The 56,295-nt window shown below is 58.0% G+C and carries 59 protein-coding genes (2 of these 59 cut by a window edge); 13 read left to right on the forward strand and 46 right to left on the reverse strand.

What is annotated here, in order from left to right:
* The 28 genes from nuoL to ACR3EH_RS03755 all read right to left on the reverse strand — a co-directional run.
* Positions 1-642: the 5' portion of an NADH-quinone oxidoreductase subunit L gene (nuoL, locus tag ACR3EH_RS03620; protein WP_171184861.1), read on the reverse strand. It extends 1,536 nt beyond the left edge of the window; 642 of the gene's 2,178 nt are visible here — the first part of the coding sequence; its start codon is at positions 640-642; its stop codon lies beyond the left edge, outside the window.
* A 7-nt stretch (positions 643-649) separates the two neighbouring features.
* Positions 650-955: an NADH-quinone oxidoreductase subunit NuoK gene (gene nuoK, locus ACR3EH_RS03625; protein WP_005984024.1), complete on the reverse strand. Its 306-nt coding sequence runs from the start codon at positions 953-955 to the stop codon at positions 650-652.
* 4 nt (positions 956-959) lie between these two features.
* A complete protein-coding gene (locus tag ACR3EH_RS03630; protein ID WP_170615376.1) occupies positions 960-1,562 on the reverse strand; it encodes an NADH-quinone oxidoreductase subunit J in 603 nt (200 codons plus the stop codon).
* Complete coding sequence (locus ACR3EH_RS03635; RefSeq protein ID WP_171092158.1) at positions 1,559-1,969, reverse strand: carboxymuconolactone decarboxylase family protein; 411 nt, start codon at positions 1,967-1,969, stop codon at positions 1,559-1,561. The genes ACR3EH_RS03630 and ACR3EH_RS03635 overlap by 4 nt, the downstream gene beginning before the upstream one ends.
* Positions 1,966-2,460 (reverse strand): NADH-quinone oxidoreductase subunit NuoI, encoded by a 495-nt coding sequence (gene nuoI / locus ACR3EH_RS03640; protein WP_170331439.1) that lies wholly within the window; start codon positions 2,458-2,460, stop codon positions 1,966-1,968. Before nuoI ends, ACR3EH_RS03635 begins: the two co-directional genes overlap by 4 nt.
* Positions 2,457-3,230, reverse strand: coding sequence for a methyltransferase domain-containing protein (locus tag ACR3EH_RS03645; RefSeq protein ID WP_171675436.1), 774 nt, complete (start codon positions 3,228-3,230; stop codon positions 2,457-2,459). Before ACR3EH_RS03645 ends, nuoI begins: the two co-directional genes overlap by 4 nt.
* Before the next feature lie 4 nt (positions 3,231-3,234).
* Positions 3,235-4,272, reverse strand: coding sequence for an NADH-quinone oxidoreductase subunit NuoH (gene nuoH, locus ACR3EH_RS03650; RefSeq protein ID WP_171092162.1), 1,038 nt, complete (start codon positions 4,270-4,272; stop codon positions 3,235-3,237).
* Positions 4,265-4,480: a hypothetical protein gene (locus ACR3EH_RS03655; RefSeq protein ID WP_171092164.1), complete on the reverse strand. Its 216-nt coding sequence runs from the start codon at positions 4,478-4,480 to the stop codon at positions 4,265-4,267. Before ACR3EH_RS03655 ends, nuoH begins: the two co-directional genes overlap by 8 nt.
* Positions 4,477-6,498: an NADH-quinone oxidoreductase subunit NuoG gene (gene nuoG, locus ACR3EH_RS03660; protein ID WP_171675434.1), complete on the reverse strand. Its 2,022-nt coding sequence runs from the start codon at positions 6,496-6,498 to the stop codon at positions 4,477-4,479. The genes ACR3EH_RS03655 and nuoG overlap by 4 nt, the downstream gene beginning before the upstream one ends.
* A gap of 7 nt (positions 6,499-6,505) precedes the next feature.
* Positions 6,506-6,952 (reverse strand): DUF5333 family protein, encoded by a 447-nt coding sequence (locus ACR3EH_RS03665; protein WP_171184865.1) that lies wholly within the window; start codon positions 6,950-6,952, stop codon positions 6,506-6,508.
* Positions 6,953-6,955: 3 nt separating this feature from the next.
* Positions 6,956-7,360 carry a DUF5333 domain-containing protein gene (locus tag ACR3EH_RS03670; protein WP_253746354.1) on the reverse strand — a complete coding sequence of 135 codons (405 nt, stop codon included), beginning with the start codon at positions 7,358-7,360 and terminating at the stop codon, positions 6,956-6,958.
* A 101-nt stretch (positions 7,361-7,461) separates the two neighbouring features.
* A complete protein-coding gene (locus ACR3EH_RS03675; protein WP_171092169.1) occupies positions 7,462-7,812 on the reverse strand; it encodes a hypothetical protein in 351 nt (116 codons plus the stop codon).
* A gap of 37 nt (positions 7,813-7,849) precedes the next feature.
* Positions 7,850-8,266, reverse strand: a complete 417-nt coding sequence (locus ACR3EH_RS03680) for an MAPEG family protein (RefSeq protein ID WP_171184867.1) — start codon at positions 8,264-8,266, stop codon at positions 7,850-7,852.
* Positions 8,267-8,271: 5 nt separating this feature from the next.
* The gene (gene nuoF / locus ACR3EH_RS03685) at positions 8,272-9,570 is read right to left on the reverse strand and encodes an NADH-quinone oxidoreductase subunit NuoF (protein ID WP_171092173.1); all 1,299 of its coding nucleotides are present in this window, start codon (positions 9,568-9,570) and stop codon (positions 8,272-8,274) included.
* A 12-nt stretch (positions 9,571-9,582) separates the two neighbouring features.
* Positions 9,583-9,804 (reverse strand): DUF5337 domain-containing protein, encoded by a 222-nt coding sequence (locus tag ACR3EH_RS03690; RefSeq protein ID WP_171092174.1) that lies wholly within the window; start codon positions 9,802-9,804, stop codon positions 9,583-9,585.
* Positions 9,805-9,834: 30 nt separating this feature from the next.
* Positions 9,835-10,953, reverse strand: a complete 1,119-nt coding sequence (gene nuoE, locus ACR3EH_RS03695; protein WP_171184869.1) for an NADH-quinone oxidoreductase subunit NuoE — start codon at positions 10,951-10,953, stop codon at positions 9,835-9,837.
* Positions 10,953-12,176 (reverse strand): NADH-quinone oxidoreductase subunit D, encoded by a 1,224-nt coding sequence (locus ACR3EH_RS03700; RefSeq protein WP_171184871.1) that lies wholly within the window; start codon positions 12,174-12,176, stop codon positions 10,953-10,955. The genes nuoE and ACR3EH_RS03700 overlap by 1 nt, the downstream gene beginning before the upstream one ends.
* A complete protein-coding gene (locus ACR3EH_RS03705; RefSeq protein ID WP_256367953.1) occupies positions 12,176-12,298 on the reverse strand; it encodes a hypothetical protein in 123 nt (40 codons plus the stop codon). Before ACR3EH_RS03705 ends, ACR3EH_RS03700 begins: the two co-directional genes overlap by 1 nt.
* Positions 12,299-12,322: 24 nt before the next feature.
* Positions 12,323-12,925, reverse strand: coding sequence for an NADH-quinone oxidoreductase subunit C (locus tag ACR3EH_RS03710; RefSeq protein ID WP_171092179.1), 603 nt, complete (start codon positions 12,923-12,925; stop codon positions 12,323-12,325).
* 11 nt (positions 12,926-12,936) lie between these two features.
* On the reverse strand, positions 12,937-13,470 hold the full coding sequence (locus ACR3EH_RS03715; RefSeq protein WP_010442777.1) for a NuoB/complex I 20 kDa subunit family protein: 534 nt from the start codon (positions 13,468-13,470) through the stop codon (positions 12,937-12,939).
* A complete protein-coding gene (locus ACR3EH_RS03720) occupies positions 13,461-13,826 on the reverse strand; it encodes an NADH-quinone oxidoreductase subunit A (protein WP_050602775.1) in 366 nt (121 codons plus the stop codon). Before ACR3EH_RS03720 ends, ACR3EH_RS03715 begins: the two co-directional genes overlap by 10 nt.
* Before the next feature lie 187 nt (positions 13,827-14,013).
* Complete coding sequence (locus ACR3EH_RS03725) at positions 14,014-14,802, reverse strand: crotonase/enoyl-CoA hydratase family protein (protein WP_171184875.1); 789 nt, start codon at positions 14,800-14,802, stop codon at positions 14,014-14,016.
* 1 nt (position 14,803) lies between these two features.
* Positions 14,804-15,655 carry a hydroxymethylglutaryl-CoA lyase gene (locus tag ACR3EH_RS03730; RefSeq protein WP_171184876.1) on the reverse strand — a complete coding sequence of 284 codons (852 nt, stop codon included), beginning with the start codon at positions 15,653-15,655 and terminating at the stop codon, positions 14,804-14,806.
* 77 nt (positions 15,656-15,732) lie between these two features.
* Positions 15,733-17,664, reverse strand: coding sequence for an acetyl/propionyl/methylcrotonyl-CoA carboxylase subunit alpha (locus ACR3EH_RS03735; RefSeq protein WP_171675432.1), 1,932 nt, complete (start codon positions 17,662-17,664; stop codon positions 15,733-15,735).
* Positions 17,665-17,669: 5 nt separating this feature from the next.
* A complete protein-coding gene (locus ACR3EH_RS03740) occupies positions 17,670-18,095 on the reverse strand; it encodes an ASCH domain-containing protein (protein WP_171184881.1) in 426 nt (141 codons plus the stop codon).
* Between the two features lies 1 nt (position 18,096).
* Positions 18,097-19,704, reverse strand: a complete 1,608-nt coding sequence (locus tag ACR3EH_RS03745) for a carboxyl transferase domain-containing protein (RefSeq protein WP_171184883.1) — start codon at positions 19,702-19,704, stop codon at positions 18,097-18,099.
* Entirely contained in the window at positions 19,701-20,165 is a 465-nt protein-coding gene (locus tag ACR3EH_RS03750) for a hypothetical protein (protein WP_171184885.1), read from the reverse strand. The genes ACR3EH_RS03745 and ACR3EH_RS03750 overlap by 4 nt, the downstream gene beginning before the upstream one ends.
* Complete coding sequence (locus tag ACR3EH_RS03755; protein ID WP_371732072.1) at positions 20,162-21,688, reverse strand: AMP-binding protein; 1,527 nt, start codon at positions 21,686-21,688, stop codon at positions 20,162-20,164. The genes ACR3EH_RS03750 and ACR3EH_RS03755 overlap by 4 nt, the downstream gene beginning before the upstream one ends.
* Before the next feature lie 136 nt (positions 21,689-21,824).
* On the opposite strand from ACR3EH_RS03755, the gene ACR3EH_RS03760 reads away from it, so the two are divergent.
* Positions 21,825-22,427: an OmpW/AlkL family protein gene (locus tag ACR3EH_RS03760; protein ID WP_171184887.1), complete on the forward strand. Its 603-nt coding sequence runs from the start codon at positions 21,825-21,827 to the stop codon at positions 22,425-22,427.
* Positions 22,428-22,480: 53 nt separating this feature from the next.
* On the opposite strand, the gene ACR3EH_RS03765 is transcribed toward ACR3EH_RS03760, so the two are convergent.
* The 3 genes from ACR3EH_RS03765 to ACR3EH_RS03775 form a co-directional block, all read right to left on the reverse strand.
* On the reverse strand, positions 22,481-23,644 hold the full coding sequence (locus tag ACR3EH_RS03765; protein ID WP_171184889.1) for an isovaleryl-CoA dehydrogenase: 1,164 nt from the start codon (positions 23,642-23,644) through the stop codon (positions 22,481-22,483).
* A 159-nt stretch (positions 23,645-23,803) separates the two neighbouring features.
* Positions 23,804-24,994: a DegT/DnrJ/EryC1/StrS family aminotransferase gene (locus ACR3EH_RS03770; RefSeq protein ID WP_171092198.1), complete on the reverse strand. Its 1,191-nt coding sequence runs from the start codon at positions 24,992-24,994 to the stop codon at positions 23,804-23,806.
* A 39-nt stretch (positions 24,995-25,033) separates the two neighbouring features.
* On the reverse strand, positions 25,034-25,705 hold the full coding sequence (locus ACR3EH_RS03775) for an HAD-IA family hydrolase (RefSeq protein WP_171092199.1): 672 nt from the start codon (positions 25,703-25,705) through the stop codon (positions 25,034-25,036).
* Positions 25,706-25,839: 134 nt separating this feature from the next.
* Here ACR3EH_RS03775 and glmU point away from each other — a divergent pair, with 134 nt between their 5' ends.
* Genes glmU through ACR3EH_RS03795 form a run of 4 tightly spaced genes read left to right on the forward strand, consistent with a single transcriptional unit; the run spans position 25,840 to position 30,257 of the window.
* On the forward strand, positions 25,840-27,192 hold the full coding sequence (glmU, locus tag ACR3EH_RS03780) for a bifunctional UDP-N-acetylglucosamine diphosphorylase/glucosamine-1-phosphate N-acetyltransferase GlmU (RefSeq protein WP_171184891.1): 1,353 nt from the start codon (positions 25,840-25,842) through the stop codon (positions 27,190-27,192).
* 4 nt (positions 27,193-27,196) lie between these two features.
* Entirely contained in the window at positions 27,197-29,020 is a 1,824-nt protein-coding gene (glmS, locus tag ACR3EH_RS03785) for a glutamine--fructose-6-phosphate transaminase (isomerizing) (protein WP_171646672.1), read from the forward strand.
* Between the two features lie 3 nt (positions 29,021-29,023).
* Entirely contained in the window at positions 29,024-29,566 is a 543-nt protein-coding gene (locus ACR3EH_RS03790) for a pyridoxamine 5'-phosphate oxidase family protein (protein WP_171184895.1), read from the forward strand.
* Between the two features lie 4 nt (positions 29,567-29,570).
* On the forward strand, positions 29,571-30,257 hold the full coding sequence (locus ACR3EH_RS03795; protein WP_171184897.1) for a DNA alkylation repair protein: 687 nt from the start codon (positions 29,571-29,573) through the stop codon (positions 30,255-30,257).
* On the opposite strand, the gene ACR3EH_RS03800 is transcribed toward ACR3EH_RS03795, so the two are convergent.
* The gene (locus tag ACR3EH_RS03800) at positions 30,245-30,676 is read right to left on the reverse strand and encodes a hypothetical protein (protein ID WP_171184898.1); all 432 of its coding nucleotides are present in this window, start codon (positions 30,674-30,676) and stop codon (positions 30,245-30,247) included. The two genes, ACR3EH_RS03795 and ACR3EH_RS03800, sit on opposite strands and share 13 nt — an antisense overlap.
* Before the next feature lie 91 nt (positions 30,677-30,767).
* Between ACR3EH_RS03800 and moaA the strand changes: the two genes are divergently transcribed.
* Positions 30,768-31,775, forward strand: coding sequence for a GTP 3',8-cyclase MoaA (gene moaA, locus ACR3EH_RS03805; protein WP_171675597.1), 1,008 nt, complete (start codon positions 30,768-30,770; stop codon positions 31,773-31,775).
* Between the two features lies 1 nt (position 31,776).
* Positions 31,777-33,075, forward strand: coding sequence for a 3-deoxy-D-manno-octulosonic acid transferase (locus tag ACR3EH_RS03810; protein ID WP_171184901.1), 1,299 nt, complete (start codon positions 31,777-31,779; stop codon positions 33,073-33,075).
* A gap of 66 nt (positions 33,076-33,141) precedes the next feature.
* Here the strand turns inward: ACR3EH_RS03810 and ACR3EH_RS03815 are convergent, their stop codons facing one another.
* Genes ACR3EH_RS03815 through ACR3EH_RS03835 form a run of 5 tightly spaced genes read right to left on the reverse strand, consistent with a single transcriptional unit; the run spans position 33,142 to position 39,704 of the window.
* Positions 33,142-34,305 (reverse strand): M20 aminoacylase family protein, encoded by a 1,164-nt coding sequence (locus ACR3EH_RS03815; RefSeq protein ID WP_171184902.1) that lies wholly within the window; start codon positions 34,303-34,305, stop codon positions 33,142-33,144.
* Positions 34,306-34,322: 17 nt separating this feature from the next.
* The gene (locus ACR3EH_RS03820; protein WP_171184904.1) at positions 34,323-35,486 is read right to left on the reverse strand and encodes a M20 aminoacylase family protein; all 1,164 of its coding nucleotides are present in this window, start codon (positions 35,484-35,486) and stop codon (positions 34,323-34,325) included.
* Between the two features lie 15 nt (positions 35,487-35,501).
* Complete coding sequence (locus tag ACR3EH_RS03825) at positions 35,502-36,668, reverse strand: M20 aminoacylase family protein (protein WP_171184905.1); 1,167 nt, start codon at positions 36,666-36,668, stop codon at positions 35,502-35,504.
* A 43-nt stretch (positions 36,669-36,711) separates the two neighbouring features.
* Positions 36,712-37,878, reverse strand: a complete 1,167-nt coding sequence (gene argE / locus ACR3EH_RS03830; protein ID WP_171675430.1) for an acetylornithine deacetylase — start codon at positions 37,876-37,878, stop codon at positions 36,712-36,714.
* A gap of 5 nt (positions 37,879-37,883) precedes the next feature.
* Positions 37,884-39,704: an ABC transporter ATP-binding protein gene (locus ACR3EH_RS03835; RefSeq protein ID WP_171184909.1), complete on the reverse strand. Its 1,821-nt coding sequence runs from the start codon at positions 39,702-39,704 to the stop codon at positions 37,884-37,886.
* 284 nt (positions 39,705-39,988) lie between these two features.
* Here ACR3EH_RS03835 and ACR3EH_RS03840 point away from each other — a divergent pair, with 284 nt between their 5' ends.
* From ACR3EH_RS03840 to ACR3EH_RS03850, 3 genes are all read left to right on the forward strand, one after another.
* Complete coding sequence (locus tag ACR3EH_RS03840) at positions 39,989-41,695, forward strand: peptide ABC transporter substrate-binding protein (protein ID WP_171184910.1); 1,707 nt, start codon at positions 39,989-39,991, stop codon at positions 41,693-41,695.
* Positions 41,696-41,791: 96 nt separating this feature from the next.
* Entirely contained in the window at positions 41,792-42,799 is a 1,008-nt protein-coding gene (locus ACR3EH_RS03845; protein ID WP_170375080.1) for an ABC transporter permease, read from the forward strand.
* Positions 42,792-43,772 (forward strand): ABC transporter permease, encoded by a 981-nt coding sequence (locus tag ACR3EH_RS03850; protein ID WP_171184912.1) that lies wholly within the window; start codon positions 42,792-42,794, stop codon positions 43,770-43,772. The genes ACR3EH_RS03845 and ACR3EH_RS03850 overlap by 8 nt, the downstream gene beginning before the upstream one ends.
* A gap of 6 nt (positions 43,773-43,778) precedes the next feature.
* Here the strand turns inward: ACR3EH_RS03850 and ACR3EH_RS03855 are convergent, their stop codons facing one another.
* The 6 genes from ACR3EH_RS03855 to ACR3EH_RS03880 form a co-directional block, all read right to left on the reverse strand.
* Positions 43,779-44,876: an MFS transporter gene (locus ACR3EH_RS03855; RefSeq protein WP_171184914.1), complete on the reverse strand. Its 1,098-nt coding sequence runs from the start codon at positions 44,874-44,876 to the stop codon at positions 43,779-43,781.
* Between the two features lie 107 nt (positions 44,877-44,983).
* Complete coding sequence (locus ACR3EH_RS03860; RefSeq protein ID WP_171092224.1) at positions 44,984-46,261, reverse strand: DUF3422 family protein; 1,278 nt, start codon at positions 46,259-46,261, stop codon at positions 44,984-44,986.
* A 107-nt stretch (positions 46,262-46,368) separates the two neighbouring features.
* The gene (locus ACR3EH_RS03865; protein ID WP_171184916.1) at positions 46,369-46,725 is read right to left on the reverse strand and encodes a VOC family protein; all 357 of its coding nucleotides are present in this window, start codon (positions 46,723-46,725) and stop codon (positions 46,369-46,371) included.
* A 149-nt stretch (positions 46,726-46,874) separates the two neighbouring features.
* Positions 46,875-48,329, reverse strand: a complete 1,455-nt coding sequence (locus ACR3EH_RS03870; RefSeq protein WP_171184918.1) for an NAD(P)(+) transhydrogenase (Re/Si-specific) subunit beta — start codon at positions 48,327-48,329, stop codon at positions 46,875-46,877.
* A 13-nt stretch (positions 48,330-48,342) separates the two neighbouring features.
* Positions 48,343-49,914, reverse strand: a complete 1,572-nt coding sequence (locus ACR3EH_RS03875; RefSeq protein WP_171092230.1) for a Re/Si-specific NAD(P)(+) transhydrogenase subunit alpha — start codon at positions 49,912-49,914, stop codon at positions 48,343-48,345.
* A 127-nt stretch (positions 49,915-50,041) separates the two neighbouring features.
* Positions 50,042-50,491 carry a methyltransferase family protein gene (locus ACR3EH_RS03880; RefSeq protein WP_171184920.1) on the reverse strand — a complete coding sequence of 150 codons (450 nt, stop codon included), beginning with the start codon at positions 50,489-50,491 and terminating at the stop codon, positions 50,042-50,044.
* 175 nt (positions 50,492-50,666) lie between these two features.
* Between ACR3EH_RS03880 and kynU the strand changes: the two genes are divergently transcribed.
* Positions 50,667-51,860 (forward strand): kynureninase, encoded by a 1,194-nt coding sequence (gene kynU, locus ACR3EH_RS03885; RefSeq protein WP_171184923.1) that lies wholly within the window; start codon positions 50,667-50,669, stop codon positions 51,858-51,860.
* Here the strand turns inward: kynU and ACR3EH_RS03890 are convergent.
* Positions 51,853-52,431, reverse strand: coding sequence for a TetR/AcrR family transcriptional regulator (locus tag ACR3EH_RS03890; RefSeq protein WP_171184925.1), 579 nt, complete (start codon positions 52,429-52,431; stop codon positions 51,853-51,855). The two genes, kynU and ACR3EH_RS03890, sit on opposite strands and share 8 nt — an antisense overlap.
* Positions 52,432-52,530: 99 nt before the next feature.
* Between ACR3EH_RS03890 and ACR3EH_RS03895 the strand changes: the two genes are divergently transcribed.
* Together ACR3EH_RS03895 and ACR3EH_RS03900 are read left to right on the forward strand one after the other, a co-directional pair.
* Positions 52,531-52,995: a (2Fe-2S)-binding protein gene (locus ACR3EH_RS03895; RefSeq protein WP_171184928.1), complete on the forward strand. Its 465-nt coding sequence runs from the start codon at positions 52,531-52,533 to the stop codon at positions 52,993-52,995.
* 3 nt (positions 52,996-52,998) lie between these two features.
* Positions 52,999-55,239: a xanthine dehydrogenase family protein molybdopterin-binding subunit gene (locus tag ACR3EH_RS03900; protein ID WP_171675428.1), complete on the forward strand. Its 2,241-nt coding sequence runs from the start codon at positions 52,999-53,001 to the stop codon at positions 55,237-55,239.
* Between the two features lie 56 nt (positions 55,240-55,295).
* On the opposite strand, the gene ACR3EH_RS03905 is transcribed toward ACR3EH_RS03900, so the two are convergent.
* Positions 55,296-56,105: an autotransporter outer membrane beta-barrel domain-containing protein gene (locus ACR3EH_RS03905; RefSeq protein ID WP_171184932.1), complete on the reverse strand. Its 810-nt coding sequence runs from the start codon at positions 56,103-56,105 to the stop codon at positions 55,296-55,298.
* Between the two features lie 80 nt (positions 56,106-56,185).
* Positions 56,186-56,295, reverse strand: the final stretch of a protein-coding gene (locus ACR3EH_RS03910) for a hypothetical protein (protein ID WP_171675426.1). It continues 265 nt past the right edge of the window; 110 of the gene's 375 nt are visible here — the last part of the coding sequence; its start codon lies off the right edge, out of view — the gene reads right to left on this strand; its stop codon occupies positions 56,186-56,188.

Raw genomic sequence — 56,295 nt, forward strand, 5'->3', positions numbered from 1 at the left:
CAGCTTTTCTTCGGCCAGCGCCGGGGCGGACGCAAAGATGTCCGAGAAATTGATGCTATCGGTCAGGAAGAAGATCGCGAAGATCCCAAGCGCAAAGCCGAAGTCACCCACCCGGTTCACGATGAACGCTTTCATCGCCGCCGCATTGGCCGAAGACTTGCGATAATAGAAGCCGATCAACAGGTACGAAGCGACACCCACGCCTTCCCAGCCAAAGAACATCTGCACCAGATTGTCCGCCGTCACCAGCATCAGCATGGCGAAGGTGAAGAAGGACAGATAGGCAAAGAAACGCGGCTTATAGCTTTCGCCCTCACGCCACTGCGGGTCGTGATCCATGTAGCCGAAGGAATAGAGGTGCACGAGCGCCGAAACGGTTGTCACCACGATCAGCATGATCGCGGTCAGACGGTCCAGTCGAATAGCCCAGCTTGTCGACAACGAGCCGCTTTCGATCCAGCGCATGATCTCAATCTGCTGGGTCACCCCATCAAATGTGAAGAAAACGATCCACGACAGCAGACAGGCCAGAAACAGCAGACCGGTGGACGTCCACATGGCGGCTTTCTCGCCAATGAACTTCCAGCCAAAGCCGCAGATCAGCGCGCCCACGAGCGGGGCAAAGAGGATGGTGGTTTCCATAGTTCTCTTAGCCCTTCATCATATTGACGTCTTCAACCGCGATCGTGCCACGGTTACGGAAGAAGCAGACCAGAATGGCCAGACCAATCGCCGCCTCGGCCGCCGCAACGGTCAGCACGAACAGCGTAAACACCTGCCCGACAAGATCGCCGAGGAAGCTGGAAAACGCCACGAGGTTGATATTCACCGCCAGCAGCATCAGTTCGATGCTCATCAGCAGGATGATGACGTTCTTGCGGTTCAGGAAGAGACCGAAGATGCCGATGACGAACAGCGTCGCCGCGACCGTAAGATAGTGTTCAAGTCCGATCATCGTCTCAAAGTCCCTGCCCCGGTTTAACGTCCTTCAACTCCATCGCCTTGGCCGGGTCTCGCATCATCTGGCCGACGATGTCCTGACGCTTGATGTCCTGACGGTGGCGCAATGTCAGCACGATGGCGCCGATCATGGCCACCAGCAGGATCAGGCCCGCCAGTTGGAACAGAAGGAAATATTGATCATAAAGGATGACACCCAACGCCTCGGTGTTGTGGCGGTCCGCTGGAACTGGCTGGGCCAGATTGGCCGCCGCACCCTGCGCGCTGTCCCAAGCGCCAAAGGCCATGACGAACTGCATCAGGATGACCAGACCGATCAGCAGGGCCAGCGGCATATAGCGTGCCATCTCGGCCTTGAGCTCGGCAAAGTCCACGTCCAACATCATCACCACGAACAGGAACAGAACCGCGACCGCGCCTACATAGACGATGATCAGCAGCATCGCCACAAACTCGGCCCCCAGCAGCACGAACAGCCCCGCCGCCGACAGGAAGGACAGGATCAGCCACAGCACCGAGTGCACTGGCTGGCGGCTGATCACCGTGAACAGCCCGCCGGTGATGGCGCTGATGGCAAACAGATAGAAGGCAAAGACGGTCATTGATCCTCATCCTCGTTGCCGCCCATGACCTCTTGCGCCAGATCCAGCGCGCGGGTCATGGCCGGGATGCCGGCAAAGACCGACATCTGACCGATCGTTTCCACGATCTCTTGTTTCTTGGCACCCGCTTCCAGCGCGTGGCGCACAGTTTGGCGCACGGCACTATCCGCTTGCGCGCCCTGACAGGTCAGCCCGGCCAGCGTCAACAGCAGGCGGGTTTTGGCATCCAGCCCGTCTTTGTTGACGGTGTTGCCGAACATCATCTCCATGACCTCTTTAGGCATGGTCGGCCACAGCGCTTCGAACCCTTTGGGCGAAAAGCTTTCCATCGCCGGGTTCATCGCCTTGGCCATGTCCTGAGCCTGCTTCATCATCAGCTCGAACGGATTTGTCGGGCTGTCAGTCATCGATACGGCGCGTCCATTTCCAGATTGCGGGCGATCTCGGCCTCCCAGCGTTCGCCGTTATCCAGCAGTTTTTCCTTGTCGTAGAACAGCTCTTCGCGGGTTTCCGTGGCGAATTCGAAATTCGGCCCTTCAACGATGGCATCAACCGGGCATGCCTCTTGGCAGAAGCCGCAATAGATGCATTTGGTCATGTCGATGTCGTAACGTGTCGTGCGGCGGCTGCCGTCTTCGCGCGGCTCGGCGTCGATGGTGATGGCTTGCGCGGGACAAACCGCTTCACACAGTTTGCAAGCGATGCAGCGTTCTTCACCGTTGGGATAACGACGCAGCGCATGTTCCCCACGGAATCGCGGCGACAGAGGGCCCTTTTCGTGCGGATAGTTCACGGTGGCCTTCGGGGCAAAGAAGTACTTGAGCCCCAGTTTCATACCGACCCAGAAGTCCTGTAGCAGAAAGTACTTGGCGGCGCGGGTGTAGTCGATTTGAGTCATAGAGAGCTAACCTTCTGATCATATCGCGTTCCACCGGCATTGGAGTAGTCACGCCAGTGCGTCTCGTAGTCACTTTGAAGAACCGTGTCCATGAGAGCCGCTTCGGAACCGCGCTGGATTTCACAGTACAAATAGACCTGCCCATCCGGGAGGGAATCGCCCAGGTCGATCCGTTGTTCTCCATCCGCCGGATCTTGTAGATCCAAAACCGCCTGGTGGAAGGCACGGCTGCGTTGAATCGCCTGGCACGCGTTGACCACGCAGCCCGCGTTCCGACGCCAGAACGAATAGACCAGTTCCGGATTGAACTGATACATCCCATGCCCGGCCCAGCCGTTCAGGCCATTCACCGAGATGAAATGCCCGCCGGGCTTCAGCATGTGGAACACGTTTTCCAGCGCAACGGGAACGTTAAACACATGCTCAATCGTTCCACCGTCGAAGATGAAATCGAATTGACCTGCAAGTTCTTTCGGAATGGGACGATTTAGGTCCTGAAGGATCGTCGCGCCTTCGTGGTCCGAGAAATCCATAGTTTCGATTTCACCGAACCCCAGCTTGCGAAAGAACGTCTCGCTGTAGCCATCCGACTGCTGAAGGTCTTCCAACTGAATATGGTCCAGCCCCTCTCGGCGCAGTTTGCGCTGAAAGATTCTGGGCGGCCGCAGGCGAACAAATTCCTGACGGCCCAGCATCAATGAACGGCCTTCCACAGAGTGCCGTGTCGAAAACTCGACAAGCTTGGAGAAGACTGTGAAATCGATACCCAACGCGTTAGCCCCCTGTGCTCCAACGGGCGAACGCACCCCAGAACCAGTCGAACTTTGCCGCGAAGGCCACAAAGACCACCCAGGCCAGCGAGAACGGCAGGAAGACTTTCCAACCCAACCGCATCAACTGGTCATAGCGGTAGCGCGGCGTGATCGCCTTGACCATTGCGAAGAGGAAGAAGAAGAACGCCATCTTCGCGACCATCCACAGCACGCCATCGGGCAGGCCCGGGATCGGTGACAGCCAGCCGCCGAAGAACAGCAGCGTGGTCAGCGCGCACATCAGGAAGATCGCGATGTATTCACCAGCCATGAACAGAAGGAAGGGTGTGGCAGAGTATTCAACCTGGTAACCGGCGACCAGTTCAGATTCCGCTTCGGGAAGGTCGAATGGCGGTCGGTTGGTTTCAGCCAGCGCCGAAATGAAGAACAAGAAGACCATCGGGAAGTGCGGCAGCCAGTACCAGCTGAAGAAGCCGAACGAGCCGTCCTGCGCACGCACAATGTCACCAAAATTCATCGACCCGGTCGAGATGATCACACCGATGATGATCAGGCCAATCGAAACCTCGTACGAAATCATCTGCGCAGCAGAGCGCAAAGACCCAAGGAACGGGTACTTTGAGTTCGACGCCCAACCCCCCATAATCACGCCATAAACTTCCAGTGAAGACACAGCGAACACATAGAGAATGGCGACGTTGATGTCCGACAGCACCCAGCCATCATTGAACGGGATCACTGCCCAGGCAATCATCGCCAGTACAAAAGAGGTGAGCGGTGCAAGGATAAAGACGGTCCTGTCTGCCCCCGCCGGGATGACGACCTCTTTGACCACATATTTCAATGCATCGGCCACCGATTGCAGCAAGCCGTACGCGCCAACCACGTTCGGTCCGCGACGCATCTGGACAGCGGCCCAGATCTTGCGATCGCCGTAAACAAGGAACAACAGCGAGATCATCACAAACGCAACAACTGCAAGCACTTGCGCCAGAATGATGATGGCTATTCCGCCTGGGGTGTTAAAGAAATCAGCCATTGGTCCTCACACCGTGGGTATTCCGTTTTCCGCGCGCGATGCAAAGGCCAGGTGCCTGCGCAAAGTGCGACTGGGTCGGCGCGTTGGTGTAAACAGCATCTGCCGCTTCAGCGCCACCCTTAATCTTCAGTTTCACACACAAATCCAGCGCGGCGAACTGCCACCCGGCAGCCGCCTTTGCTTGTGATATGAAACGGTTCCGGCTCATTCTGCCGCGATCTTTCCGGTCTGACGTGCCTGCGCCTGTGCCGAAAGCTCGGCCATCAGTTGCGACGCACGGGCAATCGGGTTGGTCAGATAGAAATCCTTGACCGCATTGCGGAACGTGGCCTGACCCAGCGGCGCTGCGTCGAGCGGTTGAACCTCATTCTCGATCACCTCATCGATCCGGGCCAGATGCGGCACAGCTTCAATGAGTGCGGTTCGCAATTGCGCCAGTGAGTCGAATGGAAGTTTCGCGCCCAACTCGGCCGACAATGCCCGCAGAATGGCCCAGTTTTCCTTAGCTTCGCCCGGCGCAAAACCGGCACGCATCGCCAGTTGCGGGCGTCCTTCAGTGTTCACGAACAAACCGTTTTCTTCGGTATAGGCCGCGCCCGGCAAGATCACGTCGGCGCGGTGAGCGCCACGGTCTCCGTGGCTGCCCTGGTAGATAACAAACGCGCCTTCGCCGATCTCGACCTCATCGGCACCGAGATTGTAAATCACGTCGGCAGCGTTGACGGCATCCATGCCACCTTCGTTGGTCGCATCTACATCCATCGCACCCACGCGCGAGGCCGCAGTGTGCAGTACCAAAAGCCTGCTTTCGGTATTGACTGCAATGGTTTGCGCGGACGCCAATACTGCAGCACCATCCGCTTCTTGCAGGGCACCCTGCCCCACGATCACCAGCGAGGGTTTGCCCTTGATGGCGTCGTCACGCCCCCTGTCGACGACCTTCTGCAAGGCCGCGCGATCATCGCCCATGTGATGGTAGTCATAGGTCAGATCTACTGCGGGACCGACCAGAGCCACCTCGGCACCATGCGCCCAGGCTTTGCGGATCCGCGCGTTCAGTACCGGAGCCTCATCACGCGGATTGGTCCCGATCAGCAGAATGCGTTCGGCCGAGTCTATGTCTTCAATCGTAGCGGTTCCGACATAAGCCCCGCGGTTGCCAGCAGGCAACTTGGCACCATCCGTGCGGCATTCGACAACACCGCCCTGCCCTTCGATCATCTGCTTCAAAGCAAAGGTCGCCTCGACCGAGGCCAGATCGCCCACGATCCCAGCAGGTTTTTCGGCGCCCTTCAGCGCCTCAGCAGCTTTGGTCAGCGCCTCGGGCCATGAAGCCGGGCGCAACTTGCCGTTTTCGCGAATGTAGGGCTTGTCCAAGCGCTGACGACGCAGGCCATCCCAGACAAAGCGGGTTTTGTCGCTGATCCACTCTTCATTCACGCCATCATGGTTGCGCGGCAGGAAGCGCATCACTTCGCGCCCTTTGGTGTCCACGCGGATGTTCGAACCAAGGGCGTCCATGACGTCTATGCTCTCGGTCTTGGTCAGTTCCCATGGGCGAGCGGTAAAGGCGTAAGGTTTCGACGTCAGTGCGCCCACCGGGCACAAGTCGATGATATTGCCCTGCAGGTTCGACTGCAGTGTTTCGTTCAGGTACGAGGTGATCTCGGCATCCTCGCCCCGCCCGGTCTGACCCATCTGCGTGATCCCGGCGACCTCGGTCGTGAAACGCACGCAGCGGGTGCAGCTAATGCAGCGCGTCATTGCCGTGCCAACCAGCGGGCCAAGATCCAGATCATCGACTGCGCGCTTCGCTTCTTTGAAACGCGAGCCCGAGACACCATAAGCCATGGCCTGATCCTGAAGGTCACACTCTCCGCCTTGGTCGCAAATCGGACAATCCAGCGGGTGGTTGATCAGCAGAAACTCCATCACCCCTTCGCGGGCCTTTTTGACCATGGGCGAGTTTGTCTTGACGACCGGAGGCTGACCTTCCGGCCCTGGGCGCAGGTCGCGCACCTGCATTGCGCACGAAGCCGCCGGCTTGGGCGGGCCGCCCACAACCTCGACCAGGCACATCCGGCAGTTTCCAGCGATCGACAAACGTTCATGATAACAAAAACGCGGCACTTCGACCCCGGCTTGCTCACAAGCCTGGATCAGGGTCATCGCGCCTTCGACTTCGATTTCCTGCCCGTCGATATTGATCTTGCGGAGGTCAGACATGATTTCGTTAGCCTTTCAGGAATGCACCGATCCGGGTGCCGTTGGCAATCTCGCGTTGGCCAGCTGCGCAGAACGTGTCGGGCTGACCCACGACAACGCCGCTTTGCTGGATGTATTTGATTAGGTCGTCCTGCGCGCGCTTTGGCGGAATGGCATCGGCCAAATAGCGGATATCGCTTTCTTGATAGCCCTTGGCCTTGAGCTCGGCGTCCAGTGATTTCATCTGCGCCTGCGCCTCGGGTCGATTAAACGAAATCGCCCGGCATTCGCCAGCGATTTGCTCAGCCACGGCTGCAGAGAACGCGAAATCGTACAGTTCCGGCGGCAGCTCGGCGCGAAACTCTGCCCGAGAGGCGGCAGTGTCGGTCGCAGAGCTGGTTGGCGTTTCGCACGCCGATAATGACATCAGCAATGCCACACCAACTGCCCCGGATCTGAGAACCTGAACACTCATCCGTCAATCCGCCCTCAAGTAAACGCCAATGGCGCTGTTTCGTTGAATTTCCTTTTGGCCCAACGTGCAAAACGTGGTGGGGTTTTCATAAGTCACCCCGTTTGAGGCCAGATAAGCCTCACCCTTGGCGCGCATGCGGTCTTTTTCTGCGTCCGACTCGACATAAGACCGGATTTCCCGGTCTGTGTATCCCAAGTCGTTCGCTTTGGAGCGCAGCCCCCACATCACACTGATCGCCTTCAGTCGTCGCCCGCTGATCGAGGGGCAGTATTCCGAAATCTCGTTTGCGATGGCGATGTAATAGAGTTCATTGTCGATCTCTTTGACATCCCTCAAGGGCGGCTTTGCCTCTGCTGCCGCAGGAACAGCCATCAAGGCAGCCATAGCGATTGTTTTTGCATAGGACATAGGTTTTCCTTTCGTCTTGGAATTTCCAAGACGAAAGGATGCGCGTTTGCTAGGCAATAACGCCCTGCGCGCCCTTTCGTGATATGCAAAAACACTGGACATCATGGGCGTTTGCAGGTTCCTGCAAATGTGAGTTGATCATCCGCGATGGTAAGCTGTTGCGGTTCCGTGTCCGGCCCCACTTTCCAATCAATCCGCGACGATCCGAAGTTTTGCACACAGAACTTTGTGCCTTCGTGGCGCCCGGCCTCACGCGCGCCATCCAATGACGCAGACACACCTTTGACGACCACAGTAAAGTCAGCGGGCGACTTCTTCTTGTCGACAGCTTTGGCCTTGGTCCGGAACGCCTGACCATCGAACAAAAGCCGGTCCTCGGACGGTCTGATCAATCCGCAGGCGGATACACTGACCAAAGCCAGAACAACAACCAGGGTCTTCGAGATCTTCATACTTTCCCTCATTGCAGTCTTTACCGCCGCCTTGCCGTTAAAACGCCGCCACCAAGGCCATAAGGCCGATTACAAACATGCAGGCCCAACCCAGCACATACAGCACGGACCGCAAACCGCTGTTCGGCTTGCCGATCCCCCTAAGATGCACCACCAGCATGAGCAAGCGCGCAACCAAAGCAACTGACGCCAGAAGGTTGACCCAGAATGGGCTGACCCCCAGCAAAATTGCTGCAACTACAACAGTCAGAAACGCCGGAAGCGTTTCAGTTCCGTTGAGGTAGGCCCGGTTCAATCGATAGGCTTGATCACCGTAGTCTTGTTCAGGCGTCGCACCCGGTGCCAGTCCCTTGCCCTGCTTGGCCAGCGCAGAAAACGGGGCCAAAAACAGAACCACCAACGTGAAAAACACAACGGATGCTATGGCGTGTGAATATTCATCAAAGGCTTCCATTCGGTTTACTCCGCTGCCATCGCACCCATGCGGCCCGACTTCTGGGCCTTGATGCGGTCCTCGATCTCTTCCCGGAAGTTGCGGATCAGGCCCTGGATCGGCCAAGCGGCCGCGTCACCCAAGGCACAGATGGTATGGCCTTCGACCTGTTTGGTCACATCAAACAGCATGTCGATCTCTTCCAATTCGGCCTCGCCGCGCACAAGACGGTCCATAACGCGCATCATCCATCCGGTGCCTTCCCGGCACGGCGTACACTGGCCGCAGCTTTCGTGCTTGTAGAACTTCGACAGCCGCCAGATCGCCTTGATGATGTCCGTCGACTTGTCCATTACGATCACCGCAGCAGTACCAAGGCCCGAGCCCAGATCATTGCGCAGGTAATCAAAATCCATGATCGCGTCGCGCATGTTTTCACCGCGCACGCAAGGAACAGAGGACCCACCCGGGATTACCGCCAACAGGTTGTCCCAACCGCCGCGAATGCCGCCGCAATGAGTTTCAATCAGCTCTTCGAATGAGATCGACATGGCCTCTTCGACGACACACGGGTTGTTCACATGGCCCGAGATCGCAAACAGCTTGGTGCCCGCGTTGTTCTGACGGCCAAAGCCTGCGAACCAGTCCGCGCCACGGCGCAGGATGGTCGGCACGACAGCAATGGATTCCACGTTGTTCACCGTGGTCGGGCAGCCATAAAGGCCAGCCCCCGCCGGGAACGGAGGTTTCATCCTTGGCATACCCTTCTTGCCCTCAAGGCTTTCGATCAGGGCGGTTTCCTCGCCGCAAATATAGGCCCCGGCCCCGTGATGCAGGAAGATATCGAAATCCCAACCCGAACCAGCGGCGTTCTTGCCCAAAAGACCAGCGTCATAAGCCTCGTCAATCGCGGCCTGCAGCGCCTCGCGCTCGCGGATGTATTCGCCGCGCAGGTAGATATAGCAGGTGTGCGCGTTCATCGCGAAAGAGGCGATCAGACAACCTTCGATCAGCGTATGCGGATCATGGCGCATGATCTCACGGTCTTTGCAGGTGCCGGGCTCGGATTCGTCAGCGTTCACCACCAGATAGGCCGGACGCCCGTCGCTTTCCTTGGGCATGAACGACCATTTCAGGCCCGTCGGGAAGCCCGCGCCGCCGCGACCGCGCAGACCCGAGTCCTTCATCGTCTGGATGATCCAGTCGCGGCCCTTTTCGATCAGGCCAGCAGTGCCGTCCCAATGCCCGCGGGCCTGTGCGCCCTTCAGCGTGCGCTCATGCATCCCGTAGATGTTGGTAAAGATCCGGTCCTGATCCTTCAGCATCGCGTGTTACCTTCAGCTGTCCTGACGCATGCGCCAGAGTTGAAAAATGTTGATGCCTGCATAGATGAAACCCGCCAATGCAGCGAGATCAAATAGCAAGGCGTGCCGGGTGGTCAAACCCAGCGCGGGGCCGATGAACAGGTTCATGGCAAGCCAAATCAGCATGGTCACGGCGATGACCACTCCGATGTGTCGACCCTTGCGGGCTATGGCCTGTTCCTTATCTTTGTCCATCTTTCCCTGATGCCCCGGGTGGGCATCCGCTTAGTCTTCGTAGGTGCCGTCTTCCTTGGCACGTTTGGCGAATTCGGTTTCGTCACCCACCGCAAGCTTGGCCGCCTGTTCGATCCAGCCGTCGCGTTCGATCCGGCCTTTGAACTTCAGACGTGCATCAACCCAGGCCACATGTTCGGGTGTCCAGGCCGCGATCTGGTCGTAGTGATAGAAACCCAGCTCATTCAGCGTTTCTTCCAGCTTCGGTCCCACGCCTTTCAACAGCTTGAGGTTGTCCGGCAATCCGCCACGCGCCTCGGTCAGCGTTCTGGGCGCGTCTTCTTTGACAGCTTCCGGCTCAGCCTTGGCTTTCGCTTCTTCCGCCTGCTTCACCGCAGGTTTCGCGGGTTCTGGTGCTTTGGGAGGCTTCGCCGCAGCCGAGGCTCCGGCCTGCTTGCCATCCCTGCCCAACCAAGGCGTCAGGATCGGCACTTCGGTGCCGTCGATGCGCTTGACCGTGTCACCCAGATCCATCGCCAGCTCAACGCTTGCGTTGTATTGCGGCTTGCCAGCTTCATATTCCGACAGGCTGCTCAGCCCCTTCAACGGCTCAGCCGCATAGCGCCCGCTCTGCGGTCCGGGTGTCGGTACCTTTCCAGCGGCCAGATCATCGATGATCTTACCAAAACTCTCAGCCGTCAGGTCTTCGTAGTAATCCTTGCCGATCTGCGCCATCGGCGCATTGGTGCAAGAGCCGAGGCATTCGACCTCTTCCCAGCTGAGCTTGCCATCGGAAGACAGCTCATGCGGTTTGGCGGCAATCTTTTCCTTGCAGACCGCAATCAGATCCTCGGCCCCGCAGATCATACAGGAGGTCGTGCCGCACACCTGAATATGCGCCACCGAGCCAACCGGCTGCAGTTGGAACATGAAGTAAAAGGACGCAACTTCGAGCACGCGAATATAGGCCATGCCCAGCATGTCGGCGACGGATTCAATCGCCGGGCGGGACAGCCAGCCCTCCTGCTCCTGCGCGCGCCACAGCAGCGGGATCACCGCGCTGGCCTGACGGCCTTCGGGGTATTTGGTCATCTGCGCTTCGGCCCACTGCTGGTTGGCAGCGGTGAAGGCGAAGCTTTCGGGTTGTTCGGGATGAAGACGGCGGAGCATTAGCGGTCAATCTCTCCAAATACGACGTCCATTGTGCCGATGATGGCGGCGACGTCGGCCAGTTGGTGGCCTTTGGCAACGTGGTCCATGGCTTGCAGGTGCAGGAAGCCCGGCGCGCGCAGTTTGGCCCTGTAAGGCTTGTTGGTGCCGTCCGCGACCAGATAGACGCCGAACTCGCCCTTGGGGGCCTCGACGGCGGCATAAACCTCGCCTGCGGGGACGTGGAAACCTTCGGTATACAGTTTGAAGTGATGGATCAGGCTTTCCATCGACGTCTTCATGTCCGAGCGTTTCGGCGGGGTAATCTTGCCGCGTGCCAGAACATCCCCGGGACAGTCACGGATTTTGGAGATGGCCTGACGGATGATCAGCAGCGACTGGCGCATCTCTTCCATGCGGACGAGGTAACGGTCATAGCAGTCGCCATTCTTACCGACGGGGATCTGGAACTCGAACTCGTCATAGCATTCATAGGGCTGCGCACGACGCAGGTCCCAGGCCAGACCGGACCCACGGACCATCACGCCCGAGAAGCCGTATTTCTGAATGTCATCTTCGGTCACGACGCCAATATCGGCGTTGCGCTGTTTAAAGATGCGGTTTTCGGTCAGCAGACCGTCAATGTCGTCCAGAACGGCGGGGAATTCGTGGCTCCACGCCTCGATATCATCCAGCAGTTCAGGCGGCAGGTCCTGATGCACACCACCGGGGCGGAAATAGGCGGCGTGCAGGCGCGCACCACAGGCGCGCTCATAGAAGACCATCAGCTTTTCGCGCTCTTCGAACCCCCACAGAGGCGGGGTCAGCGCGCCAACGTCCATCGCTTGCGTGGTCACGTTCAGCAGATGGTTCAGGATGCGCCCGATCTCGGAATACAGCACCCGGATCAACGAGCCCCGGCGCGGCACCTCAACACCGGTCAGCTTTTCGATGGCCAGACACCAGGCATGTTCCTGATTCATCGGCGCCACGTAATCCAGACGGTCGAAATACGGCAGATTCTGCAGGTAGGTCCGGCTTTCCATCAGCTTTTCGGTACCACGGTGCAGCAGGCCGATATGCGGGTCGCAGCGTTCGACGATCTCACCGTCCAGCTCGAGCACCAAACGCAGAACCCCGTGCGCCGCAGGGTGTTGCGGGCCGAAGTTAATGTTGAAGTTGCGGATCTTCTGTTCTCCGCTCAGCGCGTCCGTGCTGCCGTCATCGTATCTTGAGCCGTCCATCAACGCCCTCGTTTCTTCTTCGCTTCGGCCCGAACCCGGACCTTTTCGGCCTCGGCCGCCTTGGCAGCAGCCCCAGCAAGCAAAACTCCAAGCGCCCCGAGCATGATCAGTTCTCCCAACATCTCAGCAACGCTCCATCATCAGTGTCAGCTTTCCTGCTTTTCATCGCCCGGAAGGATGTAATTCGCACCTTCCCACGGGGACATGAAATCGAACTGCCGATATTCCTGCACCAGACTGACCGGTTCGTAGACCACTCGCTTTTGCGCCTCGTCATACCGTACTTCGGTGTAGCCGGTGGTCGGGAAATCCTTGCGCAGCGGATAGCCGCGGAATCCATAGTCGGTCAGGATGCGCCGCAGATCCGGGTGGCCCGAGAACAGGATGCCGAACATGTCGAATACCTCACGCTCGAACCAGTTGGCCGAGGGGTGAACGTCAACGATGGACGGCACCATGTCTTCCTCGCGGATCGAAACCCGCAGGCGGATGCGCTGATTTTGGTACATCGACAGGAAATGATAGACCACATCGAACCGCTTGGCGCGTTCGGGATAGTCGACACCGGTGATGTCCACCAAAGATGAGAATTGGCAGGACCGGTCGGTTTTCAGGAATTCGACAAATTCCACCAGGTTCGACGGGGCCACATCCACGTTCAGCTCGTCATGGGTCACATCCCAGGACAAAACACAATCTGCCCGCTTCAGCTCCAGCTGTGCGCCGAGTTCTTTGAGTGCTTCGCTCATCAACTCTCTCCTCAGCGGACGATGGTGCCGGTACGGCGGATTTTGCGTTGCAGCTGCATCAGGCCATAAAGCAGCGCTTCAGCGGTCGGAGGACAGCCGGGCACGTAAATGTCCACCGGCACAACACGGTCACAGCCACGCACGACCGAATAGGAATAGTGGTAATACCCACCACCGTTGGCGCAGGAACCCATCGAGATCACATAACGCGGCTCGGGCATCTGGTCGTAAACCTTACGCAGCGCGGGGGCCATCTTGTTGGTCAGCGTTCCGGCCACGATCATCACGTCCGACTGGCGCGGGGACGCACGCGGTGCGATGCCAAACCGTTCCGCATCGTAGCGCGGCATCGAGGTATGCATCATCTCAACCGCGCAGCAGGCCAGACCAAAGGTCATCCAGTGCAGCGAACCGGTGCGGGCCCAGTTGATAATATCCTCGGTCGAGGTCAGCAGAAACCCTTTGTCCTGCAGTTCCGCGTTCAGGGCCTGAGTGGCAACTTCTTTGTCGACACCGGCGGTGTTTGCACCCGTCATCACTCCCATTCCAGGGCCCCTTTCTTCCATTCATAGGCAAAGCCAATGGTCAGAACGCCCAGGAACACCATCATGGACCAGAAGCCGACATCGCTGATGTCCTTAAAGCCGACGGCCCAAGGAAACAGGAAGGCAATTTCCAGATCGAAAATGATGAAGAGAATCGACACCAGATAAAACCGAACGTCGAATTTCATCCGCGCATCGTCGAAGGCGTTGAATCCACATTCATATGCGCTGACCTTTTCGGGGTCGGGATTGCGGACGGCCAGTACCACAGCGGCCAGAATCAAGACGATCCCAAGGCCCACGGCAACGGCCAGAAACACCAGAATCGGGAGGTACTCCCGCAGCAGGTCTTCCACGAATAGCTCCTTTCCTGCGCATCTCCCAAAAGGGTGCGCCGTCAATTGGCGTGTTGACTGGACATTCTCTATCCGTGCGGGGTCAGGTGGTCAACCGAACACAATGCCCCACGACATCAAACATGCACTTGACAGCGCGGCATAGAATCGCAGCGCTGGTGTTCCAGAACAAATAAGCAGAGACCGCTTATCCCGCGTTGTTCCAGGATGGGCTACGTTTCTCAAAAAACGCCGAAATCCCTTCCTGCGCCTCTTCGGTTTCCCACCGTTCGACCAGCGCATGTATGGTTCGATCGATCACAGCATCGTCAATGCGCGGCCCGAGGCTCTGAACAAGCGCCTTGGCCGAAGCAACGGCCCCTGGTGCGCAGGTCAGATAGGGTCGAATTTCCGTCTCGACAGCAGCTGACAATTGATCCGCAGGTACACTTCGCGCCAACAATCCCAGATCAACGGCTTCGGCAGCATCAATCAGACGGGCCGACATAAAAACGCGTCGTGCGCGCGCTTCGCCCATACGGGCGGTGACGTATGGCCCGATTGTTGCCGGGATCAGACCCAGCCGCGTTTCGGTCAATCCCATCTTCAAGCTGTCGACCCCAATAGCGATGTCGCACACAGCCGCCATCCCGACGCCACCGCCAAAGGCGTTGCCTTGCAATACCCCGATCAAGGGCTTGGGCATCGTATTCAGGGCTTGCAACATCTCGGCAAGCTTGCGGGCCTCGGTAAAGCGCGTCGCTTTATCCGCTGTCATCTGGTCCTGCATCCAACCCAGATCACCACCTGCACAAAAGCTTTTGCCATGCGCCGCAAGGACAACTACTCGAACATCAGCATCCTGACCCAACTGCCCTGCGGCTTGGGTCAATTCGGTGATCATCAGACCTGACAGGGCATTGTGCTTCTCTGGCCGATTCAGAGTCAGAGTGGCAACACCACGTGAATCGGTTGAAATCGCGAGTGTTTCAAACATGTCAGCCTCTTAGCGCGTTTGCCATCCGTGCAGCGTCTTCAATCACAGCCAGATCCAGCCCCGTCTCGTATCCAAGTCTCTGCAAATGGGCGGCGACGGCTTCGGTTGGCACATTGCCTTCAGCCCCCGGCGCATAAGGGCAACCGCCCAACCCGCCCACGGCCGCGTCAAACACGCGGACGCCCAGCGCCAGCGCCGCATCGATATTGTCGATTGCGCGCCCATTGGTGTCGTGGAAATGCCCCGCCAGCCGCGTTACAGGAACCCTTTCACGCACCGCCAAAAGCATGTGCGCGATCTTGTCGGGCGTCCCCTGCCCGATCGTATCACCTAACGAGACCTCGTAGCAGCCCAGAGCAAACAACCGGTCTGCCACCTCGGCCACCTTCTCGGGCGGGGTCGGACCATCGTAGGGGCAATCGGTCACGCAAGAGACGTAACCACGGACCGGCAGGTCGATGTGGCGCGCTGCTTCAAGAATCGACGTGAACCGCTCTATCGATTCCTCGATTGACGCGTTGACATTAGCTTTGGAAAAACCCTCGGAGGCCGAAGCAAACACGGCAATCTCGTCTGCCTTGGCCGCCAGCGCATCCTCATACCCACGCATATTGGGCGTTAGCGCCGCGTAGCGGATTCCATCCACACGGTTGATCCCGGCCAGAACTTGCGCCGACCCGGCCATCTGCGGCACCCATTTTGGGGACACAAAGCTTGCGACTTCAATCCGGCGGAACCCGGCCCGGCTGAGGCAGTCGATCAATGCAACCTTGTCAGCAACCGGTATCTCATTTTTTTCGTTCTGCAGCCCGTCGCGCGGCCCTACTTCATAAATCTCGACCTGATCACCCATGTCTGCGCTCCTCCCGGCTTATTCTCATTCCACTACGGATCGCCCGACCGTGCCACGTGCGGCGGTGCGGGTACAGATCACTCTTCCTCCAAACGCACCAGCGCTGCCCCGGCCTCGACCTGAGTACCCTCTTCGACCAACACCTCGGCCACAACGCCGTCGCGCGCAGCCAGCAGGGAATGCTCCATCTTCATTGCCTCAAGAATGGCCAGGCGATCACCCTCTTGTACCGCTTGCCCCGCTGTCGCAAAGACCGCTTTGACCAGACCCGGCATCGGCGCCTCGATTGCATTGGTATCGCCCGTAGCACTGGTATCCCGATCCAGCGGGTCGATCAGATCAAAGCTGCGGCCATAGTCCGAGAACACGGTCAGGGTCGACCCACTTACAGAAACGTCTGGCATCGGCGCACCGTTCAGTGTCCAGCGATCCAAGGTCCGCTCGGCCAAGACCTGATCCTCTCCCATTTGCCAAATCTGACGATCCGGTCCGTCGACTTGCACATCCAGATCCAAGGTTTCTCCCTCAGCAAAGAGTTGCACGGCGCGATGCAACGGAGCCCAAAGAGAGAACCCGGTTTCAGGCGCGACATTCACCAGCTCCAAAGCTGTCATCGCAGCAGCAACAACTGCCTCGACCGAAGGTTCTGGCTCTTGAACCAATGTCTCAAGGTCCCGCCCGATCAAACCCGTATCCACATCGCCCGAGGCAAACCCCGCATGGCGGGTCAACGCGCCCAAAAAGGCAAGGTTTGTTACAGTACCCGCCACTTTGGTTGTCTGTAAAACCCGGTGCAACGTCTCAAGTGCGACAGAGCGGGTCGGCCCGTGCAAAACCACTTTGGCAATCATCGGGTCATACCAGGGACTGATCGTATCCCCTGCCCGCACGCCACTGTCGGCGCGGCAATTGGCTGGGAAATCCAGATGCGTCAGCGTACCCGTCGCAGGCAGGAACCCTTTCGGAACATCTTCCGCATAAAGCCGTGCCTCGAAGGCATGCCCTTGAATATACAGGTCTTCCTGCTGCTTCGGTAAGCTTTCACCCGCCGCGACGCGCAATTGCCATTCGACAAGATCAACACCCGTAATCGCTTCGGTCACAGGGTGTTCCACCTGCAAGCGTGTGTTCATCTCCATGAACCAGAACCTGTCTGGGCGTAGCCCGTCCGAGGCGTCCACGATGAACTCAACCGTGCCTGCGCCTTTGTAGCCAATAGCCTCAGCCGCACGCACGCCCGCCTGCCCCATCGCCTCGCGCATTTCCAGCGTCATGCCCGGGGCCGGAGCCTCTTCGATCACCTTCTGATGTCGCCTCTGCAGAGAGCAATCGCGTTCAAACAAGTGCACCGCACGGGTGCCATCGCCAAAAACCTGCACCTCGATATGTCGCGGCTTGGCCACGAACTTCTCGACCAGTACCGCATCATTGCCGAACGCGGTCTTGGCCTCACCGCGAGCGCTGTCCAGCGCAGCGGCAAAATCCTCAAGCCGTTCGACAAGCCGCATGCCTTTGCCACCACCGCCTGCCACGGCCTTGATAAGAACCGGATAGCCGATGGTTTCAGCAGCACCGGCAAGATGTTCGGGGTCTTGGTTGTCCCCATGATAGCCGGGCACAACAGGGACACCCGCCTGCTCCATCAGCACCTTGGCCGCATCTTTAAGACCCATCTTGCGGATCGCATCCGCTGACGGACCAATAAATGTCAGCCCTGCGGCCTCGACCGCATCCACGAAATCCGGGTTTTCGGACAGAAACCCATAGCCGGGATGGATCGCCTGCGCACCCGTATCCAACGCGGCCTGAATGATCACATCGCCTTTCAGATAACTCTCAGCCGGGGCCGCACCGCCGATATGCACGGCCTGATCCGCCATCTGCACATGCTTGGCCGCGGCGTCCGCGTCCGAATACACCGCAACGCAGGACACGCCCATCTTCTGAGCGGTTTCTATGACGCGGCAGGCGATCTCTCCCCGGTTGGCAATCAGGATTTTGTTGAACATCTTTTTCACCCTTCCAAGGCCAAGTCTTCCACCAGTCGAAACCGTTCGCACACGAGTTTCATCTCGGGATCAAACCCACCGTTTCGTTGGAAATAGCGACGATGATGGTCTTGCCATTCTTCGAGCGTTTCAGTCTCGCCTTCCGCCAAAGCGAAATCCTCGGTCACATCGCAGTACCGCTGAATTGAAACATCCACGGTTTCAATGACCAATGCCGGTGTATCGTCCCAGTTCAGCGCAATATCGCGGCGACCCCGCTTGGGCATTTCAGAGCTACCATCAGGATAGTTACTCAGCGCGTCGCAGGTCGCTGTTTTGCGGCCACTGCGAACCAATGCCAGAAGTTCAGCGCTCAGCTCTGCGTTGTCGCCAAATTTGAATGTCTGAGCGCCGGGATAGCGGGCCGTAAGGGTTTTCAAGCTCACGCTCATCTTACATCCTGAACACGCCGAAACGTGTCTCCTCAATAGGTGCGTTCAGCGCCGCACTCAGCGACAGGGCCAGTACGTCGCGCGACTTGCGCGGATCGATGATGCCGTCATCCCAGAGCCGCGCCGAGGCGTAGAGCGGGTGCGATTGTTCTTCGAACATCTCCAGCGTTGGGCGTTTGAACTCGGCCTCTTCTTCGGCCGACCATGTGCCGCCTTGCCGTTCGATCCCTTCACGTTTGACTGTGGCCAAAACCCCTGCCGCCTGCTCACCGCCCATCACGGAAATGCGCGAGTTCGGCCATGTCCACAAGAACCTTGGCTGATAGGCCCGACCGGCCATGCCATAGTTCCCAGCCCCGAACGAGCCGCCCACCAGCATGGTAATCTTGGGTACCGAGGTCGTCGCCACCGCCGTTACCATCTTGGCCCCGTGCCGGGCGATGCCTTCGTTTTCGTATTTCCGTCCCACCATGAAGCCAGTGATGTTCTGCAGGAACACGATCGGCGTCTGTCGCTGCGAACACAGCTCCACAAAATGCGCGCCCTTCTGAGCGGCCTCGGAAAACAACACACCATTGTTGGCAATTATGCCGACCGGGCAGCCTTTGACATGGGCGAACCCGGTTACCAACGTGTCGCCAAAGCGCGGTTTGAACTCATCGAACCGAGAGCCATCAACCAGCCTCGCAATGACCTCGCGGATGTCGTAGGGCGTGCGCAGATCGGCGGGGACGACGCCAAGAATCTCTTCGGGGTCGTAAGCAGGCTCTTCAGGGGATTCAAACTGTAGACCGGACTTCAGCCCGGCACCGCCCAACGACGCCACGGCCCGCCGTGCGAGCGCCAGCGCGTGCGCGTCATCCTCGGCCAGATAATCCGCCACGCCGGACAAGCGGGTGTGGACGTCTCCCCCACCCAGTTCCTCGGCACTGACGACCTCGCCCGTCGCGGCCTTAACCAGAGGTGGCCCAGCCAGAAAAATCGTGCCCTGCTCTTTCACGATGATCGTCACATCAGACATCGCGGGCACATAAGCCCCGCCCGCCGTACACGACCCCATCACCACCGCGATCTGAGCGATCCCCTTCGCGCTCATCCGCGCCTGATTGTAGAAAATGCGGCCAAAGTGGTCGCGGTCAGGGAAGACCTCATCCTGATTTGGCAGGTTCGCACCGCCGCTATCGACCAGATAGATGCAGGGCAGATGATTTTCCTCGGCAATCTCTTGCGCGCGCAGGTGTTTCTTCACCGACAGCGGGTAATACGTGCCGCCCTTTACAGTGGCGTCGTTGCAGACCACCATGACCTCACGCCCCTGCACCTGGCCGATGCCGGCGATCACCCCAGCACAAGGTGCGGCATCGCCATACATCCCATGTGCCGCAGTCGCGCCGATTTCCAGAAACGGAGAGCCCGCGTCCAAAAGGTTCGCGACCCTGCGCCGAGGCAGCATCTTGCCCCGTGATTCATGCCGCGCGCGAGATTTCTCGCCCCCGCCCATGCGGGCCGCTTCGGCAGCAGCTGAGATTTGGGCCAGCGCGTCGAGATGGGCCGCGCGGTTTGCTTTGAAGCCTTCAGAGGTTGTTATTGCTTTACTCGTGAGCTTCATTGGCTCTCCTCCCTCTTTTCCACCCAATCGGCCAAAGACACCGCTCCCAGGTAACGTCCGAAAGACACTAAGGCAGCACATTCCGTGTCAAAGCTTGGTGTTTCACAACGACTGGCAACGCTTGTGTTGTTCAAAAGCTCCAATCGCTTTTGATAGAAGTGTTTTTGCTGGGACAAAGCCTCCAGGTTTTCTGGAAGACCATCCACATTTGCTTTGGACCGGTCTACGAAATATGAAGCCAAGTTTTTAAAGCAAGAATGACTGTCTGTGGAAAAACGACAATAGCCTAGGATCACCGCTATACACTCTTGTGTTTTTCCAGCCTGATCCAGTTTGCCTTCTGCACTTGCAAGGCAGCGTTCTGTCCAAGCATAGGGACTACTTTGGTCTGCCAAGCTCACAGCTGGCGCTGCAATGCAGGCAACGACGAACGAAGTCGCGACGTATAAGCTCTTCATCATAGCACCCCTTCCCCCGCCGCACGCGCCTTCAGTTCCTTCCGGATCACCTTCCCCGTCACCGTCATCGGCAGTTCCTCCAGAAACGCCACCTCACGCGGGTAGGAGTAATGCGCCAGACGATCTTTGACCCAATCCTGCAACTCACGCTCTGCAGCCGCAGCCCCCGGTTTCAACACCACATACGCCTTGACGATCTCGGTCCGCAGCGGGTCGGGTTTGCCGACCACACCCACGGTCGCCACCGCCGGGTGGGTCAGCAGGCAATCCTCGATCTCGGCAGGGCCGATGCGGTATCCGGCTGAGGTAATTACGTCGTCGTCGCGTCCGACAAAGCGCAGGTAGTCGCCCTCCCAAACGCCGCGATCTCCGGTGATCAACCAATCGCCTCGGAATTTCTCAGCCGTCGCCTCGGGCCTGTTCCAGTATTCCAGCAGCATCGAAGCCGAGCCGCGCCGGATCGCCACGTCGCCTTCCTCGGTCGTTGGGTTGCCTTTCTCGTCAATCACCGCCACCTCATGCCCCGGCACGGGTTTGCCGATGCAGCCGGGCTGCACTGGGAAATCCTCGGCGCAAGAGGACACGACCATATTACATTCTGTCTGGCCGTAGAATTCATTGATCGTCAGACCAAACGCCTTTTGACCCCAGGCCAGCATCTCGGCCCCCAAGGGCTCGCCCCCGGACGCGACCGAGCGCAGGCCGGGAATGCCCTGATCTGCCGCTTTCAGCATTCGCAAGGCCGTGGGCGGAAAAAACACGTTGCGCACCCCGCCGCGCGCAACAATATCGGCGCAGGCTTCGGGCGTGAATTTCTCAAGCCGCGCCGCGACCACGGGAATACCAAGCGCCAGGCCCGGCATCAGCACATCGAACAAACCGCCGATCCATGCCCAATCCGCCGGTGTCCAAAGGCAATCGCCCCCACGCAAATGGTTATGACTGATCGAGACACCCGGCAGATGCCCTGTCAGCACCCGGTGCCCGTGCAATGCCCCCTTTGGGCTGCCGGTGGTGCCCGAAGTATAGATCAGCACCGCCGGGTCATTGGGGCCAGTGTCGGCGAATGGCAGGGATGGGCCCGCCTCGCCTATTTCAGATGCAATCAGAGCCTCGGCCAGATCGCCCAGCAATTCAGCGCCCTCGGCATCGGTCAGCACAATTTTGGCACCAGCATCGCCGACCCGCGACCGCAGGGCATCTTGTTTGAACAGTTTGAACAGCGGAACTGAGATCGCCCCGATCTTCCAGATCGCCAGATGAGCTGCAGCGCACCACGGGGACTGGCTGAGCAACACGCCGACGCGATCTCCGGGCTGTACGCGGCGCAACAGCGCGCGGGCAAGATCATCCGCTATCTGATCCAGTTGGCCATAGGTGACATTGCGGGGATCCGAACCAGTCAGATCAACAACCGCCACCTGATCTTTTGCATGGCGCAGGCATTGCTGCGCCATATTGAGCCGATCCGGCAGGTCCCAGCTTCCCTCCGGGCGCAATCCCGGTATGCGCTCAGTGGTTAGCACGGCAAATTCTCCTTATTTTGCTGTCACTTCCCTGAATCTCGTCGCCACCAGCTTTCACAGGAACTTGATGCAGATCAGAGTGCTCAAGGCTCTGTTCTGCGACGTCAGACGCATCAACAGAACCAAAGGCAAAACAATGACCAAAAAGCTCGCCGCATTGACCCTGTCCACCGCGCTGATTGCGATGGCCGCCCCTGCGTTTGCTCAATCGCAAGGTGACTGGACCGTCGGCGTCGGTGTGGGTTATCTGGACCCGAAATCCGACAACGGCACGATTGCAGGTGCACCTGCCACTATCGACGCAGATACGCGCCCGATCTTCACCGCTGAATACTTTATCCGTGACAATCTGGGTATCGAACTGCTGGCCGCAACCCCGTTCAAACACACAATCGCTTTGGGCGGTGTTGATGCGGCTACGGTCAAGCACCTGCCGCCCACCCTGTCGGTGAACTATCACTTCCCAACCAACAGCGCGTGGAAACCCTATGTCGGTGCCGGCCTGAACTACACCATCTTCTTCGACGAACAGACGGCTTTGGGCGATCTCAAGGTCGATGACTCCTTCGGTGTTTCGCTGCAGGCCGGTCTGGACTACATGGTCAGCGACAATGGCGCGGTCCGTCTGAACGTACGTTGGTTCGACATCGACTCGGACGTTTCGCTGAACGGCACCAATATCGGCACCGCGGAAATCGATCCGTTCCTTGTCGGCGTTTCCTACGTCCATAAGTTCTGATCCTGTCTTTCAAGCGCCCTGCGGTTCCCTCGTCCGCAGGGCGTTTTTTGTGTTCAGAGCATTTCAGCCATCAACTCACGGCCAATCAGCATCCGGCGAATCTCGCTGGTGCCCGCGCCGATCTCCATCAGCTTGGCATCACGGAAGATCCGGCTTACTGGCGCATCGGACAGAAAGCCTGCACCACCCAGCGCCTGAACCGCCTGATGCGCCTGCGCCATCGCCTGTTCCGAAGCGTAAAGGCAACACGCCGCCGCATCCTGACGCGTCACATCCCCCCGATCACACGCCTTGGCGACCTCGTACACATACGCCCGCGCCGAGTTCATCGCCGTGTACATGTCGGCGATCTTGCCCTGCATTAACTGGAAGCTGCCGATGGGTTTGCCGAACTGTTTGCGCTCGGCCAGATAAGGCATCACCTCATCCAGACAAGCGGCCATGATACCGGTGCCGATACCGGCCAGAACCACACGCTCATAGTCCAGCCCCGACATGAGCACGGCCACGCCTTTCCCCTCTTCACCCAACACGTTCTCAAACGGCACCTCGACGTCTTCAAAGATCAGTTCAGCCGTGTTCGACCCGCGCATCCCCAGCTTGTCGAAATGAGGTGAGGTCGAGAACCCTTTCATTTCTTTCTCGATCAGAAAGGCCGTGATCCCCTTTGACCCGGCATCCGGATCTGTCTTGGCGTAAACGACCAGAGTATCTGCGTCCGGTCCGTTGGTGATCCAGTATTTATTGCCATTCAGACGGTAATGATCGTTCCGCTTCTCCGCCCGCAACTTCATCGACACGACGTCGGACCCGGCTGAAGGTTCCGACATGGCCAACGCACCGACATGATCACCCGAGATCAGGCGCGGCAGGTATTTCTGCTTCTGCTCCTCACTGCCGTTCAGCTTGATTTGGTTCACGCAGAGGTTCGAATGCGCCCCGTATGACAGTGAAACCGAAGCCGAGGCACGCGCGATTTCTTCGACCGCGATGGTGTGCGCCAGATAGGACATACCCGCACCGCCATATTCCTCGGGCACAGTGACACCTAATAGGCCAAGCTCTCCCATCTCTTTCCACAACTCGTTCGGAAAGGCGTTGGTTTGGTCGATCTCAGCCGCCATCGGCTTAACCCGTTCCTGTGCCCAGCGATGCACCATCTCGCGCAGGGCGTTCACATCCTCACCCAGATCGAACTTCATCGTGGCCATGAACATCTGCGTCCTCCCTCCGCGTTAATGAACAAGTGTTCAATAAACGATTACCAGCGAATCCGAGCCCGGTCAATCTTTGTGAACCAGCCAAAACGCAAAACGCCGCCCATACGGGCGGCGATGCAAAGGATTGAGCGCGCGCAGCAAGCGCACTCCACTTGGTTACGATTGGTAGACCGCGCCCACCTCAGCTCGGATAATGCGCGCAATCAATTGGCAGTCTTCCAATGAAAACGTCAGAGGTACACGCATGTCCATGACACCAGCCAGAACTCGATCACTTTCCGGCATACGCTCACTGTCGAAATAGCGCCAACTGTCATACCGTGACGTGAACCCGGTTGGCTCGGCCCCCCCAAACCATTTCAGCTCGACCCCACGCGCCGCGCAACGGCTGATCACGTCGGCGATCCGTTCGGGCAACCAATCCAACAGCAGGAACTGGATCGAAGACCCTACATAGGTTTCCTCCTCGGGCCGCTCAACCATGGTCAGGCCCGGTGTTCCACGCAGCCCGGTCTCGATCTCGCGATAGCGCTCATTCCAACGCTCCACCTGACGGTCCAAATCTCGCAATTGCGGACGCAGGATCGCAGCCCGCAAATTGTCCATGCGACCGGAAACGTTTGGCGTGGTGTATTTGATCCGATCGAACACCTCGGGCCCCGGCGCGGCCAGGTGGCGCTCGTACAGCATGTAGGACCCTGACAGCATCGTAGCTTTGGCCGCCAATTCTTCGTCATCGGTGACAAGCAAACCGCCCTCACCCGAGTTGACGTGCTTGTACGTCTGACAGGAATAGCAGCCGATTGCGCCCTGCCGCCCCGACAACTGGCCGCGCCAGGCCGCGCCCATCGTATGCGCGCAGTCTTCAATCACGATCACCCCGGCGGCGTCGCACATCTGCATCAACCGGTCCATATCACACAGATGCCCGCGCATATGACTCAGCATCAGCACGCGCGCCTGCCCCAGCTTGCGCTCAAGGTCGTCCAAATCGATGGTCAGGCTTTCCGTCACGCCCACGAAGATGGCCCGCCCCCCAACCGAAGCAATCGACCCTGGCACCGGGGCCAGCGTGAAGGCGTTGGTCAGCACCGGATCACCGGGCTGAACCCCAACCGCACGAAGGGCGGTGGCCAGCGCATAGCCGCCAGACGACACAGCCAGACAGTATTTTGCCCCCATCTGCGCCGCGAATTCCTGCTCCAGCAGGGCCGTTTCCCCCAATTCACCTGCCGCTACGTTGTAGCGATGCAGACGCCCGTGTCGCAGAACGGCCAAAGCCGCCTCAATCGCGTCCTCGGGAAGCGGTTCCTGCTGGGTGAAATTGCCTGAGAATTTTTCGGTCATGATCTCGTTCTGAGGCTCCGACAAGGTTCGGTCAAGACGTTACGCCGCCGCACCAATCAAGGCAGGCACAAGGGAAGGTAAATCGTCAAAATGATGCAGCAAGGCCTCGGGTTCCAATGCCGCCATGTCATCCCCTGACGGGCCGAAGGTCACGAGGACCGACGGAACACCTGCGGCTTTGGCGGTGTTGCGGTCCGTATCCGAGTCTCCGATCAGCACGCAAAAATCAGGGTCGCCCCCAGCGCGACGTGCAGCCTCACGCAGAGGGGCTGGGTCAGGTTTGCGGACCGGCAAGGTATCTGCCCCAACCAATGAGGCAAAACGGTCCCGCACCCCCATGCGGGTCAGCAACAATTCAGCCAAATGCTCGGGTTTGTTCGTGCATATGCCAACACCGTATCCAGCGTTGCTAAGCATCTCGACCGCCTGCAACGCTCCGGGATAGAAACTGGTGTGGTTGTCTATGTCCTGCGCATAGGCTTCAAGCAGCACCGGGTAATAGGTGTGGACCGTGTCCTCATCAAAGGCACCGACGCGTTTTAGCCCATGGGTCAACATCATGCGCCCACCGCGCAACGCGATACCAGAATCCTGCCCCTGGACCAGCACGTCACCATGCCCCATTTCGCGAAAACAATGGTTCGCTGCGGCCAGCAAATCGCCTGACGTGTCCGCCAATGTGCCGTCCAAATCGAATATGACGGTGCGCATATCGCCTCCTTATTCGGCAGGTTTTCGCCGTGCCCTGTTTCAATCGGCAATCTTGTTTGATGGCCGAACGGCTTGCGCCTTTGACCTCAGCGGATAAAACGGTCGGCACCAAAACACAAAGAGAAAACGATTTCATGAGCATTGCCCTTGTCATCCTTGCCGCCGGAAAAGGCACCAGGATGAATTCGGATATTCCCAAAGTCCTGCATCCCATCGCCCAAGTGCCGATGCTTGTTCACGCGATGCGCGCCGGGTCCGTGCTGTCGCCCGAGCGAACAGTGATTGTCACCGGCCACGGGTCCGAAGCTGTGGCAAAGGTTGCGCAAGGCGAAGACGAAGCCGCGCAGATTGCCGTTCAGGAAGAACAACAAGGCACCGCTCACGCAGTTGCTCAGGCGCGGCAAGCGCTGGAAGGGTTTGAGGGCGATGTTGTGGTTCTTTACGGCGACACCCCGTTTCTACAACCGGACACGCTGGAACGGATGATCGAGGCGCGGTCGCGGAACGATCTGGTCATTCTCGGGTTCGAAGCTGCCGACCCCGCACGTTATGGTCGGTTGGTGATGAAGGGCGACAGCCTGGAACGCATTGTCGAATTTAAAGACGCCACTGATGAAGAACGGGCGCTAACCTTTTGTAACTCGGGACTTCTCGCCTGTGACGCGCAGCTGTTGTTTTCACTGATCGATGATGTCAGCAACGACAACGCTTCGGGTGAATACTACCTGACTGACGTTGTAGAAATCGCGCGCAAACGTGAGTTGAACGTGACCGCCGTCGCCTGTGACGAGGCACAAACGCTGGGTGTGAATTCGCGCGCGGATCTGGCCGCGGCGGATGCGGTGTACCAAGCCCGCGCACGTGCTGAGCTTTTGGATATGGGTGTCACCTTGATGGCCCCTGAAACAGTGTATCTGGCCGCTGACACTGTAATCGGGCGCGATACAGTGATCGAACCCAATGTGGTGTTTGGTCCCGGTGTCACGGTTGAAAGCGGTGCGACGATCCGGGCGTTTTCGCATCTGGAAGGGTGCCATGTCAGCCGTGGCGCTATCATCGGACCTTATGCCCGTTTGCGCCCCGGCGCCGAGTTGGCGGAAAACACGCGGGTTGGAAACTTCGTCGAAATCAAGAATGCTGAAATTGCCGAAGGCGCGAAGGTCAACCACCTGAGCTACATCGGCGATGCATCGGTGGGGGCTGCGACAAATATCGGCGCTGGTACGATCACCTGCAACTATGACGGCGTGATGAAGCACAAGACCACCATTGGTGAGAACGTCTTTATTGGGTCGAACACCATGCTTGTGGCCCCTGTGACCGTGGGTGATGGCGCGATGACCGCAACGGGCACAGTCGTGACCAAGAATGTGGAACCTGACGCGTTGGCTGTGGCTCGCGCCAAGCAGGAAAACAAACCCGGATATGCGCGTAAATTGTTTGATATGTTGAAGGCGAAGAAGGCTCGCCGCGATAAAGAGGCCTGAGGTTATGTGTGGAATAGTAGGTGTTCTGGGGCAGCACGAGGCGGCCCCTATTCTGGTAGAGGCTTTGAAACGGCTGGAGTATCGCGGCTATGACAGCGCCGGGATAGCAACAGTCAATGATGGCGCGTTGGGTCGACGGCGCGCGGTCGGTAAGCTGGTTAACCTCAGCGATCTGCTGGTGCATGACCCGTTGCCTGGCAAATCCGGCATCGGCCACACCCGTTGGGCCACACATGGCGCGCCTTCGGTCAACAATGCGCATCCGCACAAGGCGGGGCCTGTGGCCGTGGTGCATAATGGCATCGTTGAAAACTATCGTGAGTTACGGGCCGAACTGGCGGAACATGGCGTCGATTTCCAGACCGAGACTGATACGGAAACCGTAGCCCTGATGACCGAGCATCACCTCAACGCGGGCCTGTCGCCGGTTGAAGCTGCGTTCAAGACTATCGAGCAGTTGGAAGGGGCGTTTGCACTAGCCTTTCTGTTCGACGGTGAAGACGACCTGATCGTGGCCGCCCGCAAGGGATCACCGCTGGCCATTGGCCATGGCGATGGTGAGATGTATGTCGGATCTGACGCCATCGCGCTGGCGCCGTTGACCAATCAGATCACGTATCTTGAGGAGGGCGACCGTGCGGTTCTGACCCGCACTTCGCTGGAAATCCGAACCGAAGCTGGCGAGTTGGCCAACCGCGAAAAGCGCAAGATCAAGCTGGATCATACACGCGCGGACAAGGGCGAACACAAGCACTTCATGGCCAAAGAAATTGCCGAACAGCCCATCGTTGTGGCCGAAGCAATCCGGTCCTACCTGCCCACCAGCGGAGACCGGGTGGTGTTGCCCGATACAGATCTGGATTTCAGCAAGCTGGACCGCCTGACCATGGTAGCCTGTGGCACTGCTTTTTATGCCTGCTTGACTGCCAAATACTGGTTCGAGCAACTGGCCAAGATGCCGGTTGAGGTCGATATCGCCAGCGAGTTCCGCTATCGCGAACCTCCGATCACCGACCGAACTCTGGCGCTGTTTGTCAGCCAGTCGGGCGAAACCGCCGACACGCTGGCCGCATTGCGTTATTGCGAAGGCAAGGCCGAGAAGATCGTTTCAGTTGTGAACGTCCCGGAAAGCTCGATTGCGCGCGAAAGCGATATCGCTCTGCCGATCCATGCCGGTGTCGAGATTGGTGTGGCCTCGACCAAGGCATTCACCTGTCAGTTGAGCGTGCTGTTGATGCTGGCTTTGAAGGCCGCTGCTGACCGGGGCACGATGACAGACGAAGAAATTGCCGATCACGCTGCGGCGCTCCGCGGATTGCCAACTGTTCTGAACGCGGCGCTGGACCAGAACCGGGCGATCCGCAAAGCCGCCCAGCGCTTGTCTGAAGCACGTGACGTTCTGTTTCTGGGCCGTGGCCTGATGTATCCTCTGGCTCTGGAAGGTGCGTTGAAACTGAAGGAAATCAGCTACATTCACGCCGAAGGTTACGCGTCGGGAGAGCTGAAGCACGGCCCCATCGCCCTGATCGACAAGCACATGCCTGTGGTTGTCATGGCCCCGCGGGATACTGTGTTCGACAAGACCGTTTCAAACATGCAAGAAGTCATGGCGCGCAAAGGTAAAGTGATCCTTGTGTCGGATGATGACGGTATCGCCGAAGCCGGGGATGAGGTTTGGAGCAAGATCCGCATGCCCCATGTCCATCACAATCTGACACCGATCCTTTATTCCGTTCCTGCACAGCTGCTGGCCTATCACACTGCCGTCGCCAAGGGCACCGATGTGGATCAGCCCCGCAATCTGGCAAAATCAGTAACGGTAGAGTGAACCATGGCCAAACAATTCCCTCAGCTCGAAGATGCGCACCGGAAATTCATCGAAGATCAGCATATGTTCTTCGTTGGCACCGCCGGAGCTGAGGGACAGGTCAATATTTCCCCGAAAGGGATGGACTCGCTGCGGGTATTGGGGCCCAACCGCATCGTCTGGATGAACCTTACCGGCAGTGGCAACGAAACAGCAGGCCACCTGATGCAGGTCAACCGCATGACGCTGATGTGGTGTTCGTTCAGCACCCGGCCCCTGATCCTGCGCACCTATGGAACGGCGCAAACCCTTCATGTCGGGGATGAAGGTTGGGACGAACTGGCTGACCTTTTCCCACATCATCGCAGCGCGCGGCAAATCTATGACCAGTCCATAGAAATAGTTCAGACTTCGTGTGGCTATGCCGTTCCATTCATGGAGTTCCAGTCCGACCGCGATACAATGCAGAAATGGGTCGACGGAAAATCCGACAACGAAATCCGCGCCTACTGGGCAGAGAAAAACGGGCAGACAATCGACGGCAAGCCCACCGGCGTTCCGGTCTGATCTGATGTCCGCCAGGCTCCTCGATCAAATCAAAGCCCATGCCGACGCTGAGCGTGCGGATCAAATGGCCAGCTACCACAAGGTGGATCGCGTCTATCTTGGTGTCGCGAACCCCGTTTTGAACGACCTGAGCAAAGCATGGCGAACAGAACTGGACGTCGCCGCGCGTGTCGAAGTGGCAAACGGACTGTGGCAGACCAACATTCACGAAGCTCGCGTTTTAGCGGCCAAGTTGCTGACTCAGGCGCGCATCCGGCCAGATGACGCGGTTTGGGACCTTTTGCAAAGCTGGCTGCCTGATTTCGATGCCTGGGCTATCGCCGACCACGCCAGCACGGCAATGCAAAAGCGGCTTTCAGCTAACCCTGATCGACTGGACGAAGTTGAACAGTGGGCCCTATCTGACCATATGTGGACCCGCCGCGCCGCGCTGGTTGCAACTCTGCCCTGGACAAAACAGAACCACCCCAAGCCGGAAGACCTGCAGCGCCGCGATCGGATTCTAAGCTGGGCTGCCGGATATGTCCCAGATCGCGACTGGTTCATCCAGAAGGCCATCGCTTGGTGGCTGCGTGAGCTGTCCAAGCATGACCCAGATCGCGTGATTGCATTCCTGGAAGAATACGGCAACGCGATGAAGCCATTTGCCCACCGTGAAGCCGGCAAGTATCTGAAGGATCAGTTGGCGTAGACGTCGACCTCAACCAGTTCATCCAGCGGCACCAGCAAAGCTCGCATGGCGTCCAGCGACAACCGGCTGCCACCGCTGGCAGGGCCCGGGATCGGAACCAGAGTGATATAGGCTTGCGCCCCAGTTCTTGGCACCACTACGCGCGCTGTTACCTCGCTTTCGACCAAGGGTGTCTGCATCCAACGCCCCGGCGTGGTCGGGTCTCCCAACCCGGCAATAGTGGTTCTGGCCCCAGCCCAACTGGGGCGCGCTGAAACAGGTTCCGGCTGCAGAACTTCCTCGGAAACAGCGGTCGCGGTCTCATCCTCGGCAACGGTCTGCTCGGGTGCGTCGCTTCGTCCGAAGACGCGGTCGGTGGTGGACCGGACTGTATCGCAACCGGCGGCCAACACACACAGAATTACAAGTGCTTTCTTCATGCCCAAATCCTACAGCCCTGCGCGCATCTGTACCAGCGCAAAGCACAGTTCACCCTTGTCGGGACCCGGTTCCGGCTTTACCTATTACGCCATGACAGCTCCGCTTATCGACCCGTTTGCCCGCGCCATCACGTATCTCCGCGTTTCCGTCACGGACCGCTGCGATTTCCGCTGCGTGTATTGCATGTCCGAGAACATGACCTTTCTGCCCAAGAAAGACCTGCTAACGCTGGAAGAGCTGGATCGGATGTGCTCGACCTTTGTGAAGATGGGTGTGGAGAAGTTGCGCATTACGGGCGGAGAGCCCTTGGTCCGCCGCAATATCATGACTTTCTTCAACGCCATGACCCGTCACCTGGACAGCGGCGCACTGAAAGAACTCACGCTGACCACAAACGGTTCGCAATTGCATCGCTTCTCAGAGGACCTCTATGCCGCAGGTGTGCGGCGGGTGAATGTTTCGCTGGATACGTTGGACGATGACAAATTCGCCAAAGTCACGCGCTGGGGGCGCTTGAAACAAGTCCTGAACGGCATCGACGCCGCGCGGAAAGCAGGCTTGCGGATCAAAATCAACGCGGTCGCGTTGAAAGGGTTCAACGAGCCCGAACTGCCCAAAATCACCGAGTGGTGTGCCGAACGCGACATGGACCTGACCTGGATCGAGGTCATGCCCATGGGCGACATCGGCAACGAAGACCGTCTGGATCAATATTGGTCGCTTAAGGACGTTCGCAAAGAATACGAAAACCACTATTCAGTTACCGACTTGGCCGAACGCACCGGTGGCCCGGCCCGCTATGTTCGCCTAGAGGAAACAGGCCAAAAGATCGGGTTCATCACACCGCTGTCTCATAACTTTTGCGAAAGCTGCAACCGCGTGCGCCTAACCTGTACCGGCGAGTTGTATATGTGTTTGGGCCAGGAAGATATGGCCGATCTGCGTGCCCCGCTGCGTGATCACCCCGAATGCGAAGCGCCACTAGAGGACGCAATTCGGGCCGCGATCAACCTCAAGCCAAAGGGTCACGACTTCGACTATTCCCGTCAGGCCGTCGATGGCCAGATGAGCCGTCACATGAGCCATACAGGCGGCTGACATGCCCGGCACAGACGACCGCCCGACGCTGCTGTACAGACTGTACTGCGGCTTTACTGCTCTTGTGCAACCCCTGGCATGGCGAACCGTGCGCAACAAGCTGCGCGCAGCCGATGTACCTGAAGACCGAGAAAGAGAGCGTCTTGGCCACGCCAGCCTGCCCCGTCCATCTGGGCGTCTGATCTGGTTTCATGCCGCCAGCGTCGGCGAAAGCCTGTCGGTCCTCAGCCTGATCAAACGGTTGGCTGACCGTCTGCCGGATGCCGAGTTCCTGATCACCTCAGGTACGCCCACCTCTGCCGCATTGATCGCCAAACGCATGCCGCCCCGAACACGGCATCAATACCCACCGCTGGATACCGCAGGCCCTGTAACTCGCTTTCTCTCTCATTGGCGACCCGATGCGGGCATCTTCGTCGAAAGCGAAATATGGCCCCGCCTGATCGTGGAAAGCCATCGGCAGAACATCCCGCTGGCACTTCTAAACGCCCGCCTGTCTGAAAAATCTGTCAGAGGCTGGAAGAAACGCCCTAACACCGCGCGTTTCATTTTATCCAAATTCCACCTGATTCTGACCCAGAATGACAAAACCGCAGCCAACCTGATCGACATCGGCGCAACGCCAAGCCGCGTGCAGCCGGGCACCAATCTAAAGGCAATGTCCGATCCCCTGCCGGTGGATCAAGCGACATTTCAGGACATCCAAACACAGATCGCAGACCGCCCGGTCTGGATTGCAAGTTCCACCCATGCGGGCGAGGAAGAAACCGTTCTGACCGCGCACAAGACACTGCTTGAACGCTGGCCGAACTTGCTCTTGCTGTTGATCCCACGCCACCCAGAGCGCCGAGACGACATTGCAACGCTGATCAAAGTTGCTGATATGCCTGCATCTTTCCGATCCAGGGGCGAACTGATCAGAGAAAACACCCAAATTTACGTCGCTGATACACTGGGAGAAACCGGAACCTGGTACGCCTTGTGCCCGATTGTATTCCTCGGCGGCTCACTGAAAGAAATCGGGGGCCACAATCCTTTTGAGCCTGCTCAAGCCGGGGCGGCGGTGATCACGGGTCCGGGTTACTTTAACTTTGCCGAGACCTTTGCCCCGCTGATTAAATCCGGCGGCGCAATCGAGGTTCAAACTGCGGCTGAACTCTCCCAAATCGTGGCGCATTGGTTGTCAGACCAGAACGCCCTGCAATCTGCACAAAAAGCCGCGCAATCTTGCGTACACACGCAGTCAGATGCTCTTGAATCCGTCATCGACACCCTCTGTGCAGAGCTTGATCTGCACTAACAGGATCCTTCTTCATCTGGCTGAAAATACCTCGGGGGTGTGGGGGCAGAGCCCCCACGCTGTTCATCAAGCGGCCGGCATCCGTTGTTCAACAATCTCTGCCCACCAGCTACAACCGGCCGGGATGGCCTCGTCGTTGAAATTGTATTCCGGGTGATGAACCATGGCTGTGTCGCCGTTGCCCACAAGGATATAAGCACCTGGACGCTCTTCCAGCATGAACGCGAAATCCTCGCCGCCCATCACCAACGGGGCCTCTTCACAATCGCCAGACACTGACTTTGCCACATCCGCTGCAAACGCGGTCTGCTCGTCGCTGTTCACCATTACCGGATAGCCACGGATATAGGTCACGTCCGCGGTGCCCCCGAACGTTGTTGCCACGCCTGCACAAATCTCATTGATCCGCTTTTCAGCCAAATCGCGCATATCCTTGCTCATGGTACGCACGGTACCTTTGATCTGCACAGTTTGCGGGATCACGTTGAAAGCCTTTGATGAGGTTTCAAAAGACGTCACCGACACAACGACCTGATCAATCGGATCCGCATTTCGGGACGCAATGGTTTGCAAAGCCAAAACCGCCTGCGCCGTCATCACGGTCGTGTCCACCGTCTCTTGCGGTTTGGCTGCGTGCCCGCCGCGACCTTCAAAGGTGATGTCGAACTGATCAGTAGCTGCAAAGAACGAGCCGGGACGAATGGCAAAGCTGCCAACCGGTTTACCCGGCCAGTTGTGCATTCCATAGACTTCCTGAATGTTCCAGCGGTCCATCATGCCGTCTTCACACATTTCACGGCCACCACCGCCACCTTCTTCGGCGGGTTGGAAAATCACCACCACAGTGCCGTCGAAATTGCGTGTTTCAGACAAGTACTTTGCCGCCCCCAACAGCATCGCTGTGTGACCGTCATGACCGCAGGCATGCATAGCACCCGGTGTTTTCGAGGCATAATCCAGCCCTGTCGCCTCATGAATCGGCAGTGCATCCATGTCTGCGCGCAGACCAATCACCTTGCCCCTGCTGTCCGACTTGCCCTTGATCACACCCACGACACCGGTGCGTCCGATGCCGGTGACAACCTCATCACAACCGAACTCTTTGAGTTTCTCGGCCACAACTGCGCTGGTACGGTGGGTTTCAAACAGGATTTCCGGGTTTTCGTGCAGATCCCGTCGCCAAGCGGTGATCTCATTCTGTAATTCGGCAAATCGGTTTTTAACTGGCATTTCTTCTCTCTCCTAATTCAAGCCGCCGGCATCCGGCGCTCGACCATTTCCGCAAACCACGAGCACCCGATCGGGATGATCTGGTCGTTGAAATTGTATTCGGGGTGGTGCAACCCGGCGCTGTCTCCGTTACCCAGAACAATGAAGGCTCCGGGCCGTTCTTCCAACATGAACGAGAAATCCTCGCCCCCCATCACCATCGAAGCCTCGACACAACTGCCACCAACAGATACCGCGGCCTGTTCGGCATAACCTGTTTGCTCTTCAGCATTGATCGTCACCGGTACACCGCGCGTGTAATTGACGTTCACCGAACCACCGAACGTCGCGGCGATCCCTTCGGCGACCTCTTTGAGGCGTTTCTCAATCAAGTCGCGCATCTCGTTCGAATGCGTGCGCACCGTACCGCGTATCTGCGCCGATTGCGGGATCACGTTGAATGCTTTGGACGACGTCTCGACCGACGTCACAGACAGGACACCCTGCTGAATTGGGTCTGCGTTGCGTGACACAATGGTCTGCAAAGCCACGATCAATTGCGACATCATCACCGTCGTATCCACAGTCTCATGTGGTTTCGCCGCGTGACCGCCCCGCCCTTCCAGCTGAATCGAGAACTCATCCGCTGCCGCAAGCAACGGCCCCGACCGGATCGCAAATTGCCCGGTAGGCAAACCCGGAACATTGTGCATGGCGTAGACTTCCTGAATGCCGAACCGGTCCATCAAACCGTCTTTGCACATGGCTTCTGCGCCATTGCCGCCTTCTTCGGCGGGTTGGAAAATCACCACAGCGGTTCCGTCGAAATTGCGTGTTTCAGACAGGTATTTCGCTGCGCCCAAAACCATGGCCGTATGCCCGTCATGACCGCAGGCATGCATCGCATTTTCTGTTTTCGAGGCATAGTCCAGCCCGGTCTGCTCCTGCATCGGCAGCGCATCCATGTCCGCGCGCAGCCCGATCACGCGGCCCTGCGTGTCGCTTTTGCCGCGAATGACCCCGACTACACCGGTCCGACCAATGCCAGTGACAACCTCATCACAGCCGAACTCCTTCAGCTTTTCGGCAACCAGTGCGCTGGTGCGGTGGGTGTCATACAGAATTTCCGGATGTTGGTGAATGTCACGCCGCCAACCTGTGATTTCATCGTGCATCTCTGCAAGGCGGTTTTTAATCGGCATGTCATTCTCCCTGATTTATGCGACGGGCAATCGTCGTTCCACAAGCTCGGCAAACCAACTGCAGCCGGCGGGAATGGCGTCGTCATCAAAATTATATTCGGGGTGATGGCACATGGCCGTATCCCCGTTCCCGATAAAGATGTAAGCTCCGGGCCGTTCTTCAAGCATATAGGCAAAATCTTCGGACGGCATGATCGGGTCCGTGCTGTCGTTGACCTTACCCGCGACAGCTTGGGCTGCCTCGGCTGCGTATGTTGTTTCGGCATCCGAGTTCACGGTCACAGGGTAACCAGACTCCCAAACTACCTCTGCCGTGGCTCCAAAGGCCGACGCCGTATCCTCGGCGATCCGGCGCACCCGGTCTTCCGCGATTGCGCGGTATTCAGGATCCAGCGTCCGAACTGTTCCCTGCAAACGTACGGTGTGCGCAATCACGTTTGACGCCACACTGTCCGTTTCGAAAGTTCCAACTGTCAAGACAACGCGCTTGATCGGGTCAACCGTGCGCGACACCACGGATTGCAACGAAACAACGATATGCGAGGCAACCAGCGTCGTGTCCACCGCGTCATGAGGTGCGGCAGCGTGCCCGCCTTTGCCGGTTACGGTAATTTTGAACTCGTCAGATGAAGCCAGCAGCGCACCCGGTCGAATGGCAAACTCACCCACAGGAAGACCGGGCATGTTGTGCATGCCATAAACTTCCTGAATGCCCCAGCGGTCCATCAACCCGTCCTGACACATGGCCAGTCCACCTGCGCCACCTTCTTCGGCTGGCTGAAAGATCAGAACCACAGTGCCGTCGAAATTGCGTGTCTCGGCCAGATATTGCGCTGCCCCCAGCAGCATCGAGGTGTGACCGTCATGACCGCAGGCGTGCATCTTACCTGAAACGGTTGAGGCATAGTCCAGCCCTGTCGCCTCTTCAATCGGCAGCGCATCCATATCCGCCCGCAGGCCAATGACACGCCCCTGCGTATCCGTGCGCCCTTTGATCACTCCAACAACACCAGTTTTGCCAATCCCCGGAGTAATCTCGTCTACGCCAAATTCTTTCAGACGGTCCGCAACAAATGCTGCGGTTTCGTGAACGTCATACATGAGCTCAGGATGTGCATGTAGATAACGGCGCCACTTGGTAATCTCGCCATGCATTTCCGCAAGTCTGTTTTTTACCGGCATCTCAAAACCTCCCCTTCGGCTGCGATTACCGCTTTACGTCGGATCAGGTGCCCAGCTTTTCAACCAAGCGCTGCATGAACTTTTGCCCAGCTTCGAACTGAGCGACCGAAATGAACTCATTCGGCTGATGGGCCTGCGCAATATCGCCGGGGCCGCAAATCACCGCCGAATATCCAGCTTCCTGAAACTGCCCCGCCTCGGTTCCATAGCTGACAACATGGCTGGCATTGTCGCCCGTCAACGCGCGCACCAGAGTTTCCGCTTCACCATCCTGTTCAGGCACGAGTCCCGGGATAGAAAAGTTTTCGGAAAGTTCGATACGGGCCTCGGGGTGCACTTGCTGCATACGGGCCTCAATCGCGCGGACCTGCTGAAAATAAGCATCCTGCCATTGCGCCTTGGATTCATCCGGCACGGTTCGGAAATCCATCATGAACTTGCAGTCCTTGGCGGTAATATTGTGCGCTGTGCCACCTTCAATCATGCCAACATGGCAGGTCGTCCATGGCGGATCGAAAACGGCGGCAACCGGGCTGGGGTCCGCCACCATATTTGCTGCGTTCTGCCGGTTCGCCCAATCGATCAGAGGCGCGGCCTCCATAATCGCGTTGACGCCTGTGTGCATGATCGAGCTATGAACTTCGAATCCCGTGATGTGGGTATCAAAGCCGAAACCACCTTTGTGCCCTGTCACGGCCTGCATCATGGATGGTTCACCCACGATCACGGCGGATCCTTTGGGCAGAACTTCCTGCATCGCCTGGATCATAGGCGGCGCACCAGTGCAGCCGACCTCTTCATCAAAGCTGAGCGCAAGCTGCAATGGCCGTTTGACCCCGGCGTGATGCGCTTCGACAAGGGCCCAAATGGCCAAAGCATCGAAGCCCTTCATGTCGCACGTGCCCCGCCCAAAATACTTGCCGTCTTTCTCGGTCACGTGAAACGGGTCCGTATCCCACGGCTGACCATCCACCGGCACGACGTCAGTGTGACCAGACAGAACCACTGCGCCTTCTTCAAATGGACCAACATGCGCAAAGATCGCAGCCTTGTGCGGTTGATCCGGGTCGGGCCAGCGATGCGGTTTAATCCCGTGACCTAGCAAATACTCCTCAACCCAATCCACCAGTGGCAGATTGGTTTCGCGGCTTACGGTTGGAAAAGAGATCAGCTTGGTCATGATCTCAAGCGGCGTCAGGCGATTTGCCATTGGTATTAGTATCCGCTGTCCGTCGTCAGGATGAAGTGACCCGGCTCAACCTCTTGATATTGCGAAGGTTCCGGCGTGTGGCCCACAGGATGAATCGGAGACGGAATCGGCTTGAAGTTCAGGTCTTTTTCGGACTTCCGCTTGTTGGGGTCCGCGATCGGAACCGCCTTCATCAGCGCCTGCGTATAGGCATGCTGGGGGTTTTCGAAGACCCGGGCGCGTGGGCCAAGCTCGACGATGCGACCCAGATACATGACCCCGACATAATGGCTGACCCGTTCAACCACTGCCATATCATGGCTGATGAACAGATAGGACAGGCCCAGCTCGGATTGCAGTTCCATCATCAGGTTCAGCACCTGTGCCTGCACCGACACGTCGAGGGCCGAAACGGCTTCATCCGCGATGATCAGCTTTGGGTTAAGGGCCAAGGCCCGGGCAATGGCGATCCGTTGACGCTGACCACCTGACATTTCATGCGGGAAACGGCGCATGAAACTGCGGGGCAGCTGCACCTTGTCGAACAGCTGTGCGACGCGGTCTTGCAGCTCTGATCCAGTCGCAACCCCGTAGTTGCGCATCGGTTCAGCCACCTGATCCACCAACTGCATTTGCGGGTTCAGCGACGCGAAGGGATCCTGAAAGATCATCTGCATGTCCAACCGCGCCTTGCGCAGACCGGCAGGGTCAAGCTTCATGATATCGACGCCGTCCAGATTGACCTCACCCGCCATGGGCTCGACCAGCCGCAGGATCGAGCGTCCGGCCGAGGATTTGCCGCACCCGGATTCACCCACAAGGCTGAGGGTCTGGCCCTTGTTCAGCGTGAATGAGACGTCTTCAACTGCATGGACGTTCGAAATCGTGCGCCGCAACAACCCGCCTTTGACCGGAAAACGCGTCGTCAGATTCTTGACGGTCAGCAGAACATCTTCGGTGCCGGGGATGGGGGCAATATTCTGCCCCTCCACCCCCAACAGCTTCATGGGCTCGGGTGCGGATTTACCCCGCATCTCACCCAGTTTTGGCACCGCGGCCAGAAGGGCCTTGGTATAGTCGTGCTGCGGGTTCTCGAAGATTTCCTTGACGGTACCCTCTTCGACCTTGTTGCCGCGGAACATAACCACCACGCGGTCAGCCATCTGTGCAACCACTGCCATATCGTGGGTGATGAACATCACTGCTGTGCCGGTTTCCCGCTTGAGACGGTCCATCAGAGCCAAAATCTCGGCCTGAATGGTCACATCCAAAGCCGTGGTGGGTTCATCCGCGATCAACAGGCGCGGTTCGCACGCCATGGCCATCGCGATGACCACACGCTGGCGCATCCCACCGGACAGCTCGTGCGGGTATTGCTTAAGGCGGCGTTCCGGTTCCGGAATGCGAACCTGACGCAGCAGTTCCAATGCCCTTTCTTCAGCCTGCGCTTTCGACATTTCCTTGTGGATGCGCAGCCCTTCGGTCAACTGGCGGCCGACAGTAAACACCGGGTTCAGGGCGGTCATCGGCTCCTGAAAGATCATCCCGATCTCGTTTCCGCGAATCTGTTTCATCAGATCCTGGTCGGCATTGGAAAGGTCCATCTCTTCGCCATCGCGGCGATCGAACAGCAGTTCGCCGCCCGCAATCTCGCCCCCGCCAAACTCGACCAACCGCATCAGAGACAGCGATGACACCGACTTTCCAGAGCCCGATTCACCAACGATACAAACGGTTTCGCCCGGATTGACCTCGAACGAGACGTCTTCGACGCCGACGACAGGGCCGTCCTTGGTCTGAAATTCCACCCGCAGTTTTTTGATTTGTGCAATAGGCTGATCCAGCACGCGCACGCTCCCCTGACGTTGTCATTTTTGTTCTGAGTGCCGAACGCTACGGCGGGCTACCGGGAAAAGTCAAACGCAATACACATTTTCGCGACGGCACCACTTGCATTTTTTGCAAGTTCTGTTTCGATACCCCACGTAACTGCTTTGGGGAGAGCGCGCGCTGAAAAACGTTAGCGCTATTATCTTTATTGATCAAAACCTTGCCCCAAAGCGGCAACGCCAAGTCCGCAGGCCATGCGGAAATAATCGAGACACAAACGTGTCCAATTCGGGAGTAAATTATGAAAATCAAAACCCTTTTGCTTGGTGCGATTGCAAGCACGGCAATGGCTCCGATGGCCTTTGCCGAGCGTGGATCGGACGGCAACGTCAGCATCATTTATTGGCAAGCTCCGTCGATCCTGAACCCGTTCCTGTCGGGTGGTACGAAAGATGTGGAATCAGCCTCGTTGGTGATCGAACCGCTGGCGCGCTATGACCAAGACGGCAACATGGTTCCTTTCCTGGCCTCTGAAATCCCGACTGTTGAGAACGGCGGTGTCAGCGAAGACCTGACCTCGATCACTTGGAAAATCGCACCTGGAATCACCTGGTCGGATGGCACCCCATTCACCTCGGCAGACGTGAAATTCACTGCTGATTACTGCATGCACCCCGAAGGCGGCTGTGCGCAGGTCACAAAGTTTGAAGGCGTCACCTCGGTCGAGGCTTTGGACGACCTGACTGTTAAGGTCACTTTTGACGCGCCCACCCCGTTCCCGTACGGACCCTTCGTAGGTGGTGAAAGCCCAATTATTCAAGCGGCTCAGTTCGCCGATTGCCTGGGCGCGAAGGCTCCTGAGTGCACCGATCAGAACTTCAACCCGATCGGGACCGGCCCGTTTGTCGTGACCGAGTTCAAGCCGAACGACGTGATCACCTTCAAAGCCAATGACAACTATCGTGATCCGGCCAAACCCGCCTTCGCGACCGTAACCTTCAAAGGTGGCGGCGACGCAACCGCTGCCGGTCGTGCCGTTATGGAGACAGGCGAGTTTGACTATGCCTGGAACCTACAACTGGCGCCTGAAGTGATTGCTCAGATGCAGGAAGGCGGCAAAGGTACTCCGGTTGCAGGCTTTGGTCCGCTGGTCGAGCGCATCATGCTGAACCAGACCAACCCGTCACCGGACCTGCCGGAAGGCGAGCGTTCGACGGCCAAACATCCGCACCCGTTCCTGCAAGACCCTGCGGTCTACAAGGCCCTGTCCATGGCAATCGACCGCCCGCTGCTGGTTGAGATCGGCTATGGCCAGGCGGGTAAAGTGACCTGTAACTGGGTTCCGGCTCCTGCTGCGTTCAACTCGACTTCAATGACTTGTGACACGCAGGATATCGAAGGCGCGAAGAAACTGCTGGATGACGCTGGCATCGTTGACTCCGATGGCGACGGCGTTCGCGAAAAAGACGGCGTTCCGCTGAAGATTGTCTATCAGACATCGACCAACGCCGTTCGTCAGGACTTCCAGGCGCTGATCAAAGAATGGTGGAGCCAGATCGGTGTTGAAACCGAACTGCGCAACATCAACGCGTCGGTCTTCTTTGGTGGTGACCCGGGTTCGCCTGACACCTTCCAGAAGTTCTATGCTGACGTTGAAATGTACGCCAACACCTTCAACGGCACTGACCCGCAGTCTTACCTGGGCAACGGCCTGTGCGACAAAGCACCGAAGCCGGAAAGCCAGTGGCAGGGTGAAAACATCAGCCGCTTCTGCAACGAAGAGTTTGACAAGCTGCATGGTCAGCTGGCCGAAACTGCGGGTCTGGAAGCCCGCGCTGAGATTGCGAAGCAGCTGAACGACATCATGGTTCAGAACGGCGGCATGATCCCGCTGGTCCACCGTGGTCGTCTGTCGGCGCACGCAAACACGCTGGGTGGCGTTGTCCTGAACGTTTGGGACAGCGAGCTGTGGAACATTGCGGACTGGTACCGCAAGACCGGTTCCTAAGCATTAGTCTTGCAAAGCCGCGCCCCGACCCGTATCGGGGCGCGGTCATTTGCAGACCACTCCAACAAAAAGACGCATCAACAAAGGCGCCTTTGAATGCTCAACTTTACAATCAGACGACTGGTGCTGGCCGTACCCACGCTGCTGTTCATCAGCCTCGTCATTTTCCTGCTGCTCGAGCTTGCCCCCGGCGACCCGATGGCGCAGGTCCCGCTTACCGTCCCGCCCGAAGTCAAAGAGAAGATGCGCGAAGCGCTTGGCCTTGGCCAACCCATGCATATCCGGTTCTGGAAATGGATCGTGCAATTCTTCTGGATCGAACCGCAGGTTCTGATCGACCACATGTTTGGCACCACCTTTTCCGAAGGTGACCTGCGTGTGATTTCGTGGCAGACCCGCTCGCCCGTTATGGACATCGTCGTTCAACGTATCCCACAGACTCTGTGGGTTGTTGGCACCGCCTATGTGGTCGCCATTCTGATCGCCCTGCCCATCGGTATCTATTCCGCTTATCGCCAGTATTCTTGGTTCGACCAGATGGGCACCTTCGTGTCGATGGTCGGCTTTTCGGTCCCGCCCTTTTTCTCGGGCGTTCTGGTGATCGTGATCTTCTCGGTCCAGCTGGGTTGGTTCCCGTCGATCTATGACACCACCCATGTGGTCAACAGCTGGGACAGCTTTGTTGTACAGCTAAAACAGATGATCATGCCGGTCATGGTTCTGGCCTTGCAAATCACGGCACAGCTTTCACGCTTCATGCGCGCCTCGATGCTGGACAACCTCAATCAGGATTACGTCCGCACCGCCCGCGCCAAGGGGCTTAGCGAATACACCGTGGTTATGGTTCACGTCCTGCGCAACTCGATGATCCCGGTGGTCACTGTGATTGCGCTGGGTATCCCGGCCATCTTTGGCGGCGCTATCATCACCGAGCAGGTGTTTAAGGTGAATGGTATCGGCCAGTTGCTGATCGGCGCAATTCAGGCCAACGACTTGCCGATGGTGCAAACCCTGACCTTCATCTTCGCCGTGCTGATCGTGCTGTTCAACCTGATCGCCGATGTTCTGTACGGCATTCTGGACCCGAGGATTCGCTATGACTGATGCCGACAAATCAGACACGCTGATCCCGGATGAAGGACTAGCACCTGCTTCCACCGCGTTGCCAACCGCTGACGTGATGGAGGAACTGACCACCCCACCCCGCAGCCAATGGCGCGATGTGTGGGATCAGTTCAAAACCCATAAGGGCGCGATGATCGGTGCGATCCTGTTCATCTTCATTGTGGCTGGCGTCTACTTGGGGCCGTTACTATGGAGCATTGATCCAACGCAGATCGACATCCGTGCGCGCAATCAAGGGCCAAGCTGGGCACATCCGTTTGGAACCGACCAGTTGGGCCGGGACATTCTGGCGCGCATGATGTCAGGCGGGCAGACCTCGGTCTCTGTCGGTATTACGGCAATGCTTCTGGCGCTTTTCCTGGGGTCGTTTATCGGTGTCTTGGCCGGGTTCTTCAAACGGCTTGACGGACCGCTGATGCGCCTGACGGACCTGTTCCTGGCCCTGCCCCTGCTGCCCCTGCTGTTGGTCATGATGCTTCTGTTCCGCGAGCCATTATCGGCTGCCTTTGGGTTGGAGCGGGGCATCTTCATCCTGATTGTCTGCGCTATCGGCATCACCTCTTGGATGCCAACCGCCCGGATCGTGCGGGGCGACGTGCTGGCCATCAAGGAACGTGAATTCGTTCTGGCGGCGCGCTCTATCGGCACCAGCAACAGTCAGATCATCACACGGCATATTCTGCCCAACGTGCTGTCGCCGATCATGGTGTCCGCGACACTGGGGATTGCCACGGCGATCATCACCGAAAGCGCATTGTCCTTCCTTGGGCTGGGCTTCCCGCCTGATTTCCCGACCTGGGGTCGGCTGCTGTTCGACGGTGTCGACTACTTGCAGCAATACCCCGAGCGCGTGTTCTGGCCCGGACTGGCAATCTCGTTGACCGTGCTCAGCGTGAATTACCTGGGCGATGGTCTGCGCGACGCGCTGGATCCGCGCATTCGCGGACGTTAAGCAAATTCAGTCGGCGCGCCTTAGCGCGCCGGCCAATACAATGATCAGGACCGCCAACGGCAACAACACCGAGAATGCCAGACGCAGGCCAAACAATTCCGCTAAAAAGCCGATCAATGGCGGCCCGATCAACAGCCCCCCATATCCCAAAGTTGCAACACTGGCGATGGCCTGCCCCGGCGGCACATCTAGGTCACTTGCAGCCCGACTGAATGCCAGCGGCATTATAACGGCATAGCCTACCCCCATCAGGGCAAAGCCCGCCAAGGCAAGCTCTGGCGCCACCGCTGACACCACGCCAAACACGCCCAAAGCGGCACAGAGCCCACCGAACCGGGCCGTGGCAACCGGGCCGAAGCGCGTAATGACAAAAGCACCGGCAAGGCGAAACGCCACCATTGTAACGGAAAAGACGGCATATCCCAGGGCCGCAACGCTTTCAGTCGCATTCGTGATGTCACGCAAATAGATCGCGCTCCAATCTGCAACGGCACCTTCGCCCAATGCCCCGCACAATGCAGTAAACCCTACCAACACCAATATGCCGGACGGCAACGCAAAGACGGACCCTTGCTCCCCTTCCGAGCGTTTTGAAGTCCAGTGCACCCAAGACAAGGTCAGCGCAAAGCCCACAACAATCCCACCTGCCGTTAGGAAGTGCGCAAGAACGCTCAACCCCATCTGAACAGCAGCGTAGCCACTCAGCGCACCAAGACCCGCGCCAAGGCTCCACATCGCGTGGAAAGAAGACATCACAGGCTTGTCATATGCCTGTTCAACCTCTGCCGCCCAGGCATTCATCGCCACGTCCATGGAGCCATGGAAAGCACCAAAGATGAACAGAAAGACCGCCAGCCCCCAAAACCCCCCGGCAATGGCCAGCAGGATCAGCGACAGGGTGTAGAGCACCGCAATGACGCGGGTGATAGCAACAGCGCCGAACCGATCCGTAAGCCGCCCGGTGATGGGAAAAGAACATACAGCACCAGCCGCCATGAACAGCAACCCGTAGCCCAGTTCTTCATGAGACAGGCCCAACCGGTCGCGCACGGCAGGAATGCGCGAGGCCCATATCCCGAACAAAGCACCATTCAGAATGAACATGGCGGCAACAGCCCGCCATGCTGCACCTAAAGAAATCACAGGAAACCCTCGCGTAGCTCGCCAAACGCCTTTGTTCTACAGGTCTTTCCAAATTTGGCAATTGACCTTCAGCCAAGCCGCTTGCGGATCCGACGGATTGCGAACCATACTCCGGCCACAACGGGAACTGTAACCGCTGCCGTCAACATACCTTTGCTAATGCCCGAAGCCGTCAGCGGATACAGAAGATAGCTCACCAATGAAACCGCGTAGTAGCTGATGGCAACAACGGACAGCCCTTCGACAGTATGCTGCAGCCGCAAGGCCAGGTCCGCCCGACGGTCCATGCTTTCCAACAATGCCTGGTTCTGCGCACTGCGTTCCACATCCACCCTGGTTCGCAGCAACTCGCCCGCGCGGATAGCCCTGTCAGACAAAGCCTGAAGACGGCGTTCAGTGGATTTTACGGTACGAATCGCAGGGTCATAGCGCCGCATCATGAAATCGGCAAAGTTCTGACCGCCCTGGAACCGCTCTTCCCGCAACACTTCAATCCGTTGATTGACGATAGCTTCATAGGCACCCGTTGCCCCGAACCGGAACGAGCACCGGGCTGACAGAGTTTCAAGTTCAATCGACGTCGACAGCAGATCCTGCAAAAGCGAGTCGGGCTGAGCCGAGTTGTCGGTCATCTGTCCCATCAACCGGGTTAACTGCCCATCCAACTCTCCGATACGCGGCATCAACTGCTTAACGCGCGCAAAACCCAACATGGACATCGCCTTATAGGTTTCAATTTCGCACAAGCGCTGGACAATTCGCCCCGTTCGGCGGCGACCTGTTCCTTCGGCCACGAACAAAGCAAACCGCATATGGCCTGCCGGATCGATGCGAAAATCGCTGGCGCATACGGCGGCATCATCCAATACCCTGGCCACGGCCAGGCTTTCAGGCTCGAACCAGTCCAGCAATTTGGACTTAATCGCGTCGTCACTTTCGCGCTCTACGACACGAACCATCACAGATGTGACCCTTTGGCCCGGACTGGCCATCAACCAATCAAGAGGAAAAACTTCGAAATCGGCCGGGTTGAACGCACGGTCACTCACGTTCTGCGCGATTGCCGTGTAGGTGACAAACTCTGTGTGTTGCTCCCATTTTAGCCAATGCCGACCGATCTGACCGGCGTAATGCGTGGCATCAGGCTGAGGATGCTGCGCGCCATGGCGATCCAGAAGATTGATCAAATGGGCCAAATCCTGACTACGATCACGCGCAACCGCAGCCTCGGGTTTCTTGATTGCTAAAAAAACCACTGTGCATGGCATAGACGCAACCGGGAATGGTCGTGCGTGCAGTTCATTGGCCAGCGCATAGCGAAGGGGGTGGTCGTCAATCGGTGTCATTCAGGGCTCCGCCTCGTCACGCGCACTATACGACACATATCAGTTACATCAATTCTCTTTTTGTTTCATATACTTACAGGGATACTAAGGTATACAAGCCGGCTATCTCATTGATTTGGCTGCCACAGCTCGATGGGATTGCCCTCAGGATCGTGGATGCGCGCGAATTTCCCAACCTCGCTGTCCCAATCCGGATGCGTTTCAACGGCGATTCCAGCCGCCTCCAGTTGCCGAGTCATGGCCGCCAGATCATCGACACGGAAGTTGATCATCCATTGCTGATCTTCCCGCCCGAAATACTCGGTGTCCTGCGCAAACGGAGCAAAGACAGTATAGCCTTCGCGTTGTTTCCAAGGCACGGGATCGTAATGATCGACGCCCAGGTGTTCCGCGTACCACGCGCTCAAAGCTTTTGGATCGCGGGCGCGAAAAAACACGCCTCCTATGCCATTCACCTTCTGCATCACAAACCTCCTGACCAATCCATTTTACCACAATCCGCTGCTTCATCTGGCTAAAAATACCTTGGAGGTCAGGAGGCAAAGCCTCCTGCAATACAAAAAAAGAAAAGGGCGCCCGAAGGCGCCCTTTGCAATTGGATTAAGTCTTTTGATCAGTCGATCATGGGCAGCAGTTTATCGAGCGACTGTTTCGCGTCGCCATAGAACATGCGTGTGTTCTCTTTGAAGAACAGCGGGTTTTCGATACCTGAATAGCCGGTGCCCTGACCACGTTTCGACACAAACACCTGCTTCGCCTTCCAGCACTCAAGAACCGGCATCCCGGCGATGGGGCTGTTGGGATCTTCTTGTGCGGCCGGGTTCACGATGTCATTTGAACCGATCACGATGGCCACGTCTGTGTCGGGGAAATCGTCGTTGATCTCGTCCATTTCCAGCACGATGTCATAAGGCACCTTTGCCTCGGCCAACAGCACGTTCATGTGGCCAGGCAGACGACCTGCAACCGGGTGGATTGCAAAGCGCACCTCTTTGCCCTTGGCACGCAGCTTGCGAACAAGCTCGCTGACTGACTGCTGCGCCTGCGCCACGGCCATACCGTATCCTGGGATGATAATGACACTGTCCGCGTCATTCAGAGCAGCCGCAACGCCGTCCGCTTCAATGGCGATCTGTTCACCTTCAACGGCCATCTGTTCCCCCTGCGGGCCACCAAAGCCCCCAAGGATCACGCTGACAAAGTGACGGTTCATCGCCTTACACATGATGTAAGACAGGATCGCACCCGACGAGCCCACCAGCGCACCAACCACGATCAGCAGGTCGTTGCCCAGCGAGAAGCCAATCGCTGCCGCCGCCCAGCCCGAATAGCTGTTCAGCATCGACACAACCACCGGCATGTCGGCGCCACCGATGCCCATGATCAGGTGATAGCCGATGAACAACGCAGCCAGCGTCATCAGGAACAGCGGGAAGAACCCGCCGGTGCTGGTGTACCAGAACAGGCAGATTAGCGAGAGGCCCGCAGCAGCCGCGTTCAGCGCATGACCGCCGGGCAGTTTGGTCGCCGCGCTCGTCACTTTGCCCGCCAGCTTGCCATAAGCCACGACCGAGCCGGTAAAGGTGATCGCACCGATGAAGATGCCCAGGAACAGTTCCACATGCAGAATTGCCAGCTCCGCCGGGGTCTTCTTAGCGATCAGTTGCGCAAAGGACCCCAGACCGTCCAGTTCAACCTCTTTCGCGGCGTCGGCAATCGCAAAGACCTCGGCCACGTTCTGAACTTCAAAATGCGCGTTGAAGCCCACGAAGACCGCTGCTAAACCAACCAGCGAGTGCATCGCAGCCACAAGCTGCGGCATCTCGGTCATCTGGACGCGCTGCGCCACATATTGACCGATCAGACCGCCGCCGATGATCAGCAGCAGCGACAGCAGCCACAGGCCCGAGCCCGGACCCACAAGCGTAGCAAAGACCGCCAGCGCCATACCAACAATGCCGTACCAGACCGCACGCTTGGCGCTTTCCTGGTTCGACAACCCGCCCAAAGCGAGGATGAAAAGAACAGCCGCAACAACATAAGCGGCAGTGGTGAAGCCAAATTCCATGTGCCCGGCCTCCTTAAGATTTCTGGAACATGGCAAGCATGCGCCGTGTTACGAGGAAGCCGCCGAAGATGTTGATCCCGGCCATGAAGACAGACAGCGCCGCCAGCAGAATGACCAGGAAAGACCCCGATCCGATCTGCATCAAGGCCCCAACGATAATGATCGACGAGATCGCGTTGGTGATCGCCATCAGCGGTGTGTGCAGTGAATGCGCCACGCCCCAGATCACCTGGAAGCCCACAAACACGGCCAGCACAAACACGATGAAGTGCTGCATGAAGCTGGCCGGAGCAACCAGCCCCACCAGCAGCATGAGCGCGCCACCGACACCCAGCAGGGTGAATTGCTGCTTTGTTTGCGCCTTGAAGGCCGCAATCTCCTGCGCCTTTTTCTCTTCCGGGGTCAGTTCTTTGACTTCCGGCTTCTTCTGCGCCGCAATCGCCTGCACCTTGGGCGGCGGCGGCGGGAACGTGATCTCACCCTCATGGGTCACGGTTGCGCCGCGGATCACGTCATCTTCCATGTCATGGTTGATCTGACCGTCTTTTTCAGGCGTCAGGTCAGTCATCATGTGACGGATGTTGGTCGCATACAAAGAAGACGATTGCGCCGCCATCCGGCTGGGGAAGTCGGTATAGCCGATGATGGTCACGCCATTGTCGGTCACAACCTTCTCATCCGGAACGGTGCCTTCAACGTTGCCGCCCCGCTCGGCCGCGAGGTCAACGATGACCGAGCCCGGCTTCATCGCCTTGACCATATCCTCCAGCCACAGCTTGGGTGCCGGGCGGTTGGGGATCAGGGCGGTGGTGATGACGATGTCCATCTCGGGCGCCAGCTCTCGGAACTTGGCCAGCTGCGCGTTGCGGAACTCTTCGGACTGAACGCTGGCATAGCCGCCAGTGGCCGCGCCATCCTGCTGTTCTTCTTCAAAGTCCAGATAGACGAACTCGGCCCCCATGGATTCGACCTGTTCGGCCACTTCCGGGCGCACATCAAACGCATAGGTGATCGCGCCCAGAGACGTCGAGGTCCCGATGGCGGCAAGTCCAGCCACACCCGCGCCCACGATCAGCACCTTGGCAGGCGGTACTTTACCGGCGGCAGTCACCTGACCGGTGAAGAAGCGACCAAAGTTATTACCAGCTTCGATAACCGCGCGATAACCTGCGATATTGGCCATCGACGACAGCGCATCCATCTTCTGCGCACGGCTGATACGCGGCACCATCTCCATCGCGATCACATTCGCGCCCTTGGATTTGGCCAGCTCCATCCCGTCTTCATTGCCCGCCGGGTTAAAGAAGGAAATCAGCGTCTTGCCCTTGGTCAGACGCTTCATCTCGGTCTCAGTCGGGATACGCACCTTGGCGACGATGTCCGAACTCTTCCACAGGGACGCAGCCGTCTTCACGATTTCGACGCCCACGGCTTTATACGCCTCATCCGAGAAACCGGCGGCTGCACCTGCCCCTTTCTCAATCTGGCACTCATAGCCCAGTTTCTGCAACTGCACAGCAGAGTCCGGCGTCATCGCGACCCGGTTCTCGCCATCCAATATTTCTTTCGGTGTGCCTATCTTCACTGGCAGTCCCCCTAGAGTCTAAGGCCGAGCAGGTCCTCGGGTATGGTTTGTTAAGAAAAGATGTATCTTGCGTAATTTTATTTCGCAAGCGCAGCATCGGTTACGTAGTGTCATGAGCCGGCCCCTCTTACACCCACCGACGCGTTTTGCGCTCATAGCGTGCAAAATCCGCGCGGAAGGTGCGACGCAGGCGATCCTCTTCAGGCAAAATGAACCGACGTTCGAGCACCCAGACAAAGACGGGCACCAGCACCAGCGAAAGGACAGCATCAAACCGCAGGATCAGACCCGCCAGGATCAGCACATCACCCAGATAGATTGGGTTGCGGCTGCGTTTGTAAATTCCGGATTGCACCATCGCACTTGGTGTTTCATGCGGAATGACAGTGGTCTGATGTCGGCGGAATTCGACAACTGCCACAACCGCTAACAGGACGCCACCTCCGATCAAAACACCACTGATCAGGTCGGTCAGCCCGCCTTCAAGCGACAGGCCCAATCCCACGTACCGGCCCTGCAACCATGCCAACAGGACAAAGCCCGCAAGCCACACAGGGGGAACATCGATCCAGCGCATAGTTGGTCCTTTGTGGATGACGTAACGTAAAGATACGTGTCGTTTCTGGGCGCTGTCCTATCGTTTTCAGAACAGAATAGCAAAACCCCACGATGTCGCATCAGTGGACAGGTTAGTTTGGATAGGGTACGCCCGAGGACAAACAGCGACAGACAAACACAAAAAACGAGCTTTCATGACCGATTTCGCCGCAACCAAAGCCATGTTCTCTCTACCCGAAGGTATCCTTTATCTTGATGGCAACTCTCTTGGGCCTCTGCCTAAATCAGCGACCTCGCGCGTACAGGAGATGCTGACAGATGAATGGGGTCAGATGTTGATTACCGGTTGGAACAAGGCCGGTTGGATGGGACTACCCACCGGGCTGGGCGACCGCATCGGACGTCTGATCGGTGCCGAACAGGGCAGTGTTGTCACAGGCGACACCTTGTCGATCAAAGTGTATCAGGCCGTCGCCGCCGCGCTGGAGCTCAACCCCTCGCGCAAAGTAGTTCTGTCAGACAATGGCAATTTCCCGTCGGACCTGTACATGGCCGACGGTCTGCTGCGTTCGCTGGGTGAAGAGTATGAACTGCGCGTCGTAGATCCCGAGGACGTGGCCGCTGCTATCACGGAAGAGATAGCGGTCTTGATGCTGACCGAAGTGGATTACCGATCGGGCAGAATGCATGACATGAAAGCCCTGACTGAATTGGCTCATGCCAATGGCGTCGTCACCGTATGGGATCTGGCTCATTCGGCCGGGGCAATTCCGGTCGATCTTGCAGGCTGCAATGCCGACTTTGCTGTGGGTTGCACATATAAATACCTCAACGGCGGTCCCGGTGCCCCGGCCTTTATCTATGTCGCGCCACGACTGGCGGAAACAGTGCGACCTGCCCTGTCCGGTTGGCTGGGACACGAAGCCCCGTTTGCCTTTGATCTGGACTATCGCCCCGGCAACGGGATCGAACGCATGCGCGTGGGCACGCCCCCCGTGATCCAAATGACGGCGTTGTCTGCGGCCATGGATATATGGGATATGGCAGAAATGACTGATGTCCGGGCAAAGTCCATTGAATTGACCGAGTTGTTTATCAGCCGTGTTGAGGCAACCTGCCCCGAGTTGAAACTGGCCAGCCCACGCACACCAGAGTTACGTGGCAGCCAGGTTTCATTCCGTTTCGAGGAAGGCTATGCCGCAATGCAGGCCCTGATCGCGCATGGCGTGATCGGCGACTTCCGTGCGCCAGATATCATGCGGTTTGGCTTCACGCCGCTCTATATCGACGAAGGCGATGTGATCAAGGCAACCGAGATTCTGGCCGATGTCATGCAGAACAAGCTGTGGGACGCGCCCGAATACAAGGTCCGCCAGCGCGTTACCTGACCTCAAGCCCCGCACCAAAAAGGGCGGCAACCTGCGCCACCTGCTGTTCGTAGACCTCTGCCCCTGCACCGATCAGCTTTAGCCCCTTGAGCGTGGCCGCGATCGTTCGTCCGGTCTCGGCCGCGTCAGCCAGCAGGCGCACGCGGCCCGCCTGTTCCTGCTGCGTCAGCCAGTCTGCGTATAGTCCCGCCAGCTTTGCCTCACCCGCGGCGATAATTTCAGAAGACAGAGATTTGGTGTTGTCCAGTATTTCAAGCCCATGTGGCGAGGCCAGAATTTTCGCCATCCCGTCCGTCTGAGCCTGTATCGCGCGGATCAACACCTCGGGCACCGATCCTTGTGTCGCCAGTGCCTTCGCCACACCGACGGTTTTTTCGGCATAGTATAACTCTGTCAGCTTGCTGACGATTGCCTCTTTGTTTTTGTAGTGCAGATAGACTGCAGGCCGGGACATCCCCGCACCGCGCGCAATATCGTCCATCGAGGTCTTGCGATACCCGTACGTAGAAAAGGCTTGGAACGCCGAGTTCAGGATCGCCTTTTGCCGTGAATCGTCCGTCGTGTCTTTCATGTCTGAAGAACTGACACTTTTTGATTAAATTGTCAATTGACACCCTGACACTTTTCGCTAATTATGTCAGAAACCAGCCACAGCAACGAGAGGTGCGCCATGGCGACGGCCCTAAAGATCAATGGAAAACAACATCAGGTGGACTTGCCTGATGACGTCCCCCTGCTCTGGGTTCTGCGGGATGAGGTCGGGTTGACCGGCACCAAATTCGGCTGCGGCGTCGCCGCCTGTGGAGCATGCACCGTTCATATCGACGGCGAGGCCGTGCGATCCTGTCAGGTCGCGTTGTCGGATGTTTGGGGTGACGTGACCACAATCGAAGGCATTGGTGCACCGAATGCATTGTCCGCGCTGCAACAAGCCTGGGTCGATCATCAGGTTGCGCAATGCGGCTACTGCCAGTCTGGACAGATCATGCAGGCTGCCGCCTTGCTGGCAGAAAACCCTTCGCCCACCGATGCTGACATTGACGACGCGATGCAAGGTAACCTCTGCCGCTGTGGCACATACCCCCGAATTCGTGCAGCGATTCACGATGCCGCTGGCAAGCTGAAGGAGGCATAAGTCATGGGAAAAGTTGGTAAGATCCTCCGCCGCACGTTCCTGATCGGCTCTGCCGCAATTGTTGGCGGCGTAGCCTTTGGCGCGTATTACGTCACCCGCCCAGCCGCCAACCCGTTGAAACCTGGCGAAGGCGAAGCGGCGTTGAACCCGTTTGTGCTGATCGACCAAAATGGCGTCACCCTGTTCGCCCCCCGCGCTGAAATGGGTCAGGGCGTGAAAACCACTTGGGCCGCGCTGATTGCCGAGGAACTGGACGTCGACCTGGATCAGATCACCGTTCTGCATGGCCCGGCGGCAGCGGCCTATTACAACTCCGCCCTGGTGGGCGAAGGACTGCCCAACAAGGGTTATGACATCTCGAATTTCCAGCACAATCTGGGTGAGGCACTGGGCGTTCTGGGCAAGACGCTGAGCCTGCAGGTCACCGGTGGTTCGACCTCGATGAAAGACGGGTTCAAGCGGATGCGGCAAGCTGGTGCTTCGGCGCGCGAAACGCTGAAACGCGCAGCCGCTGACCGGTTAGGCGTTGACCCTTCAGAGCTGCAAACGGCCTCGGGCCACGTTATTGCGCCCAACGGCGACAAGATCGCCTATTCCGAGCTTGCCGAAGATGCGGCCGGATTGGAACCGGTTGAAGTGTCTTTGCGCGATCCGTCCGAATGGCGCTATCTGGGCCGGACGCAACCGCGCCTGGACATGGTTGGCAAGGTGACCGGCACCGCCGAATTCGGCGTTGATGTCCGCCTGCCGGGCATGAAATTCGCGGCCGTGCGCATGAACCCCAAACTGGGCGGCGCGATGAATGGCTTTGATGACAGCACTGCAAAATCCATGCCGGGGGTCGAGAAAATTGTCGATCTGGGTACAGGTGTGGCCGTGATCGCCAACAACACCTGGTTGGCAAACCAGGCGGTTGAGGCCATCGACGTTGACTGGGGCGATGCGCCCTACCCGCCGGACACCGACGGTATCTTTGCCAAGATAGCCGAGGCGTTTGACGACGCGCCGAATTCGACCATGCGCGACGATGGCGATGTCAGCGTGACCCCCGAGGGCGCGACGGAAGTCACCGCCGAATACCAAGTGCCCTATCTGGCCCACGCCACGATGGAACCGATGAATGCCACCGCGCTATATACCGGAAACGCTGTGGAGTTGTGGTGCGGCAACCAGGCCCCGACCCTGATTCAGTTCCGCGTCGCGAACACCGCCAATCTGGACACCGAGGCAGTGCAAATTCACACCACCTATCTGGGTGGCGGATTTGGTCGCCGGGGCGAACTGGACTTTAGCGAGATCGCCACCAAGGTTGCCATGGCCATGCCCGGCACGCCGGTTCAAACGACCTGGAGCCGCGAAGAAGACATGCGCCATGATTTTTACCGCCCCGGGGCCATTGCCCGGATGCGCGGCGCAGTGCAGGACGGCAAAGCCGTTCTGATCGACGGCAAGGTTTCTTCGCAATCCCCAACCCAGCAGGCGGTTGAACGCTACACCGGCTTCCCCGGTGGCGGCCCCGACAAGGTGCTGGTCGAAGGGTTCTTCAACCAACCCTACGCCGTGCCGAACTACCGCATGAGTGGTCATATCGCGGATCTGGCCGTCCCGGTCGGCTTTTGGCGCTCGGTCGGCAACAGCCACAATGGCTTCTTCCATGAAACCTTCATGGATGAAATGGCCCATGCAGCTGGGCGCGATCCGCTTGAGTTCCGGCTTGAGCTGATGAAATCCGAACACGCCCCCTCTGCCGGGTGTCTTGAAGCCGTGAAAGAGATGTCGGGCTGGACCGGCAAAACGCCTGATGGCGTAGGCCGCGGCGTCGCCTTTACCTACAGCTTTGGCACACCCGTGGCACAAGTGATCGAGGTTGCCGACGAGGACGGCACCATCCGCATCAACAAGGCGTGGATCGCCTGCGACATGGGGCTGGCGCTGGATCCTGACAACGTCAAGGCGCAGATGTTCGGCGGTATGATCTATGGCCTGTCCGCTGCTTGTTACGGCGAGATCACCTTTGCAGACGGTGAAGCCGAGCAGTTCAACTTCCCTGACTATGACGCCATGCGCATGCACACGACCCCGCAGGTCGAGGTGCGCGTTCTCGAGACCAACCGTCACATGGGTGGCGCAGGAGAGCCCGGCACGCCCCCCTCGATGCCCGCGCTCGGAAATGCCCTGTTTGATCTGACCGGAGAACGTGCCCGCAGCCTGCCGCTGATCAACCAGTTCAACCTGCTGGTTTGATCACAAAACGCCGGCTCAATGGCATGAGCCGGCGTTTTTACTTTTTGCACTTAGCATCAGAAATTGACTGACAGGAAAATCGACGCTTCCGTTGCGTCCAGATCATCCTCGAACAAACTCAGATAACCCAGCGTTGCTTCGAAAAAGACGGCTTCACTTGCGCGTCCGCGAACCCCGACGCGTGTGGCCCAGGTCAAATCAGTCTGTGATCCCCCGCCAATGCCAATATTGTCACGGTCCAACCAGTACGTTGCGCTTAGCGTCGCGAATGGAGATACAATCGATCGTGACGTGACAAATGGCCTGCTAACTTCCAACTCAGGCGTCAAGGCGCTGTAAGTCGCAGAAGCAACTTCACCAATGATGTTTACCGGAACCCCTGCCAAACTACCGCTCAGATCATAATCTTCCGCGCTGTAATTGTAGTAGTCAAAGGCAACCGACGGGCGGAGCAGGAATCGCCCGGCCTCATATTGGCCAACAGCTTCCAGATTGGCACGCCAACGCGTGCGATCAAAATCACCAGTCAATCCCAAGACGTTTGCATCCGTTGAAAACTCTCCAACAGTCGCCAACCCGTTCAGCACCCACCTCTCGGACATACGCCAGGCAAAATAAGGCCCGACGGCCAACCCTTTGGTGTCTTGTCTGAACTGTCCCTGGAACCCTTCGACATCAAGGTCTTCGTATTCAACCTGAAATCCAATGACCAAGTCCGGCGTGACAAGCCTGTCGAAACCTGCCGCAAAATAATTGTCATTTACGTCGACTTCAGTGACCCCGCGCGTGTCTTCGATTTCGGTATAGGTGAAGTCTGTCCACACATTCCACGTGGATGGCGGTGCAAGATCACGGCCCTCTGTCAAAGGGGGGCCTGCAATGGGCGCTGTTACAGTGGGATCACAAAGTGCCGCGTCAAGTTTACCTGTCGCTGCGTCAACGCACTCTACGCCGACAGCATATGCCCCTGCAGAAGCACCTTGGGGTTGCGTACGAGGCAAGGTAGCCGTTGTTCCACCTCCACCAAAACCACCACCGGTCCCGCCAGAACCGCCG

The organism is Ruegeria sp. BG7, assembly GCF_056535685.1.

Coding starts and splice junctions, on each gene's coding strand:
- nuoK (WP_005984024.1), bottom strand. CDS start 955: ATGATCGGACTTGAACACTATCTTACGGTCGCGGCGACGCTGTTCGTC.
- ACR3EH_RS03630 (WP_170615376.1), bottom strand. CDS start 1,562: ATGACCGTCTTTGCCTTCTATCTGTTTGCCATCAGCGCCATCACCGGC.
- ACR3EH_RS03635 (WP_171092158.1), bottom strand. CDS start 1,969: ATGACTGACAGCCCGACAAATCCGTTCGAGCTGATGATGAAGCAGGCT.
- nuoI (WP_170331439.1), bottom strand. CDS start 2,460: ATGACTCAAATCGACTACACCCGCGCCGCCAAGTACTTTCTGCTACAG.
- nuoH (WP_171092162.1), bottom strand. CDS start 4,272: ATGGCTGATTTCTTTAACACCCCAGGCGGAATAGCCATCATCATTCTG.
- ACR3EH_RS03655 (WP_171092164.1), bottom strand. CDS start 4,480: ATGAGCCGGAACCGTTTCATATCACAAGCAAAGGCGGCTGCCGGGTGG.
- nuoG (WP_171675434.1), bottom strand. CDS start 6,498: ATGTCTGACCTCCGCAAGATCAATATCGACGGGCAGGAAATCGAAGTC.
- ACR3EH_RS03665 (WP_171184865.1), bottom strand. CDS start 6,952: ATGAGTGTTCAGGTTCTCAGATCCGGGGCAGTTGGTGTGGCATTGCTG.
- ACR3EH_RS03670 (WP_253746354.1), bottom strand. CDS start 7,360: ATGTCCTATGCAAAAACAATCGCTATGGCTGCCTTGATGGCTGTTCCT.
- ACR3EH_RS03675 (WP_171092169.1), bottom strand. CDS start 7,812: ATGAAGATCTCGAAGACCCTGGTTGTTGTTCTGGCTTTGGTCAGTGTA.
- ACR3EH_RS03680 (WP_171184867.1), bottom strand. CDS start 8,266: ATGGAAGCCTTTGATGAATATTCACACGCCATAGCATCCGTTGTGTTT.
- nuoF (WP_171092173.1), bottom strand. CDS start 9,570: ATGCTGAAGGATCAGGACCGGATCTTTACCAACATCTACGGGATGCAT.
- ACR3EH_RS03690 (WP_171092174.1), bottom strand. CDS start 9,804: ATGGACAAAGATAAGGAACAGGCCATAGCCCGCAAGGGTCGACACATC.
- nuoE (WP_171184869.1), bottom strand. CDS start 10,953: ATGCTCCGCCGTCTTCATCCCGAACAACCCGAAAGCTTCGCCTTCACC.
- ACR3EH_RS03700 (WP_171184871.1), bottom strand. CDS start 12,176: ATGGACGGCTCAAGATACGATGACGGCAGCACGGACGCGCTGAGCGGA.
- ACR3EH_RS03705 (WP_256367953.1), bottom strand. CDS start 12,298: ATGTTGGGAGAACTGATCATGCTCGGGGCGCTTGGAGTTTTGCTTGCT.
- ACR3EH_RS03710 (WP_171092179.1), bottom strand. CDS start 12,925: ATGAGCGAAGCACTCAAAGAACTCGGCGCACAGCTGGAGCTGAAGCGG.
- ACR3EH_RS03715 (WP_010442777.1), bottom strand. CDS start 13,470: ATGGGAGTGATGACGGGTGCAAACACCGCCGGTGTCGACAAAGAAGTT.
- ACR3EH_RS03725 (WP_171184875.1), bottom strand. CDS start 14,802: ATGTTTGAAACACTCGCGATTTCAACCGATTCACGTGGTGTTGCCACT.
- ACR3EH_RS03730 (WP_171184876.1), bottom strand. CDS start 15,655: ATGGGTGATCAGGTCGAGATTTATGAAGTAGGGCCGCGCGACGGGCTG.
- ACR3EH_RS03735 (WP_171675432.1), bottom strand. CDS start 17,664: ATGTTCAACAAAATCCTGATTGCCAACCGGGGAGAGATCGCCTGCCGC.
- ACR3EH_RS03740 (WP_171184881.1), bottom strand. CDS start 18,095: ATGAGCGTGAGCTTGAAAACCCTTACGGCCCGCTATCCCGGCGCTCAG.
- ACR3EH_RS03745 (WP_171184883.1), bottom strand. CDS start 19,704: ATGAAGCTCACGAGTAAAGCAATAACAACCTCTGAAGGCTTCAAAGCA.
- ACR3EH_RS03750 (WP_171184885.1), bottom strand. CDS start 20,165: ATGATGAAGAGCTTATACGTCGCGACTTCGTTCGTCGTTGCCTGCATT.
- ACR3EH_RS03760 (WP_171184887.1), top strand. CDS start 21,825: ATGACCAAAAAGCTCGCCGCATTGACCCTGTCCACCGCGCTGATTGCG.
- ACR3EH_RS03765 (WP_171184889.1), bottom strand. CDS start 23,644: ATGTTCATGGCCACGATGAAGTTCGATCTGGGTGAGGATGTGAACGCC.
- ACR3EH_RS03770 (WP_171092198.1), bottom strand. CDS start 24,994: ATGACCGAAAAATTCTCAGGCAATTTCACCCAGCAGGAACCGCTTCCC.
- ACR3EH_RS03775 (WP_171092199.1), bottom strand. CDS start 25,705: ATGCGCACCGTCATATTCGATTTGGACGGCACATTGGCGGACACGTCA.
- glmU (WP_171184891.1), top strand. CDS start 25,840: ATGAGCATTGCCCTTGTCATCCTTGCCGCCGGAAAAGGCACCAGGATG.
- glmS (WP_171646672.1), top strand. CDS start 27,197: ATGTGTGGAATAGTAGGTGTTCTGGGGCAGCACGAGGCGGCCCCTATT.
- ACR3EH_RS03790 (WP_171184895.1), top strand. CDS start 29,024: ATGGCCAAACAATTCCCTCAGCTCGAAGATGCGCACCGGAAATTCATC.
- ACR3EH_RS03795 (WP_171184897.1), top strand. CDS start 29,571: ATGTCCGCCAGGCTCCTCGATCAAATCAAAGCCCATGCCGACGCTGAG.
- ACR3EH_RS03800 (WP_171184898.1), bottom strand. CDS start 30,676: ATGAAGAAAGCACTTGTAATTCTGTGTGTGTTGGCCGCCGGTTGCGAT.
- moaA (WP_171675597.1), top strand. CDS start 30,768: ATGACAGCTCCGCTTATCGACCCGTTTGCCCGCGCCATCACGTATCTC.
- ACR3EH_RS03810 (WP_171184901.1), top strand. CDS start 31,777: ATGCCCGGCACAGACGACCGCCCGACGCTGCTGTACAGACTGTACTGC.
- ACR3EH_RS03815 (WP_171184902.1), bottom strand. CDS start 34,305: ATGCCAGTTAAAAACCGATTTGCCGAATTACAGAATGAGATCACCGCT.
- ACR3EH_RS03820 (WP_171184904.1), bottom strand. CDS start 35,486: ATGCCGATTAAAAACCGCCTTGCAGAGATGCACGATGAAATCACAGGT.
- ACR3EH_RS03825 (WP_171184905.1), bottom strand. CDS start 36,668: ATGCCGGTAAAAAACAGACTTGCGGAAATGCATGGCGAGATTACCAAG.
- argE (WP_171675430.1), bottom strand. CDS start 37,878: ATGGCAAATCGCCTGACGCCGCTTGAGATCATGACCAAGCTGATCTCT.
- ACR3EH_RS03840 (WP_171184910.1), top strand. CDS start 39,989: ATGAAAATCAAAACCCTTTTGCTTGGTGCGATTGCAAGCACGGCAATG.
- ACR3EH_RS03845 (WP_170375080.1), top strand. CDS start 41,792: ATGCTCAACTTTACAATCAGACGACTGGTGCTGGCCGTACCCACGCTG.
- ACR3EH_RS03850 (WP_171184912.1), top strand. CDS start 42,792: ATGACTGATGCCGACAAATCAGACACGCTGATCCCGGATGAAGGACTA.
- ACR3EH_RS03855 (WP_171184914.1), bottom strand. CDS start 44,876: ATGTTCATTCTGAATGGTGCTTTGTTCGGGATATGGGCCTCGCGCATT.
- ACR3EH_RS03860 (WP_171092224.1), bottom strand. CDS start 46,261: ATGACACCGATTGACGACCACCCCCTTCGCTATGCGCTGGCCAATGAA.
- ACR3EH_RS03865 (WP_171184916.1), bottom strand. CDS start 46,725: ATGCAGAAGGTGAATGGCATAGGAGGCGTGTTTTTTCGCGCCCGCGAT.
- ACR3EH_RS03870 (WP_171184918.1), bottom strand. CDS start 48,329: ATGGAATTTGGCTTCACCACTGCCGCTTATGTTGTTGCGGCTGTTCTT.
- ACR3EH_RS03880 (WP_171184920.1), bottom strand. CDS start 50,491: ATGCGCTGGATCGATGTTCCCCCTGTGTGGCTTGCGGGCTTTGTCCTG.
- kynU (WP_171184923.1), top strand. CDS start 50,667: ATGACCGATTTCGCCGCAACCAAAGCCATGTTCTCTCTACCCGAAGGT.
- ACR3EH_RS03890 (WP_171184925.1), bottom strand. CDS start 52,431: ATGAAAGACACGACGGACGATTCACGGCAAAAGGCGATCCTGAACTCG.
- ACR3EH_RS03895 (WP_171184928.1), top strand. CDS start 52,531: ATGGCGACGGCCCTAAAGATCAATGGAAAACAACATCAGGTGGACTTG.
- ACR3EH_RS03900 (WP_171675428.1), top strand. CDS start 52,999: ATGGGAAAAGTTGGTAAGATCCTCCGCCGCACGTTCCTGATCGGCTCT.